Origin of the sequence: Pseudobacteroides sp., from assembly GCF_036567765.1 — a bacterium.
Lineage (GTDB): Bacteria > Bacillota > Clostridia > Acetivibrionales > DSM-2933 > Pseudobacteroides.
On the sequence record NZ_DATCTU010000091.1, the window covers coordinates 57672 to 115342 of the forward strand.

The window sequence follows — 57671 nt, forward strand, 5'->3', positions numbered from 1 at the left end:
CCAAGCCCTACACCCACGGACATAACAGTCATCGATAACTCGTCAACCGGATACTCACAGAAAGGTGATTGGCAGGAGGAAGAAGGCGGTACCAATGGATCCTACAAGTCAACGACAAAGATAGGAAGTACCGCCATGTGGAGATTTAAAGTCCCGGAGACTGGTTATTATGAGATTAAGGCATTAATTCCCGATGATTTTGTAAATGCTTTTACAAAATACACCGTTTTTTATAATGAAAGATATATTGATAGTTTTTACAATGCGGGTACAAAAGGTGATTTTATCTTAAAGAAAGACTACGGAAAGTTTATATCGTATGCTAAGGATAGTTGGATTACAGTAATTGTAAGGTCTGTGTCTGAGGGTAAATGCATAGCTGATGCCATATCTTTCAAAAAGCTGCCCTACGTACCGACGCCTCATCCCACAGCACCGGGAGGATTTTCAAGCCCTGTAAAGGTGGAAGCTGAAGACTGCAGCCTTGTAGGAGCAGTACAAGAAGGTGGGTACATAAGCTCCTGTGATGACGGGGACTATGCGGTAATAAAAGGTGTATTACTTAGCGGTTATTCCGGATATGACAGCATGGATATCTTCTCGGTAAATGCAGCTTCTGAAGGGGATGATGCAAAGAACGGCAAGCTTGAAATCAGGATGGATAGCCTTGATGGTCCTGTTTTAGGTACTATTGAGCTTAAAAACACTGGTGTATCGGGTTTTTGTGAGCAGGCATTCCTATTGAATCGTATAAATGCTGATTTTAAACCAAAGGATGTCTATATCATTTTTAAAGGCGAAGGCAGATTCAACTTTGATTGGTTTAAACTTTCCAGACTAAATAAGCCTGAACCTGCTCAAAGTGAAGTATTGGACACAAATTCTGATAAGAAGATATGCGGGTATATCAAGCCGGGATTTGATACAACAAATTCACTAATATATGAAGGATTTAAGGTGGAGATAACAGGGACAGAGGTGTATACTCTAACTGATAGAGAAGGCTATTTTGAGATTGGCGTAAATAGCAGTGAACCGGTTTCACTTAAGATTAGCAAAGACGGTTATCTATTAAGGGAGGTTAGCAATGTTGCAATTACTGATAATGTCACTCAGATAACGACTCAGGATAAGCCATTGGAAATTTGGCCCGGTGATATTGTAAAGGATAACTCCATAAACATGTCGGATATTGTTGCAATGGCTAAGGTATTCAACAGTGTAAAAGGCGATGCTGCTTATATTGATGGATGTGATATAAATCAGGATGGGGCAATAAATATGGCGGATATAGTGATTATTGCCAGGTATTTTGGAATGACATTACATAATTATAAATGAATTAAAGGAACATAATAAAGGTATATTAGTGTTGTGAATAATAAAGGGGCTGCATTGAATGCGGTCCTTTTTAGTTTGGAGGTTTCTCACAAGTACAAGCACTTAAACCTCATAAGTCACATAACATATACTAGTCACCATAATACCACAGGGGGATAAAAATGGGCAACTCAAAATTCACCGTTATCGGAGGGGATATTAGGAGCATTAAACTTGCTAATTTAATTGCACAAGAAGGTTACAAGGTTAACATATATGGTTTTAATAATGCAAGCTTTAATACAGGACTATCCGAAAGCCCGGACATGAATACAGCTATAGGGGAATCAGACTTTGTAATAGGACCTCTTCCTTTTTCGAATGACAACGAAACTATTAATGCACCTTTTCATCAGGGAAAAATATACATAAACGAAGTCTTTCAGACAATGAAAAAAAACCAGGTATTTATTGCAGGAAAAATAAGCGAAAAAGTGCAGCATCTTGCTGAAATCTATAATGTTAATACCATTGACATTATTGAAAGGGAGGATATGGCTGTTCTAAATGCTATACCGACTGCAGAAGGAGCAATACAAATTGCTATGGAGGAAATGCCTATAACCCTTCATGACAGCATGTGTGTAATACTTGGATTTGGAAGAATTGGTAAAATACTTGCAAAAATGCTTGCTGGACTTGGTGCAAATGTATATGTTGAGGCAAGAAAATACTCGGATATAGCCTGGATTAAAAGCTATGGCTATAAACCTGTGTTATTGAAGGATTTAGATAATGCTATTCCTCAGGCGGATGCAATTTTCAACACTATTCCAAGCATTGTTCTTGATGAAAATAAGTTAAAGCTTGTAAATAAAGACTGTTTAATCATAGATTTAGCCTCTAAGCCTGGGGGAGTGGACTTTGATAAGGCAAAGGAAAGCGGTGTGAAAGCTATTTGGGCTTTATCTCTTCCTGGTAAGGTTGCCCCCATTACTGCTGCTAAGTTTATAAAAGAGACTATTTTCAATATCATAGGCGAGTTGGGGGTATAGGATATGTTGCTTCAAGGAATAAAAATTGGCCTTGCAATGACGGGGTCTTTTTGTACTATTGGAAAAATTGTTCCTGAAATAGAAAAAATGGTTGCAGAAGGAGCAGAAGTTTTTCCTATATTATCAAGTATTGTAGATCAGACTGACACAAGATTCGGTACGGCAAAGGACCTGAAAGACAAGTTAAAGGCTGCTACGGGTAAGGATTCCATTACTACAATTAAGGAGGCTGAACCGATAGGACCAAAAGGCTATTTGGATGTTTTGGTTATTGCTCCGTGTACAGGGAATACACATTAAGTGCAAAAAATTAAATGCCATAAATAATTTAATCTTTAAAATTTAATTAAAAAGATTGACAATTTTATATGAAGAGTAATATAATGATATTAACAAAGTGATAATAACATTAAATAAATATTTAAAAGGTGATATTAATGGGTAAAGATAAGGTGCGTAATAAAGAGGGACTTACAGAAGAACAGTTTTTAGACAGTTACGATGCAGGTAAATATGAAAGACCTTCGGTTACAGTTGATATGCTGGTTTTTACAGTTACTGATGAGGAAAAGGAAAACTACAGGAAGCTTCCGGAAAAGGTTTTAAGACTTCTGATGATAAAAAGAGGTGACCATCCTTCAATTGGTCAATGGGCACTTCCGGGTGGCTTTATAAAAATGGATGAGAGCCTTCATGAAGGAGCATTAAGAGAGCTTAAAGAGGAAACCAATATTGACAATATATATATGGAGCAGCTTTATACCTGGGGGGATGTAGGAAGAGATCCGCGTACAAGAGTTATAAGCGTTGCATATATTTCGCTGCTAGATAGTAAAACCCTACAAATAAAGGCCAGCGATGATGCTGATGATGCCAAGTGGTTTACCGTGTCGAGCAAAGTTTATCAGGAGCAAAGGACCGTCACAGAAAATGGATATGTAGTCGAAAAGTTGAACAGGCTGAGTTTGACCAGCGATGAGGAAACCTTATCTGCAGTGGTAAAGACGATTATAACTGTTGAGGGAAAAATAATAAAAGTTGATAGTGAAGTAGTTGAATCCCAAGGTATAGCCTTTGATCACCCCAAAATAATTCAGTATGCTATTGAAAGGCTTAGGAACAAAATTGAGTACACCAACATTGCATTTAACCTAATGCCTGAAAAATTTACACTGACTGAGCTGCAGCAAGTTTATGAAGTTATTTTGGATACAGAACTTCTTAAGGCCAATTTCAGAAGAAAAATATCGGATATGGTGATCGAAACTGATGAATATACAAAGGATGCGGGTCACAGGCCTTCAAAACTTTTTAGGTATAATACCGAGTGGATGGGAAACATTTAATATTTGTTTATTGTTATCAAATGGATGAAGGGAGAGGAATGTAATGAACAAAATAAATAAAAACGACTTTTTGAAAAAAAGTGCTGAAACTCTTGGTGAAATATATGATATGCTGATAAAACTTCCTAGTGTGAGAATTAATGACTTACACAAAGATAATACCGTTCTTGTAATTGTGGATATGATCAACGGTTTTGTTAGGGAGGGTGCACTGCAAAGTCCAAGGGTAGAAGGTGTGATTCCTGAGATAGAAAAACTGTCGAGAATGTGTGATGATTTGGGAATTAAAAAGATTGCGTTTGCTGATTGCCACACTGATGCTTCGCCTGAGTTTGATGCATACCCTGCTCACTGCATGGAAGGTACAAGTGAATGGGAAATTGTCGATGAACTAAAAAGTGTAGGCGGTTACAAGCTTATTCCCAAGAATTCTACAAATGGGTTTATTGAAGAGGAATTCCAAAGTTGGCTGAATGAAAATCAAAATATTGATACATTCATAGTTACCGGAGATTGTACCGACATTTGTGTACAACAGTTTGCCACAACATTAAAAACATGGTTCAACAGGCAAAACATGAAGACAAGAGTTATCGTCCCAATCAACGCAGTTGAAACTTACGATTTGGGTATGCATAACGGCGATTTGATGCAGGCAGTAGCACTTTACAACATGGCAACAAACGGGGTGGAAATTGTAGGAGGTGTAGAATAAATGAATAAAATGAATTTGACCATGCTGACTGATTTCTATGAGCTTACAATGGCAAACGGTTATTTTGAAAACGGATTAAAGGATAAAATCGCTTACTTTGATATGTTTTTCCGCAAGATCCCAGATAACGGCGGTTTTGCCATTATGGCAGGTGTTCAGCAGCTGATAGAATATATAAAAAATCTCAGGTTTGAAGAAAAGGATATAGATTACTTAAGGAGCAAGAAGCTCTTTAACGAACAGTTCCTTCAGTATCTAAAAAACTTTAAATTCAGCTGTGATGTATGGGCCATACCTGAAGGAACTCCCATATTTCCCAATGAGCCCATTATAACAGTAAGAGGCCCTGTAATAGAGGCACAATTCATCGAGACAATGGTGCTTCTTACAATAAACCACCAAAGCCTCATAGCAACAAAGGCCAATAGAATTGTTAGGGCTGCGGGCGGCAGGGATGTAATGGAGTTTGGTGCAAGAAGGGCTCAGGGTTATGACGGTGCAATCTATGGGGCAAGGGCTGCGTATATCGGCGGATGTGTAGGAACTGCATGCACCATAGGAGAAAGTGAGTTTGACATACCTGTAATAGGAACAATGGCTCACAGTTGGATTCAGATGTTCCCAAGTGAACTGGAAGCTTTTAGGGCATATGCAAGGACATATCCTGGCAGCTGTACATTCCTTGTTGACACATACAACGTGTTAAAGTCAGGTATACCAAATGCAATAAAGGTATTTAATGAAGAGGTTGTTCCAAAGGGCTTTAGGCCTAAAGGCGTCAGAATAGACTCGGGAGATATCACATACTTATCAAAGGAAGCTAGGAAGATGCTTGATGCAGCGGGATTCCAAGATTGCAGGATTGTGGCCTCCAATTCACTTGACGAGTACATTATAAGAGATATTTTGTTGCAAGGGGCACAGGTGGACCTTTTTGGAGTGGGCGAAAGGCTTATAACGTCAAAGTCGGAGCCGGTTTTTGGTGGAGTATATAAGCTTGTAGCCGTAGATGATAACGGTAAAATCCAGCCAAAGATAAAGCTTAGTGAAAATGTAGGCAAAATCACCAATCCAGGGTTTAAACATACATGGAGGCTGTTTGACAAAGATACTGGAAAGGCTATTGCCGATGTATTAACCGGCGTAGATGAAACAATAGATGAGAATATGCCCTACGAATTGTTTGACCCTGAATACACATGGAAAAGGAAAATAGTTACCAGTTTTAGAGCTGAAAAGCTTCTGGTGAAGATATTTGATAAAGGGGTATGTGTGTATGAAAGCCCCAAATTAAAAGATATAAAGGAATATTGTAAAGAACAGGTGGATACCCTTTGGGATGAGGTGAAAAGGTTTGAGAACCCTCACAAGTACTATGTGGACTTGTCAAAGCCTTTATGGGAAATGAAGCAAAGACTTCTCGAAGAGTATTCGGTTTGATTAGAGAGAAGGTATAAAAATGAATTATGTTGGGTTAAGTAAGGAAATTTCGTACGCTTTAAGGCATGCACCTTGGGAGTATGAACTGGAAATGGATGAAAACGGAGCAGTAGATGTACAGCAGCTTATTGCATCATTAAGAGAAGATAGGAAATGGAAGCATGTTACCCTTGAAGACATAGCAAAGTCTATGGAAGTGTCGGATAAAAAACGATTTGAGATAAGGGATGGAAAGATTAGGGCTCTTTATGGGCATTCAATACCCCAAAAAATAATAAAGGAACCTGAGGAACCACCGGAAATACTGTATCATGGAACAGCAAGGCGATTTCTTGATTCCATAATGAAAGAAGGGCTGTCACCCAGAGGCAGGCAGTACGTTCATCTTTCATCCGATACAGACACTGCATCACTGGTGGGTAAGAGAAGGGATATGGCTCCCGTGCTTCTAAAAATACATGCAAAAGAGGCCTGGCTTCAGGGTGTTAAGTTTTACCACGGAAATGAAACTATTTGGCTTGCTGACATTATTGATAAAAAATATATTGAAGTGTGATTTTGTATTAAAGATGGCGAGATAGGTAAACAATAATATATATTAAGACAGAAAAGGATTGTTTATGGACAAATATTTTGTTGACCTGCACGTTCATATAGGCCGTTCATCAAGCGGAAAAGAGATAAAGAAAGCAACAGCTAATAATTTAACCTTTGAAAACATTGCACATGACTCCTTAAGAAAAGGGATCAACATAATAGGTGTTGTTGATTGTATTTCTCCTTATGTACTTGAGGATATTGATGAAATGATTGATAGGAAAGAGCTGTATGAGCAGCCTGAGGGAGGCTTTAAGTACAGGGAAAAGCAGTGTATAATACCCGGTGCCGAGATAGAGACTCATGAAAGGCACGGGTGCAGTGCACATTCTCTTTGTTTCTTTTCTACACTGAAGCAAATAAAGGCCTTTTCAGCGGAAATGAGTAAGCACATGAAAAACATAAGACACTCAAGCCTGATGAGCAGGCTTACCGGACAGGAACTTTTCGATATCGTGGATGATATGGGAGGGTTCCTGATTCCTGCTCATGCCTTTACGCCCCATAAGAGCTTTTATGGCAATTGCTGCAGCTCGCTTCACGAGATATTCGACGACAAATCTTTTGCAAAAATATTTACGGTTGAATTGGGTTTAAGTGCAGACACAGCTATGGCAAGTCACTTGAGTGAGCTTGATGGAAAAACATTTATAAGCAATTCTGATGCTCATTCTCTACCTAAGATGGGTAGGGAATACAACATCTTTGAGATGATGGATGCCAACTTTAATGAGGTGTTAATGGCATTAAGAAACCAGGATGGAAGAAGAATTGCCGCTAATTACGGTTTAAATCCACTGCTTGGAAAATATCACCGTACATTCTGTGATGTTTGTGAAAAGGTGGTAGAGGGTACTCCGCCTGTTTTAAAGTGTCCTGTATCTGATAGGCATGCTGTAGTGGTAGGTGTCCGGGACAGGCTTGAGCTTATCCGAGATAGAGATTTGCCTCAAATGGATAGCAGACCGCCATATATATACCAGGTGCCATTGGAGTTTTTACCAAAGGTAGGGCCTAAAACCATTGACAGATTGGTTGACAGGTTTGGGAGCGAAATGAAGGTATTGCATGATGTAAGCTTTGAAGAGCTTTCGGAGGTTGTGAAAGATGACATTGCACGAAACATTGTGCTGGCGAGGGAAGGTAAAATAGGGATAGAGGTCGGAGGCGGTGGTGTATATGGCAAAATTGAGATATAAATATGGGTAAATATGGTGATATGCGTTGACAATGGTTGGAATCAGCAATATAATATTATTGTATGGAATAAAGATTGATTGAATCTATAAAAATAAACACGAAAGGAGTTGTTTTAATGTCTGTAAAAAATGCCGAGGTGGTTTTTAACTAATTGAATACCGGCAGAGGTTGACACGAATGCCTGTCTAGGATTAGGCTTTTTGGTGTTACCTGTGCAGCTTCTTTCGAGCAACCTGAATCGTGTAACAAAAATAAGCAGCACGCAATTGGTAGCGTGTTTTTTTTATGTCTAAGAATTATGGTGCATACTGCACCACATTTCTCACGACAACAACCAAGGTTGCAAAATCACTTCGTGATTTTGTTAATGCTTTTTAATTGTTACAAAATATTGGCAAAATACCGCAGGTGGTCGACATCTGCGGTATTTTTATATCTATGGAAGAGCTAAAACTATAAAAAATGGAGTGATGAAGTATGAAAAAAATGAAGAACACTTTTGATTATATGAAGGAAATACGCGGGAGTTGGGTGATAAATCCCAGAACCAGAATACAGGATAACAATATGAAAAACAAAAAGAAACGCAGGCAGGATGAAAAGAGAATGATAAAGGATGGATTGGATTAATGAGTATAATAGATTATGGATGGGACGAATATTTTTATACTGAATATAATGAAAAACTGGAACAAGGCATGTTTCCGGCCAGGATAATTGCAGATTACGGTCAAACTCTTCGGGCAGCCACCGATTCAGGCGAAATACTGATCCAAAGGCCGCTAAATAAAAATGGTGACGGCATGCAGATTGCTGTTGGAGACTGGCTGCTGGTACAATATGACAATAATGCTAAAGCGAATCTCATATGTACTGTACTAAAAAGAAAAACCAAGTTTTCCAGGGCTGCAGCAGGGATAGAGGTCAGAGAACAGATTGTGGCATCAAATGTTGATATTGTATTTCTTATACAATCGTTAAACAGGGATTTTAATATGAAAAGGCTTGAGAGGTATATGATAGCAGCCTGGGATAGCGGGGCCATACCTGTTGTTGTGCTTACAAAAGCAGACTTATGTGATGATGTGGAAAGCAAAAAAGCAATTGTATATGAAACTACCCCGGGAGTAGAGGTTCATGCAATCAGCTGTGTAACGGGAGAGGGAATTGAGGAAATCAGAAAATACTTTACTAAGGGAAAAACAATAGCACTGCTGGGATCTTCAGGTGTAGGCAAATCTACTTTTGTTAACCTTCTGGCTGGTGAAGAACTGCTTAAAACTCAGGGAATAAGGGAGGATGACAGCAAGGGAAGGCATACAACAACACATAGGGAGCTGCTTTTATTGCCGGACGGCGGGGTTGTAATGGATACACCAGGGATGAGATCACTGCTTCCATGGGAAGCAGATGAAGGTATGGAAATTATGTTCGGGGATGTTGAAGAAATAGCAGGGTCTTGCCGTTTTCATGACTGCAGCCATGGAAATGAGCCGGGATGTGCTGTGAGGGAAGCTTTGGAATCGGGTAGACTTGAAGAGAGAAGGTGGAAATCATGGCTCAAGCTCCAAAAGGAAATGGCTCACCTTGAGGCCAAGAAGGAAGGTAAGTTAAGGTTTAAGGAGAAACAAGCAGGAAGGCATTTTGCAAAGTTTCAGAAGGAACTCAGGAAGCATTAAAGTTAAACTAAAACTCTATTTTGCAAATATGGTGTCTATATGATGTAAGAGGCACCATATTTGCAAAACAGTTTGTTTATCTATAAGAAACTATGATATAATGATCACAATGTTAATTAAAATGTTTAGGCATTTTGATTTGATCAAAAAATGAGTTTTATGATACCTATAATGTGGTAAGAATATCTTGAAAACATTCCAAATTATAATTAAGATTTTCAATGAAGAAACCTTTTATTAAGGCTTTTTTTAATGTTTAGAGAGATTGCAAAATCACATATAAATTTTGTTTTTAACTTGTAATCATGTAATTATTAGCATTGTTGCGTTACTATATAATATTAGATGGGGTGGCATGGAAATGAAAGTAAACATTACTGAAACGGTGTTAAGGGATGCGAATCAATCTCTTATAGCTACAAGGATGCCATATAGTGATTTTGAAGGTATTCTTGAAAAAATGGATGAGGTTGGTTATTATTCTATTGAATGTTGGGGAGGAGCCACTTTTGACTCCTGCTTGAGGTACCTCGCTGAAGATCCCTGGGAGAGGCTTAGGAAGCTGAAATCCAAGCTAAAAAAAACAAAGCTTCAGATGCTTCTAAGGGGACAGAACATATTGGGATATAAGCACTATCCGGATGATGTAGTAAGAAAGTTTGTGTCCTGTTCAATAAAAAACGGGATGGACATACTGAGAATTTTTGATGCTCTAAACGATTTTAGAAATATTGAAGTAGCAGTCGATGAGACTCTAAAATGCGGTGGGCATGCACAAGGAACCATCTCCTACACAACAAGCCCTATTCATAACCTTGAAAACTATGTACAGCTTGGCAAACAGTTGGAAGGTATGGGTGTGAATTCCATATGTGTCAAGGATATGGCAGGAATAATGGGTCCTCAGGAAGCTTATGACCTTATAAAGGCACTTAAAAGCAAGGTTAAAAAGCCTGTTTTTCTCCATACACATTCTACCACAGGCCTTGCACCTATCACTTATATCAAGGCTATTGAAGCCGGATGTGACGGTATTGATACTGCTATTTCAACTTTTTCAGGCGGAACTTCCCAGCCGGCTACCGAAACACTCAATTATGCATTGAATCAAATAGGATATCAGACGGGCTTAAAAAGTGATATGTTAAAGACAATCAATGACTTCTTCAGGCCGGTCAAGGATAAATTTATTGCATCAGGGGTACTGGACACATATGTTCTTGGTACAGAAACAGATGCTTTGGTTTACCAGATACCTGGAGGAATGCTGTCAAACCTTATAGCACAGTTGAAACAGCAAAATGCACTGGATAGACTGGATGAGGTTTTGCAGGAAACTCCGAGGGTGAGGAAGGATCTAGGTTATCCGCCCCTTGTCACACCTATGAGTCAGATGGTAGGCGTACAGGCCGCTACAAATGTACTTCTAGGTGAGAGGTACAAGGCAATTTCCAAGGAAGTCAAGTCATATGTAAGGGGTGAATACGGCAAAGCACCCGGGGAGGTAGATCCGGAACTTGTCAAAAAGGTTTTGGGTGATGAAAAGCCAATTACTAAAAGGTTCGCAGACACATTGGCTCCTGAATTCGATAAAATCAAAAAAGAGCTTAGAGGTATGTGTAAAACAGATGAAGACGTGCTTTCATATATAATTTTCCCTCAGATAGCTGAAAAATTCTTTAAAGAAAAAGAAGAGAAAACAGCAACCAGGGTTTCTTATTCTATTCAAAAGGTGTAAAGGGTGGGTGCAAATGACTTTAACAGACAGCTTATTGGTTTCGTTATTTGGGATAGGTGTGGTATTTGCAGTCTTAATATTCTTAAGCTTTTTTATTAAGCTTCAGTCTGCTGCTGTAAATTTTATTGCAAACAAAAATACTGCAGCTATTAAAGAAGAAATAAAAGCACAGGAAGTTATGGGTGAGCAGGCTGACAACGATACAGGCTGGACTTCAGGAGAATTAAAGCTTATGGGTGTTGATGAAAAAACTGCGGCTATGATCATGGCTATTGTCAGTGATGAATCGAAGATACCTTTATCGGAGCTTCAGTTTAAATCTATTCGTGCATTGGATTAATGAATTAATATAACAGGAGAGTTGAATAAAATGAAATATATAGTTACCATAAACGGAAAGAATTATGAGGTTGAGGTTGAAAGAGGTCATGCTACCATTGTCAAAACTACTGAAACGGCAGAAAAAGTATATGTATCACAGCCCGCAACAGTGCCTGCACAGCCTGTGACTCCTACACAAGCAACTTCAGCTACAAATCAGGTGACCTCAGGGGATGGGGAGCCTGTTAAATCTCCAATGCCGGGCATGATCCTTGATGTGAGAGTATCAGCAGGTGCAGCTGTTAAAAAGGGAGATATTTTGTTTATACTTGAAGCTATGAAAATGGAAAATGAGATTACTGCACCGGAGAATGGGTTAATCACAGCTGTTTCAATTGCTAAAGGCACTTCTGTTTCCACAGGTGATGTTCTTGCATTTTTGAAAACGTAAAGGAGGGGGAAAAAAGTGTCTTTTTCATTTATTGATACATTGGTTAAGATATGGAACGATTCAGGTTTCTCAGCCTTTACATGGCAGCAGGGCATTATGGTAGCGGTTGCTTGTGTATTGGTATACCTGGCTATAGGGAAAAAGTTTGAACCCTTGCTGCTGCTGCCCATAGCATTTGGGGTTTTATTGGCTAATTTGCCCCTTGCAGGGCTTATGAGTCCTGAAAGTGACGGTCAGCCTGGCGGTTTATTGTATTATTTGTATATGGGCGTAAAAAAGGGGATTTATCCTTCGCTTATTTTTCTTGGAGTTGGTGCGATGACTGACTTTGGCCCGCTGATTGCCAGACCTTCCAGTTTGCTTTTGGGAGCTGCGGCACAGCTAGGTATTTATATTGCATTTGTTATAGCCATATTGCTGGGATTTTCGCCCCAAGAAGCAGCATCAATAGGTATTATAGGAGGTGCTGACGGTCCAACAGCAATATTCCTTACGACAAAGCTTGCACCTGAGCTTTTGCCGGCGATTGCAATTGCAGCCTATTCATACATGGCATTGATCCCTATGATCCAACCTCCGCTTATGAGGCTACTTACAACTAAAAAGGAAAGAGAAATCAAGATGGAGCAGCTTAGGGAAGTGTCCAAATTGGAGAGAGTAATATTCCCAATTGCGGTAACCATATTGGTTGTAATGCTGCTTCCGGCAGTTGCACCCCTTGTAGGTATGCTTATGCTGGGTAATCTCTTCAGAGAATCGGGTGTTGTTGAAAGGCTTTCAAATACAGCTCAAAATGCACTAATAAATATTGTTACAATATTCCTAGGAACAACCGTAGGAGCTACTGCAGTTGCTGAAAACTTTTTAAAGCCGGAGACGCTAAAAATTATAGCTCTAGGGCTCATGGCCTTTATGTTCAGCACAGTCGGCGGATTGCTGCTGGGTAAACTCATGTCCTTTATAACAGGCGGAAAGATAAATCCGCTTATAGGTTCTGCCGGTGTATCTGCTGTACCTATGGCAGCCAGAGTGTCCCAGGTTGAAGGGCAAAAAGCAAACCCCGCCAACTTTCTATTGATGCATGCAATGGGGCCGAATGTTGCAGGTGTTATAGGATCAGCAGTTGCAGCGGGATTCCTTCTTGCCATGTTTGGCTAATATTAGGTATAAAATTGAATTAAAAAACAAAATAATTTGCAATTTTGCATTTAAGTAAAATAAAAGATAATCAATATGGGTTATCTTTTATTTTATGGTAAAATATTATAAGTGGTGGGAAATTAGTGTGGTGATATTGGAGGGATTATGGAGATAAGGGTTATTGATAGAGCTGATTTACCTATGGTTATCAGCTTGGTCTGGAGTGTTTTCAGTGAATTTGTGGCACCCGGCTATGAAGAAGAAGGCATTGAAACCTTTAAAAAATTTATTAAGCCGGAAGAATTGGAAAAGTTTATTGGAAGCGGACGGTTCTTTATATTGGGAGGTTTTGTGAAAGGAAAGCTGGCGGGTATTTTGGCCATGAGGGATAATAATCATGTCAGCATGTTTTTTGTAGAAAAGGAATTCCACTCTAAAGGGATTGGGAGAAAGCTGCTTCATGAGGCATTACGGATATGCATAGCAAAAGATCCGGAACTCAATGAGGTAACGGTAAACTCTTCACCATATGCTGTTGATATATACCATAAGCTTGGTTTTGAGAATGAGGGAGAGGAAACTGTTAACAACGGCATAAATTATATACCTATGAGAATGAAAATACAAAAGAAAGGTAAGATTAATAATTTCAGTGAAGAAGTAAGATATGCTACTAAAGATGAACTTCAAGACCTGCTTATACTATACAAGCATTTGAATAAAGATGATACTGAGCTTGATGTGGATGGGCCACTGACTAAATTGTGGGAGGAGATTTTAGCTGATCCAAGTCAGAATTATCTTGTATTGGATGCAGGAGGGGTACTTGCTGCTGCCTGTGTGCTTGTTGTCATAAAAAATCTTACAAGAGGAGCCAGGCCTTATGGCCTTATTGAAAATGTTGTTACACATGAAGGCTATCGCAGAAAAGGGTATGGAACAAAACTAATTAAAAAGGCAATAGATATAGCAAGGGAAAAAGGGTGTTATAAGGTTATGCTTATGTCAGGACGAGATGAGGAAACTCTTAAGTTTTATGACCAACTGGGCTTTGAAAGAGGGAAAAAAATCGGTTTTATAATAAAGTTTGAGTAAGTCTTGATCCTTAGAATTTTTTGAATGCAAAGAATACTGCACCTAAAATGCAGATGAAGGATAAAACATAATTAAGTTTAAAGCTTTCTTTTAAAAAGAATACCGAGAAAAAACCAAAGACTACTAAGGTTATTGCTTCCTGGACAATTTTAAGCTGTGCAGTATCAAAATTTTTTGATGCAATCCTGTTGGCAGGGATCATAAAGCAGTACTCAAAAAAGGCTATACCCCAACTTAAGAGAATTATATAAAAAAGCGGCATTGAATTATTTTTATATTTAAGATTGCCATACCAGGCAAAGGTCATAAAAACATTTGAGGCAACTAAAAGTAGAAAAGGCCAGTATTTACTTACGAGTGACATTACACGAACTCCTTGGTTTATTATAAGCTTTACATTATGTATACAAAATACCCACAATCAAGATGATATCACAAACCTTATTATGATTCAATCCATATAATAATGGATATTTGTTGCAGCAGAATTGAAAGTGATGATAAAATCTAGATTGTAAGACGGTTTTTGTGGAGGGTGAACCTGGTTTCTATCCTAACAACCCTCAAAAGCTTCTTGTATGCAAACGCTTGGTGAAATTGAACACAAGCTGTGACATCGTATCACGGGTTAAAAACAAAAAATGGGGCAAATATGATTAAAGAGTTTAAACTTTGGGCTACTATATTGATAAAACCTAAATATCCGATGAGTATAATAGAAAATGGTAGATTTGAGTGTACCAATTGTGTTAATAGGTAAATTTTAGGGCGGCAGAGGAAGCTATTATAATATTTTTAAGGCATTTATATGGTCAAATGTGCCATACGTAATAACTTTTCTACTATGGATTCCACAGTATGTTGTATTCGGCGAGAAAATGTTTTCCCCAAATCTAACAATTATAAATCAAGATGTCATAGCAAAAAACATATATAATTTATTTTCTTTAGTTATAGTGGTCTCACAATTATGGTCAGTATTTATATTTGTTTATTGCCTGGCTCAAGTTCAAAAGTTTACAATTTTCAGGGCAGTTTTGAATGCAACATCATTAATGATTTTTTTGCGATACCAGTAGGAATTGTTTTGATGTTACCATTATATATAAAAAATTTATGAGTTCTGATTTTGAAGGCAGGGCTTTGGAGATTTTATTATGTATGTATAGAGGAGTTTCATGATGTGCTTTTTTGTGATTGCATTATTATTTATTGTTGCGTTGGCCGTTATTCTGTTTATTAAAGGACATTTAGTTACAAAAAAGAAATAAGTCATACATAGATTGCTTTTTTATGTTGATTGGACAAAGGGATCAAATATTGATTTAGAATTTAAGCATTAGGTACTAAAATAATAGCTGATCATTCACTATAATTATAGTAATCAATAGTTTATAGGGGAATTTTAAGTACCCTGTCCATGGGGTACGTCTTGTTGGGCTTTAACCCCTGCGTAACAAGCAGGAGCCTGTCCGGTTTGGAGCTGGGGAAAAGCTGAGGGTCGCTTCAAAGGCTTACCTAGGCTATGGCGAATTGCAAAGGAATGGCTTTGGGGTTTAAAAATCATATATGGCTTAATGTAAAGGAGAAAGAATGGCTTCTGATAATGAATTTAACTTACTTACTGGATATGAAAATGAATTAAATAACTTTATTATAAAAATACATGAACTCTTAATCAAAGAAAGTTTGAATAATGAAGATAAAAAAGTCGAAATATTTAAAATGTACGATTTGGCATTATGGAGATGTCACCCGCATGAAGTTATAAATCAAATAGCAGGGTATATACTAGGACATCAATCCCAGTTTGTATAGGAGGTTTTATCTTGAAGATTAAAAATATTTTATTATTTAAAATTAGTGGGGCTACTCTTCTAGGGATATTCCTAATAATTTGGGGGCCATTAGTACTATGTTTGGACTATAATTATAACTATTTGGATTATATATATGTAGATTATCCAACATATTTTGAGTACTTTAGATCAAGCACAATACTTTTGGCTAGTTTATTATGTACTCCTATGATTTTGGGAACTTTCTTAATTATATCTAAAAAAACAAGTTGGGTAAGGAATATTTTTATAGCACTTTGTATTGCTTTATTAATTGTTTCTTCTTTTATATTGATGGTAAAGCATACTGGTTTTGGACCGGGCTTTGGAGATATGAAATATGCTAAGAAACATTTAGATGAAAGTAACTCGAAAAGAATTTCTATTGCTATTACGATGCTTATTGCTGAATCTGATTGTAAAGATTTAAATGACTTATATGATTCCTTGAATGAAAATCATTTGAATATAAGACAAAGAGAACCAGACTCTGTAAAATTATTAATTGAAGCATTACAGGAGGAGATTTATTATAAAAGTGTATCATTTGGTCCTTATTTAGAAAAAAGTCTAGATGGAAGAAGTGGATATGAGGCATGGAAGCCACGTTCGACTAAAAATGCCGTTGGGTACAGAATTGAAATATTCGGTGATAATGTAAAATGTTTTCCTGTGTTAAATGAATCTGAGGCAGTAATTATAATTAAGTAGCAGGGGCAACTATACAGTAATACAAATAAATTTATGTACCATAGAATAATCCAGACAGCATATAGAATATTCCGGAAAATATACATAACACATAGTCAATGGGATAAATATAATATAGAAAAAGGTAACAAGGAAATCTCCCATTGGATAAAAGTTTATATTTATTAAATGATAGCTATGAGGTAGAAGTGGTGAATGAAAATGAGATGATTTTGGCAGGTGGAAATGTTAATGAGGTCATTCGAATTGGTGAAACTGTAAGAAGGCCTTTAAAAAGTTGGAGCCCTACAATACATAAACTATTAAAACATTTAGAAAAGAACACATTTAAATGGGCCCCCCAATTTTATGGTATTGATGAAAAAAATCGTGAAATACTATCCTTTATTCATGGGGAAGCTGCAGTAGAGTTTCCTCGACTAAAAGCATATATGATGACAGATGAAGTTCTTATTGATATTGCAAATATTTTAAAGAGCTTTCACGATATTTCAGCTTCTTTTGACAGACATATAGATGATGAGTGGATGTTGTCATATCCGGGCACTTTGCCAATAGAGGTTATTTGTCATAATGATTGTGCTCCGTATAACGTAGTGTTTTCAGGTGGTAAGGTTAGTGGAATAATTGACTTTGACACTGCTTGCCCTGGACCACGTATATGGGATATAGCATACACATTATATACATTTGTTCCGCTTGGTAGATTAGTGTATGATCCAGCCTGTGATGTGTTAACAAATTATAAATCCAATAAACATGGAAACAACCGCAAAAAAAGAATTGCTGTATTTTTAAATGCTTATGGAATGAACCGACGAAATGACTTAATTGATCAAATAGTGTTTAGATTGGAAACTTTGTGGAATACATTGATTATAAAGGCAAATGATGGTGATGAGGTATTTAAAAAGATGATAGATGAAGGGCATCTTGTGCATTATCAAGATGAAATTAAATTTATAAAGATGCATGGACATGAATGGGTTTAGAAACAAAGCTGTAAATAATATTGTGTACTAATCCAAATCCAGCGAAGCCCGAGCATCTATGGACAGGCTGAATAGCGAGGCTTAGAAGTTATCACAGATAAAAAACTGGAATTATATAACTTCTGTTATAAATGGAAGTTATTATAAAAAACAAGGTTTTATTGTTTTTATTTTGATAAATATATGGAAAGCAAACGCTGGAAACAACTAGTAGAAGAACGTCCAGGAGCATTATATATTTATGTAAAGGATGGAGTTAGAAAAAATGTTACTAACATTTCATCAGATGCTCAGTTTTTACTGTTTGATATGGATTAATCATAATGATAATTAACGTTTGCTTAGGGCAGATACATCCGTATCCCTGAACAAAGGGTCGGTGTACTTTGAGTAAAAATCCAAAAGCCACCACATCGTATGGCAAGTTTATACAGGAAATACTATGTTTGGAGGTGTGCTGTACCGCTAACCTTTTATTGTAAGAATAGGCTCAAGCTGTGCAACTACTTTTGCAAGTCCATTATCAACATGTGTCTTAATAATAGGGGTTATCTCCTTGTATGCATAGGGTGCTTCAGATTTAAGCTCATCCTCCCATTTCTTCAGTATATCCGGCCTACATTTAATATCCGGCTTATTTGGATCAATTGGTGTTATTACCTTAAACCTATTTATAAACTCCTTAAAGAGAGCGGTGCTTTCCTTTTTAGCCTTGCCACGGGACAGGCTCCTTCCGGCACCATGACTAGAACTAAAAAGGCTATCTCTGTTACCGAGCCCAGCAAGAATAAAGCTGGATGAGCCCATTGAGCCTGGAATGAAAACAGGTTCGCCAAAGTATTCAAAGTTAGTTCCTGTCATCTGACTCATGCCTCTAGATGGACATGCACCTTTCCTGTGAAGAAAACAGGGTTTGCCATCAAATTCTTCCTTCCATACAAGGTTGTGAGGAGAGTCGTAAAGAAGCTTGAAGTCAAACTCATTTAAGATACCGTTTAATGCCTTGTAAACCATCAAGCCCAGAAAGAGCCTGTTTGCAAAGGCGAAGTTGGCAGCATTTGATAGCATAGACCAGAATATGTTAAATTGATCTAAATATTTATCTGAATAGGGAAGGAGGTATCTTTGATTCTTTCAATTGTATCTGATAAGAGCAAAAGGTTTTTAAGCTCTTCCAAAGCATTTTTCTCAAATCTGACCTGCTCGTTCCTAAAGAAACGAACAGGTACTTTTGTATTGGTAAATCCATCAATATAACTATAGCTCATTAAAATTCTCCATTAATATCTTTCTTGATCAATTTAAAACTGCTACCCTCATAGACCCTCACAGGGTTGCCTCTTTCAAGGGTGTTATGCTGCATCCATGCGTCTTTTTTATGGTTTTCATTTCCCTCGTGGTTTTTAGATTTTATAAGAGCAACAAGCCTGGTGAGAGCCAGCTTTTTATTCATGTATTGGGACCTTTCCTCACTGGCAGTAACAGTAAAGCCCGTTGGAAGGTGGAATGCCCTTACGGCTGTTTCCACCTTGTTTACATTTTGATCACCGGGGCCGGAGCTTCTCATAGACTCAAATTTTACGTCCTTTTCTTGGAATTCCAGTTTTTCTGGGGGCTTTAATACCTCAATATTTATAAACCAGTTCTTCCTTTTATGATTAGGTCTGTAAGGGCTTTTGCAAATCCACAGTATTGTGCCGCTTATAATGCTGCTATTATATGCATCAGCTGGGACTACATCAACTGGAACTACCTCAGCTGAACCTTCATCAAGGTGCAATGAAACCAAAACTGATTTGAAGTTTCCTTTTTTGTTTCCAAGTTCTGCATCAAGAACTTGGGTATTAATGCCTTTCTCAGTGCATTCTTTTTGAAAATCTTTAAGGAAAAGGCCTACTGCCAGCTCGCATTCATCAGGGCCTCTTCCAGAACTTATTTGTATCCACATATATCCTCCAATTATGCTTTATAGGTTAGTATAGGTTTAAAGGTTGCTATTACTTCTATTAATTCAAAATCCAGGAGACTTTGAATTACAGTATCTATATTTTTATATGCCTCAGGTGCCTCCTCGAAAAGCAGATTGTTTTCGTTGCAAATTACCTTGCTTTTTAGTGCTGTCCATCTTATGCTTTCTTTGGTATATTTTCCTTGAAGCCTGGACTTGCAAAGGCTGCGTTCCCATTTGCGTCCTGCCCCATGAGCTAATGAATAACCCGAAGCTTCAAAATTATTTTGTGGCATTACCAGATATGAGAGTGAGCCGCGAGAGCCTGGAATTATTACAGCACCATTGTCGGAAGGTGAAGCACCTTTTCTGTGAATAAAGAGTCCTTTATTTTCAAGCTCCTTTATGCTTATGCTGTTGTGGCAGGAGTCAAGTAGCCTTCTACACTCTGTCTCTGCTCCTACAGCCTTTAAAATGCGGTATGCAATCATATCCCTGTTTTTAAGAGCCCAGCTTACGGCATCATTATGCTTTTTTAGGTAGTTGTCAGCCCCATCTGAGCCTATGGTAAGGCCTTTTTGAGCCTGATAAACCCGTATGCTTTCATCTAGCACAGTCTGACCGAATCCTCTTGAACCGCTGTGAATAAGCAGAGTTACTTGGCCTTTGTCAAAACCCAGATCTTTAAATGCTGCCTCGTCGAAAATCTCAACTGTTTCCTGAAACTCTGCAAAGTGATTTCCGCCTCCTATGGTTCCAAGGCTTGTTCCTAGAGGGGAGGATAAAGGCTCAAAATCCAAGCCATTTGGTAGGTCAATTTCCTTCAGGCTGGAAATTGAATCAAGTTTTTTTGCAAGCTTATCGGTTTTAACCTTTCTCTTTTCAAGGGATGTTGTGTAAATGCCCATGCCGCAGCCTACATCATTTCCAACCAAATGGGGATATATCATTCCCTCTGTAATTATTGTGCATCCCACAGGAGTCTTGCCGGGATGAAGGTCGGGTAATCCTACAGTGTGGACAACTCCAGGAAGGGTGCTGAGTTTTTTAAGCTGGTTAATTGCATCTGATTCAAGCCAATTCTTTTGCGATGAAATAATTGTAAAATTGCTCATATATTTTTGTTTCTCCTTCTTTAATGTCTAGGAAATTATGGTGTATCCACACCACAATTTCTAACGACAATGATTAAACATAACAAAATCATTTCATGATTTTGTTATGTTTGAGCTTTAATTAGGTACCCATATATGTATATCCTTGTTAATTGCTGGTAAGATGGTGCATTACAGCAGCTTAAACCAAAAAAGCATATAAAAATACCGCGGCATAGTAAACCTATTTCCACGGTATCAAATATGACAAGCAAATTTGTTTGTGTCTTGCAAATCTCGTTTTTAGACATTAACAAAATCATAAAGTGATTTTGCAACCTTGATGTTGTCATGAGAAATTGTGGTGTGGCATACACCATAATTTCCTAGACATAAAAAAACACGATAACCTATCGTGCAGTTTGCTACCAGGTGACGGTTACTTATATGGGTTGACCACAAAAGCCTAAGAAATAGAGAAATCCTTAATAGAATCCCTAATAACTTATACCTTGTGATAGTATTAAATTATATATTAAGCACCTCTAAGTTTATTGTTGTCATGTTCAACACTCCTTTCACCTGATTAAAAGCGTTATTAATCTTACATTTGTCACTTTTAATATAGATAAAAACTAATTACACATTAAGTATATAGTAAGACAAATACATTAGTCAATATATGTAATAAAACTGAAATCAAAACATTAGCTCCCTGTATATTTCTATCATCAAATCCTCCACACCCTTGTAGTCCGGTTCATCGGGCAGGGGAGTATTTGCTGCAGCAAGCTTGAATCTTTTTTCGTATTCGTCAACCATTTGAAATACTTCACTATAGCTGTACTTTCCCTTACGGATATCAAGAAAAAGCTCGCGTTCCTTTTCTCGATATGTATTTACTCCTTTGCCCTCCAAGATCTCAGTCCCAGTAACCAAAAGGCGTATAAGGTGCATTGCATGCTTGTTTAAATGCAATTCGTCCTTTTTACTGTTGCGGTGATTGAGCTTTGCATACTCCTTAACGATGTTATTCATATCGCAATATATGTTCTTGAAGTCACGGAGGGGGTAGTGGCTTAGGTTAATATCAATAAATATTTCTGTTTCAACATCTTTTTTATCGGAATTATCTATATAAAGCTGAATTTCGCTGTCTGTAAAGGCCTTATAGGTCCTCTTTAAGTGATCCATCTGGCCTAAAATACTGTTTAAAATATGCTGCTCCTTTTCCTTGTGGGGATAGCTGTCGCGGGCAAGAGCATTTTGAAGCCTTCTCAGCTGAGCTGTTGCATAACTGCCGAAGCTTGTGATGGCTTTTTTGGATAAAAATAGGTTTATGTTGTCCCTTAAAAGCCTGCCTTCCTTTGTTATGGCAAGAAGATGATCCTCCCGTGTGCCCAATATTTCAAGCACATTTGGATTGCTGTTCAAACAGAGGCCGATAAATTTCTTAAGGCCATATATGACAGTATCGGTGGCCCTGTCCTCAAACTGTTCAAAGCTTGATAATCCCATAATATCCTGCTTGGCTTCCAAGGTGACACCCCTTATATCGGTATCGCTTGTTTCCACATTTGTACCATAGGAAATGGACCCGGCAGTAGTAAGTATTAATATGTTATTCCCAAGATGGGGGTCGGTTCTTAAGAAGTCATATTCTGCTGTGTTGATTTTTTCTTTTATAAAATTTATATCCATGGGCTTTCTCCTTTTATACAGTATTATAAACCTTTGCGTTCATATCTGCACCAATTATTTTATTGCAGAAAGTAAAAAAATCTTCAAATGCATTGACAATACGACTAGCATAGTAATATAATGTTATTAACAAGTTAATAATATCATTTATAAGCAATAGGTAAGGAGGGGAGTAACTATGTCAGGTATAAATAACAGAGAAATAAGAGTCGAAATTGCAAAGGAAACACTGGAAATTTTAAGTGATGGATTCTATGTAAACAGTGACAATGAAAAAATTATATTCAAGGATGAACTTGATTATGCAGTTTCAAAATCGGTTTTATATAAGCCTGAAATGCCGGAGAGTATTGGAGATGAAGTTGGTGAACTGCTTAATTTACATAGGAATAGGGGATGTAAAATAGAGGTAACAAGTGAAACAACCATACAGGCCTCCACGAGATTGGTAAACCAGGAAGTAATAAAAGAAATGGTTTGCCTGAATTTTGCGTCGGCAAAGAACCCTGGAGGCGGCTTTCTAACAGGAAGTCAGGCACAGGAAGAAAGCCTGGCAAGATCCTCCGGACTATATCCCTGTATATCGCAGATGAGTGAAATGTACGAATATAATCGAAACCATAGGACTTGTCTTTATTCCGACTATATGATCTATTCTCCTAAAGTTCCCTTTATCAGGTTTGACAGCGGAAAACTTATAAATAAGCCTGTGCTTGTTTCTGTTATTACTTCACCAGCAGTAAATGCAGGGGTAGTAATGCAAAGGGACGAAGAAGACCGCAATAAAATAGGTGAGGTAAGAATTGTGTTTGCGGTTTATGAGAAATCCGAGGATAAAAGGAACTTTAATGCTTTTAACAATGTATTTGGAAAATGAGGGGGAGATTACTATGAATTTTAAAGGATGGAACTTGTTTGAAATTGCATGGCTGACAACGTTTTCTGCAATAATGCTGATATTATCGTTTTTCTGGAAGACCAATCTTCTTGGAATTTCTGTTTATCTTACAGGAGTTGTTTGTGTAGTCTTGGCTGCTAAAGGTAATGTATGGAACTATGTGTTTGGATTATATAACTCTATAGGCTATGCATGGATAAGTTATGAGAATAAACTGTTTGGAGAGGTAATGTTAAACCTTTTGTTCTATGTTCCCACAGGAGTAATCGGTTGGTTTATGTGGAAAAGACAAATTGGCAATGATAATACTGTAATAATGAAGAAAATGAACTGGAAGGGTGTAGCAGGTTTAATAAGCTTGTGCGTAGCAGCTACCATAGGCTACGGGGTATGGCTTACAACTTTCAAGGGACAGAATACGCCATACCTTGATGCTTTTATAGTTGTGACTTCAATAATAGCAACACTTGCAATGATGTTTCGTTTCAGGGAACAATGGTTTTTGTACATTACCATAAATGTGGCACAAATAGTAATGTGGTCTATAAGGCTATTTAACGAAGGAAGCAGTGCTGCGGCTATGACGCTGATGTGGACTGCATACCTTGTAAATAGTGTTTACGGACTGTATAGGTGGAGCAAAGGTGCAAGTGATAACGGTTCATCACAGGATGAAGCTAAAATATGGGTTGGATGAGAGGTGAAAAACGATGAAAAAAACAGGGTTGGTGCTTGGGAAGTTTGCACCCTTGCACAGGGGACATCAGTATATGATTGAAACGGCTTTGAAAGAGATGGATGAGCTGCATGTACTGATATATGATTCTGATTTGATTGAGGTTCCTTTGCATGTAAGGAGCAGATGGATACGCACTTTGTATCCAAAAGCCAGCGTAATAGAAGCATGGGACGGACCCCAGGAGGTTGGAGACACGCCAGAAATTATGAAGAAAAATGAGGATTATATTATAGAACGCCTTCAGGATGTTAAAATAACCCATTTTTATTCAAATGAATTTTATGGGGATCATGTAAGCAAAGCACTTGGGGCTGAGAACCGGCAAATTGACAGGAACAGGGATGCATTTCCCATATCTGCAACTATGATCAGGGAAAACGCCTTTAGACATAAGGAATATATACACCCTCTAGTCTATGATGATTTGATCGTAAAAGTAGTCTTTGTTGGTGCTATGTCAACAGGCAAGACCACAATATGCAGCAGGCTGGCGGAAAAATACAACACAGTATGGATGCCTGAATATGGAAGGGAATATTGGGAAAAACACCAGGTAAACAGGAGAATTACTGCAGAACAGATGGTTGAAATAGCAAGAGGACATATTGAGAGGGAAGATAAGCTCTCTTATGATGTAAATAAATATTTCTTCATTGATACAAACGCCATTACCACACACATGTTTGGGATGGATTATCAAGGCTATGTGCTTGACGAGCTTGAAATGATGGCACTTAAGGCACAATCAAGGTATGATATTTATTTTCTGTGCTGTGATGATATTCCTTATGATGATACATGGGACCGCTCCGGCGATCAAAAAAGGCATATATTCCAGAAGCAGATAATTGCGGATCTGAAGGAAAGGAAGATCCCTTATGTTGAGCTTAAGGGATCTTTGGAAGAACGTATTGGTGTTGTGGACAGAGTGCTTGCCAGATTTAGAAAATATGATAATCCTGCTTCGTTGGCTTATAAATGAGTCGGTATTAACAAATAAAAACCAGCTAAATACAATTATGTATTTGGCTGGTATGAGGATTAGAATAACTCAATATACTACAAAAGAGGTTCCATATATACATTCAGGTCTCCATTGGGCATAACCTTTACAGACAATATGTTAATTCCATCAGGTACTGATGCAATCTTATTCTTTTTACCAACCAACGGGTTTAAAGTGGCTTTAAATTGATCATTAACTTCAGAGGCACTTAAACCCATTGAAGTAGGCCAGGGTACATTGGTATGAACCCACCATTTATTAAGTATTGCATTAACAACTTTTGACTTTTTGTCATATGAAATTTCGATCCATAGCTTAAGATTGGAAGAAACATCAGGTAATACAGGTACATCGGCACCTAAATCGACGTGAACTACATACTGTCTGTTATGTACAGAGGTTCCATCAAATGAATAATCAGTAATGGACTCCAAGTATGGCCCTTTACTGATATAAATTTTATCATTGGATTTTATTTTGGGAATTATGAATTTCTTAATTTCTTCCATAACTTCATCAACAGTTTTACTTGCGTTGTTTATGGTAAGTTTACTAAGCTCATTTGCTTTGTTACTTCCGAATTTCCAGAAAAGGACTCCGTTTTCAAAATCATTGTACCTGTTTTTGCCGCCATCGGATGTGCTGAGTTCTCCAGAAATCGGGTAACCCAGCTCGGGATTTTTTTTCCAACCGTGTTCTGCCCAGTATTGGCGTATTAAACCATATATTTCATGTGCAGAGATGGAGGGTTTCCAGTAAATTGAGCCGTGCTGGAAATGATTGAATCTTCCAATTCCATCGGGAGTTTTGGTTTCATCGGTCAAGGGAAAGCCTAAAATGCCTGATTCCCAGTTTAGTTGCCCCCATTTGTTTCTGATTGCTCCATGCACTTCGAATGCCTCTTTAGAGCCAGGAAACCAGAGAATTGTGCCGCCCTGAAACTGGCTATATTTTCCGTTTTGAACAGGAGAATTACTTTCATCGGTTTTTGGATAACCTAAAAAACTTTTTTCCCAACCAAGTTTAGCCCATTTGTCTCTGATAAGACCATGCACCTCGTGAGCACCGGTTAACGGTGACCAGTAAATAGAGCCGTGTTGATAGTGCCGATAATGGCCAATACCGTCAGGGCAAACTAACTCCTTAGTGGTAGGGGTTCCGAGAAATCCACCCGGGCCGCCCAATTCATTGTACTTGACATCAATTGCTGACATAAAATATCCCTCCTCTTAGCCTGCATAAGTTTACAATATTCCTGGTGTTAAGTTATAATTAGGTATGATTAAAAAATTACTTCCGCTTTTGAGCGGGTGTTGACGAGCTAAATCAACACATGAGCGAAATTTATAGCGTAAGTTATTTTTTGATCGTGCCTTATTATAGGAATACCACAGTAATTGCTAGTACAAACAATAATTGACATCTAGATTGGAATAAAATTTACAGATTTATCTTTAATTCAAAATAATGAAAATAATAACTAAATTAAGAAAGAGGTATTTTTTATGATCAGGCAAATGGATAAGATCCTAGGTGGTTTGTGGGGATTACTTATAGGAGACGCTTTGGGGGTTCCTTATGAGTTTAATGACCCCTCTGATCTCCCCCAAATAGATAAGATAGAGTTTAACCCACCTGAAGGTTTTGAAAGGTCACATAGGGGAGTATTGCCGGGAACATGGTCGGATGATGGTGCACAGGCATTGTGCCTTTTGGATTCGCTACTTGAATGCAAGACCATGAATATAGACAGCTTTGCTTCAAAGCTACTTTCCTGGTATGAAAACGGCCTTTGGGCTGTTGATAATAAAGTCTTTGATGTTGGAAACCAGACTGTAACTACATTAATGGCATATAAAAAAGGGGTGCCTCCTAACAAATCAGGCTTTATTCTACCTGATGGCAAGGGTAATGGCTCACTTATGAGGGTATTGCCCCTGGCACTCTGGCATAGAGGCAGTAAAGAAGAACTGGTATACTTTGCCCATCTTCAATCTCTTGTTACCCATGGGCATGAGATAAATCAGGTATGTTGTGCATTATATAGCTTGTGGGCAGTAGAAATTATGAATGGACTGGCCATTGATGACGCATATATGAAAGCGGTTAAAGAATTAAGGGAAATATACAGGAAGGATTCTTCGTATTATAACGAATTGGAATGCTGCTTAAGGCCGGATGATGAACCCTTTGGCAAGGGAGGAGGATATGTAGTTGACTCCTTTAGAAGCGTCAGAATGGTCCTAAATAATGAGGATTCATATGAAATGGTGGTCAAAGCAGCGGTAAGCTTAGGCCACGACACCGATACGACTGCTGCAATTGCAGGGGGATTAGCAGGAATTGCATATGGCTTTGACAGCATACCAGGCCGTTGGGTATCAGCATTAAGAGGCAGGGAAGATTTGCATACTCTTATTAATGGGCTGCTAACTCACTTAGGGATTATTTAGGAGATAACCAAATCATCTTCCCCCATACCTCGTTTAGTGTTTCTCGGAATAACTCATCTAAAAGGCTGATATCATGAGTTTTTTCGTGTTTTGCAGACTTTAGATAATCCTCATAACGATGGATATTGCTTTCAAAGAAATCCATAATAACAGGGCTTTGGGGTTCAATATCAATTTCCAACCCGGATGTTTTTTTAAGAAGCAGCTTGTTAATTTCGTTTAGGAGACATTGGTCAAGCTTCTGATTATCCATTAGCTTGCTAAACTCCATTGGAGGCATTGTGTTGTTTTTCTCAATCCACATACAGGCAAGAAGTGGTCTTAAAATGTAAAAGTATCTTTTGATTTTTACCTCATCTGTAGTTTATGTCAAGCAAATCATCTATAGGGTACTCAATATAATCCTTTTTATCTTCAATGGACAAGTACCACTCAAGCGGCCGAATGTATATAAATCGTGCGTCATAATCGCTGTCTTTGGAGGCAAAACCCCAGCCCCTGCTGCCTGATTCAACAGCATAAAGAATTCTTATACTATTTTCCCTTTCCATTTGATGGAGCTTTGATAATATGATATCCCTCATTTAATACACCTCGACTAAATAAAATTTTACTATTTTGTAAACACTTTATAGGCGTTTTGCTATATGATAGTCTTGTAGAATATTATATACTTAAACTAAAATTTGTACAAAGCTTAATTATGGGCTAAAAGTGTTTGAAGTATTACTAACATTTTAGCCTAAGAATACTGGGAGGCTACTTGTAATGAGAGTTGTAATTTTAGCTGTTATATCTGTTTTGCTGGTATTTACTTATGGATGTGATTCAAAGAAGGAACCTATGAAAAATAAACAAACTACTGCTTCGTCAACCACACCGACAAAAACAGCAGATGTTACTAAACAGAATGAGCTGCCGAATGTGAGTGTAAGTTTTACAAAAGAGTCTTTTCCTAAAATTGACGGATCAACTGCAACCATTCCTTTGACCCAGGCTATGGCAGGGAAGCTTCTTGGAATGTCGTCCGATGAATCTGAAAAGTTTATTAAGCATAATACCACCCATAACGCATATGTAAATCTGATTGAAGGTAAAGCTGACATTATTTTTGTAACGGAACCATCTGATGAAGAGCTTAAAATAGCGAAGGATGCCAATGTAGAAATTGAAGTAGTGCCTGTTGTTAAGGAGGGCTTTGTATTTCTTGTGAATATGAATAATCCAGTTAGCTCCCTTACAGTAAAACAAATACAGGATATTTACCAGGGAAAGATAAATAGCTGGTCTGAGGTTGGGGGTAACGATTCAACTATAATTCCATACCAAAGGGAGAAGAACTCAGGAAGCCAGACGATTATGGAACAGAGTGTAATGAAAGGCATTAAGATGATGGATGCACCTAAGAATATTGTTTGGGGCATGTCGGAGCTTATTGACAGCATTGCCAAATACGATAATGCAGAAAATGCTTTGGGATATTCGGTCTATTATTATGCAAAGTCTATGTATAATAAAGATACGATCAAGTTTATTGCTGTAGATGGTATAGCTCCTGATAACAATACAATCGCATCCGGCAAATACCCTTTCACAAGTGCTTATTATGCAGTGTTTAAAAAATCAGAAGCTCAAACCTCACCGGCAAGAAGTTTACTTGCATGGATTATGAGCAGGGAAGGTCAGGAAACTGCAGAAAAGGCTGGGTATGTACCTTTGGAAGTGAGGTAGATATGATGCTTAACAAAATACTTGTAATTGTGTTAATGACTGCTATTTTGATACCTGGGTGCAGTGCAAAGAATGAAAAATCCGGTTCTGCCACAAAAATACCCACAGCTTCAAAATCAGCAGATTCAGGTGCACTAGGAACACCAACCGGTGGAATTACTTCTATACCATCAAATACCCCTGTCGGAACAGTCAGTACTAACAGTACCGATTTGCCGATCGACAGCTCACAGGAAAAGCTTGTAAAAAAGATCGAAAAGGCTCAATATATTAATGTTTACGAAATTGATAGTTATAGAGAGCAGCTTGAAATTACCCGTGGAAATAGAAATGTAAGTCTGGATTATCCCCAGATTTCAGGACTTGTTGATAAACAGACAGAGAAGAGCATTAATAACAGTATAACCAATAACCTTAAAAAAGCCATTTCGGAAGAGATCTACATGGCAGAAGAAGATTGGCCTGTAGGTCTATTCAGTCATATTGCACTAAGTGCCAACAACATCTTATCAATTTCAACCACGTATTTATACTCCGATCCGATATATGGCCTTTTATTCAGGGTATCGGACGGAAAAAGGCTCAGTTTAAAGGATATATTCACAAAAGGGACTGACTATGTGTCTTTATTGAATAGGCAGGTTGAGCTTGGCATTCTTGAAGGTGATCTTGATGAAGGTGAGCTTCTCTACAAGCCTTTTTCAGGCATAAAGCCGGATCAGGATTTTCTCCTTAACTATACTGATTTGTATATTATATTCAGAAAGGGAGAAGGAGGCTTTGCCAAGGAGCATGCTGTAAAAGTGCCTTTACACAGGATTTATGATTATGTGGACATTCTTGACCATGATTATAGCTCAGGTAATTATGCAAAGCCTAAAATGGCAGAGCATAGAAACAATATTTTTTTAGTTGATAAATCCGAGGTCAGAAACGTGGGAGACGGGGATTTATGGATACGATACAAAACTATAACAGGTACTGGGGATACCAAATTTGAAAAAACTATAAACGATAAAATAAGATATGAAGTAGAAGACTTGGTAAAGCTAGATATATGGAACAACCCTTCAAAAGTGAAAAGCCCCGGAGAGCAAGCATACGACTACATGCCAAGGCATATTGGAGAGATCGAGTTTTTTCCGGAGCTCAATCAGGATGGTATTTTAAGCTTTATAAGCTACATAAGGCCCAGGGATCTTTCAATAAAAGTTGAAAAATACACAAAATCCTTTATCTTTGACCTTGTAAATAAAACTTCTACTTCATATGTAAGCATACTTGAAAGGAAGTTTAAAAAAAATAAATCCTTGGAAGATGCATTTATTAATAGGGTCCGCAGTGATCTGGATTCAAAACACGGTTATGTGATAAAACTCCTTATGGGGGACAAAAGCCCCGACTTTAATTTTAAATTCCTAAAGACTAACAGCAGTATTACTTTAGGGATGTACCCTAATGATGACGATGCAAATTTATCCATAGTGTTGACTGCAGGCTCAATTGAAGGACTAAAAGAGCCAGTAAGCACCAACATAAATATTAAACAGTTTTTCAAAATGACTCCCTATAAGTTTTTACATGATTGAGGCTAGATCACTGTTTCTTTTTTTGTATATTTATACTACTTTTAATAAAGATTGCAAACTTTTTGTCTGTAACTGTATAAAAGGGTGATTTATACTATAAATGTAGTGAATTTAAAAGAGATCTAAAGTCTTAAAGAATGTAAGGGGGATTCATATGAGAAAAAATATGGTACAATATTGATTATAAACCGTTAATGGGGCAGTTAAAGGATAGGAGAAAAATAACTGCCTAAGGAGCAATTTATGTTTAGTGATTTCATCAAACATTACAATATAATCAGAGATATTCTGAGGGATTGCTTTCTATATGGTTGCTTTTCCAGGGATGGGCTTGAAAATAAAAGAAATATAAGCTCCAGGAAAGTCAGCTATGAAATGAGGCGGATTCAGCAGTATGTTGAAGAGGAGTACATAAGAGCCGATAAGGACGGCAGGTATAAGCTTTTAAGTCTTACATATGATTTTATGAAACACTCCAACAACTTTCTGGTAAATACATATATGACAAAAAGCTTTACAAGGAGTGATCTCCTTATTTATTTTTATGCACTTTTATTTATCCAATCAAAAAATGTGCCCTGCTCTTTAGAGATGATTGAGAGTGGGCTTATCGATCAGGGACTTTTATGTATTGAGAAAATAAGCAGCAAGACAATAGAGAGAAAGCTTAACGAAATGTGTAAAAGCATTGGGGTTTTAGACTGTGAAGTGGTGAAGAGAACCAAGTATTATTCAATCTCAAAGGATATCCTTGCAGGGTTTGGTGTAGATGAGATTAAGGAGATTCTTACAGCTGTAGGTCTGTACAAAAACATTATATTTCCTGTTACATGCGGCTATTATGTGGAGCAGACCCTTAAGGATTATTTGAGTTACGACAGAAGTGACAAGACTGACAACATGAATATATTTAACTACAGGAACCTGCATTTTCATCCTGTTATAGAAGAGCTGGTATTGTGGGATGTTTTAAAAGCCATACATGATCAAAAAAGGATTAAACTTTTGTATCATGCACCAAAAAACCAGGACACAAGATTTGTAAATAACTCTTTGAGTCCTTATAAAATAAGATACGATGTAAGGCATGGCAGGTTCTATCTCATATCATTTAACGACAATAAGAAGTGCATTGTCTCAAGGCTTGACAGGGTTGAATATGTAGAAACTTTAGAGGACAAATTTGACAGGAATGAATTTTCAGATGAATTTGAAAGGCAGATGTGTCTAAGTTGGTCCAGCATGGCCCTAGAGAACGGAAAAGAACCGGAAACTGTGAAGCTGGAAGTTATTATAGATGAGGAAAACGAAGGATTTATAATAGACAGAATAATTAATGAGGCACCAAATGCAGCATTGGAAAAAATAGAGGCAGGGTGCTTCCATATAACACTTAAAGTTAATGACAGCAGTGAAATTATTCCATGGCTCAGAGGATATGCAGGTTATGTAAAGGTTTTGGAAAGTATGGAGCTGGCACAAAAACTTCGCACTGACTGGGAGGAGATGCTTTTATCATATGGAGCTGTTTAGTGAGGTAAAAAACAGATATTTTCAGTTGGTTTTAAGGATTATAAATGAATGTGCCGAGGGCAAGGCAAAAAGTGAAATACTTAAGATAATTGATGAGGGTGAATTCGAGCAGAAGGTTATAGGTAAAAAGCAACAGTCCTTTGCTGATATAATGTTAAATAGATGTGATGAGGGTGAAAATCTGTACCTGCTTGCTCATAAAGACGGCCAGTTCTATCCTGCACTGGAGGGAGCGGGAAGTCCTCCTGTGCCTGTGAGGTTTACAATTCTGGAAAAATTCTGGCTAAAGGCATTATTGGAAAATGAAGGGGTAAGAATGGTCTTAAGCCATGAAACTTATGAGAAATTGAAAAGAGAATTGGGGGGAGTAGAGTCCCCAATTAAGGATGAATACATAGAAATGACCAACACCATTAAGCTGCCTGAAATAGCGGAGCAGGAGGCCTATTCCAGAAACTTCAGGCTCATATTAAAGGCACTTGTTGATAAAAAAGCAATAAGGTATACCAATACTGATAAAAGGGGTAATGTGTACAGGGATAAGCTGGCACTTCCTGTAGGGATTGAATACTCTGCGAGGGATGGAAGGTTTAGAGTATCAATGTACTCTATCGATGATAACCGTCCCATAATGGCAAATATTTTTACCCTTTCAGAGTTAAGAATAGTGGATGAAGATGTGGGTATGGACAGAGAAACAGCCAAAAGGTTGCTATTTGAGCAAAAGTACTCCAGTGAACCCATAATACTGGAGGTTATAGATAAAAAGGCCGCCATGGAAAGGTGCTTTATGTGCTTTTCCGGGATGGAAAGGACTGCAAGGGACCTAGGGGATAACAAGTATGAGATAAAGCTAAATTATTACCTGTTTGAGGAAGAGAATCTTATAAGGAACATTATTTCGTTGGGGCCTTATGTGAAGGTGATTTCGCCCCAGAGGATGGTTGATGAGATTGTAAAAAGGGTGAAGAAGTCACTGAGCTTATATAGCCTTTAAATAAGTAGCGGTTAAGTCTTAAATAGACTTGACCGTTCTTTATGTAAAATGATTATTGGAAGATATGTAATATGAAATTTTTACAATAAGCTAAATAGAAGGATTTCATGAAGTAAATGTAGAATTGTTTAAATACTCTATCTATTAATAATTAAATCATTTCAAAATAATTTCAATCTTAATAAAAAAATCCAATAACTAAATAAAAAGGAGAATATTGTATGAACAATAGTATACTGCTGGACCATATGAAAAAAGTAAATATAACTGCTGTATCGGTTTTTTGGCTTGGCTTATTAGCATTGATTGCAGGGTCGTTCTTAAGTAAAGGAACCTCTAATCTAGTACTTATCCCCATGATTATCGGAACAGTTGCACCTACAATATTGTTATATTTAAAGAAAAATCCATACTTAATCAGTATTATTGTTTTTACAAGCTTTTCGATGTCTGGAGTAATGTCAATAACAAAAGAAATGTCGCTTTTACCTATTGCGGTTAGTGTATGTGTTTTGGGGTTATACCTTAATAAGAATTTGTTTTTAATTGGAATGGGCATTATAAACGCTGAAATTATAACTGCTCAAATTATAAATCCTGTTTTAAGCCAGAGTGATTTTTTATCAGGCCTTATAACAATTGAATTTATGGCTGTCATTTTATTTTTCTTAAATAAGTGGGGAAGTCAATTAATTCTGAAAGCATATGAGAAGGAAAAAGAGGCAAAAGATCTTGTTGATAAGCTGAAAAAGGTTATGGATGTGACAAAAGCAAACAGCATACAGTTAAATAAAAACATTACAAACTGCAACTCTGATTTGCAGACTATAAAGGAAATGAGCAGTGGTATGACCAATACTATTACTGAAGTAACTAAAGGTGTAATGGGTCAGGCTGAAAGTATTAATAAAATCAGCGAAATGATCTATGATGTTAATGGAAAAGTTGTTGAAGCACATAGTTTTTCCAAGCAACTTTCCGATGTTTCGGCTACTGCTAATAAAGTTGTCTTGGAAGGATATGAAAAGATAAGTCATATGGACAAGCAAATGGATATAATTAACAATACAGTAACCAAATCCCTTTCGACGGTTGAAGAACTGCAGAGTAACATGGATGCAGTCAATAGCTTCCTTGAAGGCATAACACAAATTTCCGAACAAACCAACCTGCTTGCTTTAAATGCAGCAATTGAGGCAGCAAGAGCCGGAGATTCCGGTAAAGGATTTGCGGTAGTAGCAGAGGAAGTAAGGAAACTTGCAGAAGAAAGTGCAAATATAGTAGAACAAATAAATGAGATAACACATCAGATTAAGGAAAAGACACAAAATGTTGTAGCTCAGGTGCAAGCCGGAAGTTTGGCGACTAATGAAGGAAAAAGCATAGTTAGCTTGGTAAATGAAAGTTTTACAAAGATTCAGGCATCTTTTAGAAATATAGACAACTATGTTACCGATGAGCAGAAAATAATTGAAAATATTACTTCACTATTCTCAAACATTCAGGATTATGCACAAGATATTGCAAGTATTTCTGAGGAGCAGTCCGCTTCGTCGGAAGAGATGCTTGCTACTGTACAGGAGGAGAATGCAAGTATTGAAAGTATTTATAACACAATGGTTGAAATTCAGAACTCAAGTGAAAAGCTTCAAGGGATTATTCAAAATAAATAAGGCTGAAATACCAGTATTTTAAGTCCATGGATGGTTTTATGAAAGGCGGTAGCATATATTCTTCATAAGGATATATACTATCGCTCTTTTTAATTTTAACGGTCAAGGTTGCAAGCTTTTTGTCTTTTAAAGCTATCCCTATTCCCGTATACTATAACTGTTCCTATTTCTTTAGCTAAGATTTCACAGTTGGTCTTGCGGTGCCTTTTACAAAATGGTAAAAGGTATGCCTGGAAAGAGGGATTTGATATATGGATAGGAGGCTCGCTTCCGCCATATTAATCAGCTCGGAAGAGTTATTTTCGGGGTTCGAATCCCCATCAGATTAGGGATCTGATTGCTATTGGTTAGCACTCGACAGTTAATCGAGATATTTTTTCAAGGATTGTTGGATAGAGTCCTCTTACTTTTGAAGAATTCTTCAAAAGAACCGCCGGCAAAAAGCCTTGAAGTGTGTGGATACCGGATAGGGCAAGCGTATTTTAATTATGTGCATTCTTCGTAATACCGAACTGTAAAATTATATGCCAGTTTGGTATCTATAGAAAACATATGCAAGGTAGGTAAGCTTTAACCTAAAGCGGCACTCCGCCTATGCTGCGGGAGGATTCTATACAAAATCGGCAATTAACAATTTGGAAAGGATGATGGATATGAAGACAATTATAAAAAATGATGAAAGAGGGTTGTTGTTTAAGGATGGAAATTACGTAAGATGCTTAAAGCCCGGTAAGTATACCTTCAATCCATTTATAAAATATAGTGTTGTTGTAGTGGATGTTAATAAGGCTTTTGATGGTGTAGGAAAAAACCTCAATCTTTACATAAATGATAAAGAGCTTTTAGAAGAGCTGAAAGTAATAGATGTTCGGGATTTTGAGATTGCCATTCATTTTGAAGACGGAAAGCTTGCCGGAGTACTTAAATCAGGTAAACATGCATTCTGGAATGTACTGAAAAAGCATGATTTTATAATGGTGGATACCAGAAACCCTGAAGTTTCAGCCGATATTGATTCTTCTATTTATAACAGCATTAAGCTTATGAACTCTCTTAACTATTTTGAGGTGGGCAGCCATGAAAAAGGTATATTGTGCTTTAACAATGTTGTGCAGAAAATTCTAGATCCGGGAAGGTACTATTTCTGGAAAGGCCCTGTAAATGTAACTGTAAAGAATATGGATTTAAGACAGCAGCAGCTTGATATGAGTGGGCAGGAGATAATGACGGAAGATAAAATCACATTAAGGCTCAATTTTGTTTGTCACTATAGAATAACCGATCCATTAAAGGTTACAAAAATAAAATCTTTGGAAGAGCAGCTCTATATATTGCTGCAGCTTATATTGAGGGAATATGTAGGTGCTCTGAAGCTTGATGAGCTTCTTCAAAAAAAGCATGAGCTTGGAAGTTTTGTTCTTCAAAAGTTGGCTGAGAAAAGTGATAACTACGGCGTGGAGTTCATTTTTGCAGGGGTTAAGGATATAATACTGCCTGGAGATATTAAAGAAATATTAAACACTGTCCTTATTGCTGAAAAGAAAGCCCAGGCAAATGTAATTACCAGAAGGGAAGAGATTGCCTCTACCAGAAGCCTTTTAAACACAGCAAAGCTTATGGATGAAAACAAGACGTTATTTAGGCTTAAAGAGCTTGAGTACCTTGAAAAGATATGTGAGAAAATCGGAAATGTTTCTCTTACGGGAGGAGGCAGTCTGATTGAACAATTGAATATGCTTCTTTCAGGCAAAACCGTACAGTGATCAATAGTAATAAAAAGTAATAAAGCAAATGTATTGACATATTAATTATCATATATTAAAATTGATCGAACTATAAAAGTGACTTTTATGATTGGTAAAGTGGTTGAGTCTTTTAAGAGATTTAATCACTTTTTATTTATGTCGCGAGAATTTATTGATTTGAGGTGTAAAGATGAAAGCATATACATGGAACCCTGCATATAACATTGTTATGAAAATTAAGAGAGATTACATAAATACATTTGGTCAATTGGATACATATGAATTTCAAACCTGGCTGTCTAGGCTTGATAAAAGGGAATACAACGATATATTCAATTATCTTAAAGTAAAACAGGTAGGTACCAATATTCTAATAAGGTACGGAATGGAAGAAATGGATAAAAGTATGTGGACGGACTCTGGGAGTGTTTTCAGGGAATGCAGAAGCGTTGTTATAGACGTGGTTAGTGAGGAGCTGGTAATTGCACCTTTCAGGAAGTTCTTCAACCTTAATGAAGTTTTGGAAAATCGTTTAGAGAACATTGAGAAGGAACTGGCAAATGCAAAGTCTGTTGAGATAACCGATAAGCTTGACGGCTCAATGCAGTGTGCAAGATGCTATAGAGGAGAGATTGTTGTCACTGGAAGCATGGCACTGGACAGAAAAAGCTCCTGGCGTTTAGAGGATGGGTACAGCAAACTCTCTCAAAACCATATGAGCATGCTCACTGATAATCCGGACTATACATTTATTTTTGAATACATAAGCATAAGGGATTCACACGTAGTAGCATATAAGCCGCATCAGGAGGGTATGTACCTGATAGGCATCAGAAGTGTTCTTGACGGCAGGCAGCTTTCATATAAGGAAATAGAGGAGTTTTCCTTAAAGTATGGGGTTGCAATGACAAAAATTGAGGGTTGCAGCTTTAATGAAGTAATGAAGGAGGCAAAAAGCCTTAAATCAACAGAAAAGGAAGGCTGGGTAATAAATATTGACAGTCATATGGTTAAGCTTAAGTGTGACGATTATGTAGATTTGCACCGTGTATTAAACAAATTTTCTTCAGCCAATACAATAATTAAGAATATTGCCGATAATACATTTGACGATCTCATAAGCAAAGTTCCCGATAACTATAGAGAAAGGATAAAATGCATCGCAAAACACATTTATGGTTATATGAAGTTCATGAATGATAAAATAGAGGATTATTACAAAAAGGCCCCGAAAGATGACAGAAAGGGTTATATGATCTGGGTATCACAAAATTGTCCTCTAGAGGTACAGGGGTATATGAGGCAGAAATTTCTAGGATCGGAGTATCATGTTTTAAAGACTTGCTATTTAAACTCTACAAAATATAAAAAACTCAATGAAATGGGCCTTGAAGAAATATTATCTGCTTATACCGATGATATGGGGGTAGTATAATGAATAAATTAGTTATGATGGCAGGGCTTCCGGGCAGCGGAAAGTCCACTGTTGCAAAGAAGCTGGCGGCAGCAGAAAATGCCGTATTACATTCATCTGATGACCTTAGGGAAGAGATGTTTGGAGACGCCAATAAGCAGGAAATGAGCGACCTATTGTTTAAAGAGCTAAATAAAAGGATAATAGGGGATTTGATGAAGGGGAACAGCGTTGTTTATGATGCTACAAACCTTAGCTATAAAAAGAGAAAAGAGTTTTTAGATAAGCTGAACCTGGATTGCTTCAAAGAGTGTGTATTGGTTGCTGCACCCTATGAAACATGTCTCACGAGAAATGGCAGGAGAAATAGAAAGGTTCCTGAGGATGTAATAGAAAAGATGTATAGAAGCCTCTTTATTCCTCAGTATTATGAAGGTTGGGACCGGATCAATATAGTTTATAGGGATGCCAGGGACAATAATGATGGTAAAGGTATAGAGAATGATAAGGGTAATGATCTTCATAAGTTTATTGAGGAACTAAAAGCTATACCCCAGGATAACAGACATCATACTTTGACAATAGGTGAACACTGTAAACGCTGTATGGAGAATATAAAGGAGCAAAATGCGGATGACAGCCTTGTAACAGCGGCATTGCTCCATGACATAGGAAAAAAGTTTACCAAGGCTTTTAAGGACTTAAAGGGCAACCCTACTGAAGAAGCACACTACTATGGACATCAGCATGTATCAGCTTATATGAGCTTGTTTTATTTAAGGCATTTGCCTGTAGAAAAAATACTTGAGATAACAAATTATATACAATGGCATATGAGGCCCTTTGATCTTCATTCGAGTAAGTCAAGGCTAAAAGCTTTGAACCTCTTCGGAAAAAACTTTTATGATAATTTGTTGAAGCTTCATGAAGCTGACACCAAGGCAAAGTAAAATGATTGGGAGATGATAAAATGATACTTACAATAACGTATACCCAGCCTCCAGCAACTGATCTGGGGTACCTCCTTTATAAAAACCCTAAAAGGCCTCAGACTTTTGAGCTAAATCACGGTAAGGCACCCCTCAGATTGAAGCCCAGGTGATAAATAATACCGTAAACATAGATACCGGCTGTGTTTTTGGAGGTAAACTCACTGCATTTCAATATCCTGAACGAGAGTTTGTACAGGTTAAGGCATTAAATACCTATTATGAATCACCCAGGCCGTTTTTGCCTGAGGGAGAAAAAGTTGCAAAAAATGATCTAAGTAATGATAATGACATGATTGATATAAATGACGTTCTTGGTAAGAGAATTATCGCAACAAGGCTGTATAATAACGTTACAATTCAGGAAGAAAACTCAATGGCAGCTCTTGAAATTATGAGCAGGTTTGCAGCTGATCCTCATTGGCTCATTTATCTTCCCCCTACCATGTCACCCAGTGAAACAAGCGGTAAAGAAAGTATTTTAGAGCATCCTCATGAAAGCTTTGAGTATTTTAGGACTCGTGGAGCAGCAAGGGTTGTATGCGAGCAGAAACACATGGGCTCAAGGGCTGTTCTTGTTGTGTGCAAGGATGCAGAGGCAGCTGCCAAAAGGTTCGGGGTCACTGACGGCACCAGGGGGATATGTTATACCCGTACTGGAAGACACTTCTTTGAGGATATAGAGCTTGAGGAAGCACTTTTGGATAGGGTGAGAGAAGCCCTTAACAAATCAGGATTTTGGGAGGATTTTGACACCGACTGGGTGTGTCTTGACTGCGAACTTATGCCATGGTCAGCAAAGGCTCAGGCACTCCTTAGGGAGCAGTATTCAGCTGTAGGCATTTCAGGTAGGGTTGCCCTGGATGAAGCTGTCAGGCTTCTGGAAGCGGCTTCATCAAATAAAAATATTACTTATAGTGTGGATAAAAATACATCAGGTCAGAATGCGGACTTAAATGCCCTTTTGGGTAGGTTCAGGGAGAGGTCTGAATTCCTTAACAGGTATGTTGATGCGTACAGGATTTATTGCTGGAATGTGGACTCAATTGACGATTTAAGGCTTGCACCATTTCATATCCTGGCTACGGAGGGAAGTGTCCACTCAGACAAAGACCATTTATGGCACATGGAGAATATTAAGAAATACTGTGTCCAAAAGGATGGTATTATCATGGCAACAAACCATATAGTTGTTGACGTTACGGACAGTGATAGTGTATCAATGGGGACTACATGGTGGGAAAGCCTTACTTCCTCTGGCGGAGAGGGTATGGTGGTAAAACCTCTGGATTTTATAGTAAAGAACGGAAGAGAGCTTTTACAGCCGGCTGTTAAGTGCAGGGGCAGGGAATATTTGAGGATAATTTACGGACCTGAATATACCTTGAAGGAGAATATGGAGAGGCTTAAAAAAAGGTCAGTCTCAAAGAAGCGTTCTTTGGCATTACGGGAGTTTGCACTTGGAATGGAGGCCCTTGAAAGGTTTGTAAATAAAGAACCTTTATATAGAGTTCATGAGTGTGTATTCGGGGTGTTGGCACTTGAGAGTGAACCAGTGGATCCAAGGTTGTAGGAATTGTAATTTGTTGATACAGCTTGAAAATGTGCAGATATTATATATTGTTGTAGAATCATGAGATTTTTTGTTGTAAAATAAATTAAAAACAGTTTATAAATTATCTGTTGGGGGTCAGCTTGTGGAAACAATAAAGAATTTACCCATATCCAAGTACATTTCATTTTACAGCAATGTTTATAGAGATATCCCGGAATATAAGTATACAGATATACCGATTTTAAAAATGTTGAACAATAAAAAAGGACCCTTCTCAGATCACGCAGAGGTTTTACTCATTGCAGTCAGCAGCACGGATGGAATTGCTGCTGCTGCAACCCTGATAACAACCCAAAGGTACCCTGAGACATTGCAGGTGGCTTTTTTTGAAGCACTTCCCCATAAGTTTGAGGAAGTGGAATACATGTTTGATTATATAAAAAGCTATGCCCTGTCAATGGGAAAGCAGAAAATCATTATTGGACTCAACGGCCATGTTAATTACGGAATGGGAATATTGTGCAATAGATTTGATTCTCATATATCGTTTGGAACTAAGTTTAATCCCCATTATTATGAAGATTATTTTACAAAGCTTAAGTGCAAAGAGTATTTGATGCTGTCATTTTTGATGGATATGAACAAATATAATCTTGATAAGGAGAAGAAGCTTTTAGAAAGGGTCGGCAGGAATTTTACAATTCGAGAGGCTGACTTTTCCAATTTCCAGAGGGAAGTAGAGATTTATACATATCTTAATAATTTATGTTTTAAAAAGCATATGTTTTACTATGAAAGATGTGTTGATGAAGACTATGAGCTGCTGGAGGAGCTAAAGGGACACATCTCCGGAAAAAGCTTACTTATAGCCGAGAAGGATAATGAACCTATAGGATATATGCTATGGTATCCTGACTTTAACCAGCGAGAAATTAACAGGTTTATCATTTCAGAATTGGGGGTAGTACCGGAATATCAGGGCTCAGGTGCTGTGCTAGGGCTATTTCTCCGTTGTTTTGAGCTTGTCCGTGGTAAGTATGATTTTTGCGAAACATCATGGATATTGCATGAAAATCTAAGATCAAAAGGCTTCGGATACAGGTGGGGGGCAGAGGAATATAAAAGATACAAGGTGTTTGAGGTTTCTTTATGAGTATAATTATTAAATATGCTGCAGCCGATATACCGGATGATTGGGATAAACTTGCAGGGACAAATATGTTTCTTTTAAAGAGCTCTCTTGATGCGATTGAAAAGGCCAATCCCTGTGATCAAAAATATTATCTGTTTTACAGTGATACAGGTGAATTGGATTCTATAGCGGTTACATACCGGTTAAAAATAAATATTTTTACATATGGTGCACTGGACTTAAAAATACCTGTGACTGTTGTTGGAATACCTGCATCAGTCTCATCTCAAGGTTTTACTATTGGGAAGGATACTCAAAAGCTTGTTCAAAACCACTTTGAAGCCTTAAGAGGAGGCAAACTTATTTTAAACGTCCAAGAAGGGTATTGCTTCAGTGAATTTGCAAAGGGGCATACGCTTCCAAGCCACTTGCTTGAAATAAGATGGAAGAGTTTTGATGAGTATCTAGATTCATTAAGAAGCCATTATAGGTACAGGTTTAAAAAGGCAATTGCCAAGAGGAACATGCTTTCCATATCCAGGCTTGATAGCTCACAGTTTGATGATAGCTTTTACAAGCTTTATCTCAATGTTTACAACAAATCCCAGTACAAACTGGAGAGGCTTCCTATAGAGTTTTTTAAATCATTTCCGGCGGAAATCATAAGATTTGAAGCAGAAGGAAAGGCAATTGGCTTTGTGCAGCTTGCAAAGCACAACAATGTTCTGGTATTTTTGCTTGGCGGAATGGATTACGATGAAATAATAAAATATGACCTTTACCATAATATGCTTTTAAAAATTGTTGAGATTGGTATCCATGAGGGATGTTCGGCAATAGAGTTGGGACAGACGGCAGAGGACACAAAGCAAAAGCTTGGAAGCAAAAAGGTACCAAAAGAAATGTTCGCAAGCCATTCCAACAGTCTTTTAAGATGGATTTTATCAAAAAGCATGGGGTTATTAAGTTATAAGAGTAAAGAAATAGGTTTAAATGTATTTAAGTAAAGATATGGATTTAAATGTATTTGAGTAAGGATTGATAAAAAGGAGTGAGGGGTATAAAGGTATTGCTTGTGAGGCCCAAGTTTGTGTCAATAGTTGCAAAGTTAGAGCCCTTAGGGCTTGAATATGTTTCCGGAATGCTGAAAAGTATAGATATTCCATGTGATATTCATGATGAATTCCATATGCCTCGTTTTTTCAGGTACAAAAGGCTTATAGATAGGATTATAAAAGGCGGATATTCCCATATAGGGTTTCATGTAAATGCCAATACCGTTGATTACTGCATTGATACGGCAGCAAGGCTGAGGCAGGACCTGCCCCATGTAAAGATATTGGTGGGAGGGCCGGAAGTAGAGCATAATTATAAAGACTTTTGTAATGACTGTATAGACTATATTTTCTATGAAAACGGTCTTGTATCTGTTGAAAGAGTCTTTAAAAGCGGCTTTGACACTAAAGTCCTTGAAGAAGCAACAGGTATTGGATTTAAGGATGTACATGGTAAATGGATATTAAATGAAAAGGGGCCTCCCATATGTCAATACCATGTGAAGCCTGACAGGAGCCACTTTTATAAAACAATAAAAAGTAATTTCATAATTGGAAAAGGAAGCTTTGCAATAGCCAAAGCATCTTTTTCTTGTCCTTATAGGTGCAGCTTTTGCTATTGCACCAAGATGAACAGCGGATTATACACAGAAATGGACCTGGACTTGGTAATTGAAGATATTAAGTCTATCAACCACCAAAGAATATGGTTTGTAGACGATGACTTTTTGGTTAACAAGGAACGAGTGCTCCAATTCTGTAAAAAGATAAGGGAGCAAGGAATTAAAAAACAGTTTATGATTTACGGCAGGGCTGATAATGTGGTAAAGTGCAAAGACATTTTAAGTATCTTGTATGATGCAGGTGTAAGAGATGTTCTGGTAGGCCTTGAAGCCATTAACGACAATTTTCTGCAAGACTACAACAAGGAAACTACCAAGAAAGTTAATGAGGATGCTATAAGGGTACTTAGGGATAACAAAATCGTTTGTAACGGGCTGTTTGTGGTAAGTCACAATTCTACCAGACAGGATTTCAAGGACCTTATAACATTTATCAAAAATAACAGGCTTCTTTGGGTGGTTTTTGGCATATTTACGCCTTATAAGGGCTCCGATGCCTATGATGAGTATAACCAAAGGCTTGTAAAGTTCAGGTCTAAAAGGCTGGACGGCATTCATATAACAATAAAGCCGCAGCATATGACATCCCTTATGTTCCTTGTAAGGTTCTATATGCTATATGTAAAGACATATTCCAAGCTATATTTAAGGATTTTCAGAAAAAATGCCTATGTCACTCAAAATAATAAATGGTGGTAGGTAAATGGGGGCAGTCAAAATGGAAATGAAGTATCTTCTCATAAGGCCCAAGTATTTTGCAACAGTGGCCAAGGTGGAGCCTTTAGCCCTTGAATATCTTGCGGCGGTCCTGAAGGATGAGGGCAAAAAATGTCAAATACTTGATGAATTTGTGCACGGTTATCTATTCAGGTACAAGAGAATAGCAGATAAAATAAAAAAAGAAGGCTATAATGTAATAGCATTTCATTTAAATGCCAATGAGGTAAGCTATGCATTAAAGACCATAGAAAAACTCAAAAAGCAGTTTCGCAATTTGACAGTTATTGTTGGAGGTCCTGAACCTACGGTAAATTATAAAGATTTTTGTGTTGAAGGGATAGACATTGTTTACTTTGATAACGGACTAAGCTCCTTCAAGGAAATGGTAAGGCATGATTTGGATGGGAATGCACTTAAGAGATGCCCCGGTATTTGTTATAAGCTTGATGGAAAATGGAATGAGAATCCAGGCTCATTGCCTGTTGATGATTTTATAACAGAACCGGACAGGACGGTTTTCTTTAAGGATAAGAAGAAATATTTCATTGTAGGCAAGGGTCGTTTTGCTATGCTTAAAACTTCTTTTTCATGTCCGCAGAAATGCAGCTTTTGCTTCTGTAAAAAGCTCAATTCGGGAAAATACACCGAAAGGCCTGTCGAAAAGGTCATAAATGAAATAATCCAGTTGGGGCATGACAGGATTTTTATTATTGACGATGACTTTTTGGTAAACAAGCAAAGGGTTATTGAAATATGCAACATACTAATAGAAAGAAATATCCGAAAGCTGTTTATGATTTTCGCAAGGGCAGACAGTATAATTATGAACAGGGACATCCTTCCTCTTTTGTATAAGGCAGGATTCCGTGATTTTTTGGTAGGATTGGAAGCTGTAAAGGATGAATATTTAAAGGATTATAATAAAAACAGCTCCACCGATACAAATGAAGAGGCCATTGATCTTCTAAACAAAAACGGTATTATATGCAACGGGCTTTTTGTTATAAGCCATAAGTTCAGCCAAAAGGATTTTTTCAGCTTGTACAGGTTTATAGCACGGAAAAAGCTTAAATGGGTATTGTTCAGCATGATTACGCCTTATAAGGGAACAGAAGCATATGAGGAATTCAAAGACAGGATATACAGGTATATTCCAAAAAGACTGGAAGGAACCCACATACTTGTAAAGCCTGTAAGGATGTCTGCATTACTTTATTATATCAACTTTCATATGCTTTATATTTTGCATTATCCAAGGCTTTATTATTATACCCTTATAAAAAAATATGATAAGCTTGTTGGCTGGGGGGAGGAAAAGATTTGAAGGTAATGCTTGTAAGACCAAAACCCCATAAGGAAACCATAGGTTTACAAAGCGTTATGGTGTGTGAGCCGTTGGAGCTTGAGTATCTTAGTGCGGCACTAGAAGAAGAGGGGCATGAAACTGTCATAGTGGATATGATACTGGAGAAAAAGCCCATAACTTATTTTACCACCCTTCATAAGCCTGACGCAGTGGGTATAACAGCATATATATCCCATGTCAATGTTGTAAAAGAGTATGCTGCCGATATAAAAAGGGTTGACCCTAAAATAACTGTCATCGTTGGAGGCGTCCATGCTGAGGTTTTGCCTATGGATTTTTCGTCAGACAGCATTGACCATATTGTATGTGCTAATGGTATTAGGACCATGGTGCAGCTTTTAGAAAAAAAAGTAGTCTATAGTGGAGCTGCAGGAGAGGAAAGTATAGATGGTGTTTATCAAAAAGGCAAGCCTGCTGTAAAGGAAACGGGTTTTAACTACCCTCATCCTTTACGAAGCAAGGTTTCAAAATACAGAAAAGACTATTATTATATGTTCCACAGGCCGTGTGCCCTTATGAAGACATCCTTTGGCTGTCCCTTTAATTGCAGCTTCTGTTTTTGCAGAGAAGTGACAGACCACAAGTACTTCACAAGGGAAATTGAGGATATGGTAGCTGAGCTTGTCACACTTCCTGAAGATGAGATATATATAGTGGATGATAATTTTCTTGTAGACAGGAAGAGGGTTCTACTTTTTTGTGAGCTCCTTAAAAAAAATAATATTAATAAAAAGTTTCTTATATATGGAAGAGCCGACTTTATTGCGAAAAATGAGGATGTAATAAAAGTATTTTCAATCCATGGATTAAGGGCAGTGATTGTAGGGCTGGAATCCTGTGATGAGGGTGAGCTTGACGGATACCATAAGAATACTACTGTCGAAATAAATGAAAGAGCTGTATCCATCCTTAACAAGTATGGCATTGAGTGCTACGGTACATTTATCCTTGGGATTGAGTGGACTAAGAAAGAGTTTGATGCATTGCTTAAATGGATAAAGAAGCTAAAGCTCTGCTTTATAAACCTGCAGCCTTTTACTCCGATGCCGGGTACATCCCTATTTAAAGAGTATGAAAACAGCATTATAATACCAAGGGATGAATATGAAAAGTGGGATATGGCTCACCTGGTGGTTAAGCCCACAAATATGTCACAAAGGAAGTACTACTACAATATTTTGAGGGTTTACAGCAGGGTGACGTTAAGTGCCGGAAACATCATAAAGCTGGTCAGGAATTACGGCTTCTTTGAGTCCCTGAGGCTTTTTCCCGGGTCAATGACCATTGCGTTTCAGTATTATAAGAAAATCATCAGTGGGTAGGAGTGCATATGAAGATACTGCTAATAAAACCTGAAATAGTAGGAATATTCAGCTATACCCGGCTCATGGACCATGAACCCTTAGAGCTTGAATATTTGTATACAGTGCTTACAGTTGAAGGCCATAAAGCTTATATATATGACAGGCGATATGAAAAGACATCCCTTAAAAAGAAGCTTATTAAAGAGCGGCCGGATATAGTGGCTATAACAGGCTCTGTTACCCAGGAAAATATAATGAAAAAAATTGCGGTAGAGGTTAAAAAGCATGACAAAAGCATAACAGTTGTTGTTGGGGGAACTCATGTAGAGTTAAACTATGAAAACTTCTATTTGGATTATATTGATTTTATTTGTCATACCGGGGATTTGGATTCTTTTGTAAAAATAATAAGCTTTTTACAAAAGAAAAATTCCAAACTCTCTGACATAAAGGGCATAGCATATAAGGAAGGACAAAGCTGGGTTCTGACCCCTAAATGCATTGCAGATCCTAATGATCTCCCGGTGCCTGACAGAGAATATTTTGAAAAAAACAGGCATTTATTCAGGTACCTTGATTACAAGACCCTTGCACTTGTGAAAACAGCCTACAGCTGTCCTTATAAATGCAGCTTCTGCTACTGTACAAACCTAAACAGCGGCAAGTATCTTACTAGGGACATTGACAGGGTGGTTGACGAGATAGAGGGCATAAGTGCACCTTATATCCATATTGTAGACGATGACTTCCTTGTGGACACAAAGAGAATCAAGGATTTTATACGACTTGTAAGGGAAAAGAGGATACAGAAAAAGTATCTTATCTATGGCAGGGCAGATTTTATTGCAAATAATGAAGCAATCATGAAAGAACTGAAGGAAATAGGTCTTTGCCTTGTTATGGTTGGACTTGAAGCCATGGATGATAGACAACTTAATCGTTACCACAAAAAGACAAAGAGCCGCGACAACGAAAGGGCTGTGGAGGTACTTAACAGCTTGGGGGTTGAATGTGCTGCCCTCTTAATAGTTAATCAGGATTCAACCAAAGAGGACTTTGTAAACATATATAAATGGGTAAAAAAAGTAAAGCTTATGAACGTAACGGTATCAATATTTACACCCATGAAGGGCAGCAGGGACTACGACCAATACAAGGATGAAATAGTTGACAGGAGAGTTATAAGGCAGGATTTATTTCACCTTATTATTAAGCCTAAGAATATGGGAAGGTCTATGTTTTATATTAGATATTATATCCTGCTTATCAAACTGTTTATAAACGGAAAGTCCAACGACCGAGTTTATGATGCGGTTAATGTGGAATTTATATTGAAATTAGTTGGAATTTTGGCAATGAAAATTATTAGAAGGGTCAGGTTATAAACATGAAAAAGAAAATACTTCTCATACAGCCAACTCCATATGATCCTCAGGGTAAGCTTATAAAAAAGAGCATATTGTACTTTGTAGGGCTTTCTCTGCCGCTGCTTGCGGCGTTGACACCGAAGGATTATGAGGTCGAGTTATGCTATGAGACCATTGAGGATGTTGATTTTGATACCGATGCATCATTAATAGGTATAAGCAGCATGGGACATGGAGTATTAAGAACCATAGACATTGCCAAAGAGTTTAAGAAAAGAGGAAAGACAGTAATTTTAGGCGGGTACATGGTTAGCCTAATGCCTGAGGAAGCTGCAAAGTACTGTGACAGTGTGGTTATCGGTGATGCAGAGGAAGCATGGAAGGAATTGCTGGAAGACTATAGAAGAGATGCTTTAAAAAAGGTCTATAAGAAACAGCTTCAAAACCTTTCAACTCCTTTACCCAGATATGACCTTATAGTAAAGAAGCGTATCGGGAATTTTCTGCCGGTTCAGGCAGGTAGGGGATGCCCAAACACTTGCAGCTTCTGCTCGGTTTTCTGCCTTTATAAAGGCAGTTACTTAAAGCGTGATATAGATGAAGTCATAAGGGATATAAAAGAGGTTAAGAGGCTTGGATTTAAAAGGTTTTTGCTGCTGGATGACAATATATTTTCAGACAGGAAATACGCCTTTAGTTTATGCAGAGAGATCAGGAAGCTTAATATGAAATGGATGACACAATGCTCTATTGACATTGCAAAGGATACAGAGCTACTGAAGATAATTTCAGAAAGCGGTTGCATGGCATTAAGCTTTGGGCTTGAGAGCATATCAAAGGAAAGCCTTCGGAGTATGAACAAAGCCTGGGCTGATCCGGACAGTTACGGAAGCCAGATCAAAATAATACAAAGCTACGGCATAGACATTTCTACCGAGATGGTGGTTGGTGCGGAGGGAGATACGTTGGAGTCCATAAGTGCAACAGCAGACTTTATAACCGCCAATGGCATAATGGTACCCAGGTTTTATATCCTTACTCCTATTCCCGGAACTAAATATTACTATGATATGATGAAGGAAAACAGGATATATAAGCACGACATATATAGATACAACGGAACCGAGGCGGTCCATATTCCCAAAAACATGTCGCCGGAGGAGCTTACAGATGCTTACTGGAGCCTTTATAGAGAGGTTTTTTCATATGGCAGCATTATTAGACGAACCTTACTTAATACAAATTCTCTAAAAAGACCATTTATGTGCATATTCTATTTTTTTGTCAACCTGTATTATAGAAGGCAGATATATCAAGGTATTACACCAAACATATTTTGAATTAAAATTCAAAATGTTAAAATAGAAGATATCTATATAAATGCTATATTTTATTAAAGATTTCGTCTCGTTTACCGATATATGAAATGACTTTGTTTCACAATGTAGTTAACATAAAAAACGAGGCGGTATTATTTATGAAAAAAATAAATAAAAAAATAACCGATAACAAGTCTTTGAGTTCTAAATCTCAAAAAGTATTGGAAATCTTGCGTTCTTTTAGTAATTTGATGGAAGACAATTGGATTACAAGAAAATTATTAAGAAATTCAAAGATAAAAGTCCGTCTTATGGTTTCTTTTATAGGCCTATCAATAATTCCTCTCACACTGATTGGAATTTTCTCCTACTCTTTATCCAGTAAAACTATAGATTCAAAGATCAGAACATATTCCAAGCAATTATTAAGAGAAACAGGCATAAAAACTGAGGACTTATTAGGAAAGTATAAAAGCTATGCCCTTGAATTATCACTTTCTGAAGATGTACAGAAGAAAATTGAACTTATCTTAAACGGAGATAAGTATTCCAGTTTTCAAGCTTTGAGTGATCTCAATAGCACTATGATGGTAAAATTCTCAACACTTAAGGATGTGTCCTTTGCTACTATTATGCTGGATAATGGAAAGTTTATTAACTATAAAGATGTAAATAGCCTCTATAATACTGAGGTTACAAACAAATTGAAAAAATTGGCAGATGATAATAGTGTTCAAGATATTATATGGTCTACTGAAACATTGGATTCGAAACACAATTTGATATGTGTAAAAAAAATTAAAGGGCTATCATGGAGCAAGAGTTCGGGGTATTTGGTAATTGGAATAAGCAATGAAAATTTTCTTAACATATATAAAGACATATATATCGGAGATGGGTCAGAGCTCCTTGTAATGGATTCCAAAGGTAAAGTTATATCATGTTCAAATACAGGACATCTTGGAAAGATATATGATGATAAAGGTCTGATAGGTAAAATTCTTGAAAATAAAGATGAGAATAATATTTTTGATTATAACAACAATATGATTTCTTACAAAAAAATAACCGGCACAGATTGGTATTTGGTAGGTAAAATACCACTTAAATTTATAAATGCAGAACCGAATAGGATAAAGAATTCATTAATTATTTTCATACTTGTGTGCCTTGGCCTATCGTTGTTTTTAGCTTATCTTATATCAGGAAGCATATCAAGACCTTTGGACAAGATGATTTATATGATTAAAGAAGCAAAAAACGGAAATCTTGCTATTAGCATCAGAGATAATAGTAAGGATGAAATAGCAATTGTTACTGCAAATTTCAATGAAATGGCTTCAAACATCAGAAAACTTATAGAACAAGTCCATTTTTTAGCTGTAAACAACGTTTTAAAGAGTTCGCAATTAATTGCCGACTCATCTAAACAATCTCATGTTGTATCGGAACAAATAGCAAAGGCTATTCAGGAAGTGGCAAGCGGCTCGTCAAACCAGGTTGATGAGGTGTTTAACACTGTATCCAATATGAATATGCTTGACGAGAGTTTTAGCAAAGTTGAAGAAAATATGGTTTCTGTATTTAAAATGGTGTCCAATACCAAAGAATTGAGCCAATTTTCCTTAGAAACTGTCAAACACTTAAATGATAAAGCATATGAAACATATACAGCTTCTAAAGATGTAATAGAAGACATTGTTGATTTAAATCACTATATGAGTCAAATAAAAAAGATTGTGGAGGCTATAGTTGGCATATCCAGCCAGACAAAATTGTTAGCTCTCAATGCATCTATTGAGGCAGCAAGGGCAGGTGCTTCAGGAAAGGGATTTGCAGTAGTTGCAGGTGAAGTAAAGAAGCTGGCACAAAAATCCGAAGAAGCATCCATTTCAATAAATAATATTATCACTAACATTCAACAGAAAACTCAGCATACAGTTGATGTTGCATACAAGGCAAACAACATTCTAGATGAACAGATGGAAGTAGTTAAGGAAACAGACAGTTCTTTCCGCAAGATATATGAAGCCATGCTTAGCATATCTCAATGTGTTGAGAATGTGTCTCAATCCTTAAATAAGGCTATTAACTCAAAGGATAAGGCTGCCAACTCCATAGAAAGCATATCTTCACTTGCCAATCAGGCTGCTGTTTCAGCAGAGGAAGTTGCTGCAAGTACCCAGGAACAAATAGCTAGTTCGGAAGAGCTGGCACACTTCTCTGAAGAGTTAAACAATATGGCTCATAAGCTTGAAGAAGCTGTCGGCAAATTCATACTCAAATAGTTGTTAATATAGTTATACAAACCCAAAATCAGGAGGAGAAACCATGAAAAGGATTTTTTTCAAAGCACTTGGTTTTGTTTTACTTGTAATGCTTTTAGGTTCAACTATTGGATGCAGTTCAGGCGGAATAGAAGAAGGCGATAAAGTTGGAAAAGCCAATAATGGAGAATTGTCCCAGCAAAGTGATTTAAAAAATAACGGACCACAAGTTGAGCTAAAGGTTGCTGTTTTTGACAGGGGGACTGCAGGTTATGTTGCAGAGAATAATTTCCAAACCAGATGGATTCAGGAGAAGTTCGGTAATCCCAATAATATAAAAGTAACATTTGTGCCCATACCCAGGTCTCAGGAAGTTGACAAGCTTAAGGTGCTTATGGCTTCAAACCAGGCTCCTGATATATGTTTTACTTACAATGGCGATGTAGTTGTGGACTTCGCTAAAAATGGAGGACTCACAGATTTGACAGAGCTTGTTGATAAGAATGCACCTAACTTAAAGAAATTCCTTGGTGGAGATTTACTTAACTTCGGAAGGTGGGACAATGTACAATATGCTGTCCCAGCAAAGAGAGTAATGGTAGCGGCTGAATCAACTTTTATAAGAAAAGACTGGCTGGACAAGCTTGGCTTACCTGTACCGAAAACGACGCAGGACTTCTATAATACAATGAAGGCCTTTAAGGAAAAAGATCCAGGTAAACTCGGGGGCAAAGTGATACCATTTACATTTGCCGTAGATCCCAACAATATTTTCTGGGGAGTGCATCCTTTAGTAGATTCATTTAAGGAAAAAATATCGGATGAAGATACTTTCAGTTTGCCCAACTGGGTGGTGCCCGGATTTAAGGAAGGCATGAGATTTTTAAATAAAATGAATAATGAAGGACTTATAGATCCAAAGTTTGCAATAGATAATGGAAAACAGAATGATGACAATATAACACAAGGTTTGGCAGGTGCATTTATACATACTTTCGATTTGGCCTACAGGTCAGGAAATTTATCAGATAAACTTAAAACTGTTGCTCCCGATGGTCAGTATGTTCCCATTGATCCCTTTGTAAATAAAGAAGGCAAACACTTGAAAATGAAATTTAATCCTAACGGCTTATTTATAATAGTTCCAAAAACAAGCCAAAGAGCTGTTGAAGCGATAAAATATCTTGAGTGGATGTCTGATCCTGAAGTATTATTCTATTTGCAAAATGGAGAAAAGGGAACCCACTATCTGGATGAGAAGGATGGAATACCTGTAAACGTAGTTCCAAACGACAAGCTTGCAGATGATAAAAAAGCAAACTTTATAGATTTGTCGATTATTGTTAATGGCAAGGAATTCGGAAGTGAAGAAAGGAACGTGGAAGCTGCTTCCTATGGTTATCCGGGATATGAAGAGCTTTATAAACAAGCTTATAGTGCTGCAATGAATGATGCAACGTTTCTGCCTCATCTGGACAGGGCAATAGAATCAAAAGCCAAATACAGCAAAGTGTTGGCGGAAAAGGATGTAGAAATATTCATAAAATCCATAACATGTAAACCAAGCGAATTTGACCAAACTTATGATTCCCTTGTAAGCCAGTACTTAAAAGCAGGAGGACAGGAAGTAATTGATGAAACAAGGGCTGCATATAAGGCGATGAAGAAATAATAAAGCTAATTTCAAATATAAAACGATCTCCTCTTTGGTTTCAAGACTTAAGAGGAGACTTTTTTGTGTCTGGAAAATTGTGGTGTGTTCTACACTGCAAATAAATGATAAAATTGTATTGATATATAAAAAGTGATCAAACTAATACATTTGTCTTTGTGTATGTTATATTTGGTTTGGAGGGGTACATATGAAAAGAAAAGCTCTTTTGATGATTTTTGTGTTGTTGTGTAATTTGATTACACAGTATTCAACTGTTGAGGCAGAAGGAGCACCTGGAACTGTAGCAGGTGATGTTCATTATGGCTATGCAACATACTACGGAGGAGGCTATGAGGGTGGATGTGCCATGCTCGATCCAGTTTCCAAGGATTATTTTGTTACAGCACTTAATATCTTTGACTACAACACTGCCCAGATGAGCGGGGCATACCTTGAAGTTACAGGGCCTCTGGGAAAAATCAATGTTCTGGTTACTGACCTCTTACCTGAGGGGCAAAAAGGTGATCTGGACCTTAATATCGATGCATTTCCCCATGTAGCCAACCCTATAGACGGAAAGGTGCCTGTATCCTGGAGGATAATACCCCTAAATACCGATGGCCCGGTGCAATACAAGTATAAGGAAGGAAGTTCACAATACTGGATGGGTGTTCAGGTAAGAAACCACAGATACCCCATTAACAAGCTTGAGTATATGGATCAAAGCGGTAAATTTATTGAGCTTCCCCGCAAAAATTATAATTATTTCGAAAGTACGCAGATGGGACCAGGCCCGTATACCTTTAGGGTAACAGATATCTATGGACAGGAAATAATCGATAAAAATATACCCTTTACAGGCAGTGAGACAACAGTATCCGGCACCAATCAGTTTCCGATCAGGAACAATACAACAACGGTGACACCAACACCAACTCCTTCGCCAACTCCATCAATAGTGAACAAATTTTTTATCTCAGGAGCTATAAAGCCGGATGTTGATGTTAAAAATGATGCTCTTAACAAAGGATTTACAGTGAGAATATCAGGGACTCAGTTTTCAGCAAATACGGACAGCAATGGAAATTTCAAAATTGATGGCATACCTGAAGGTACCAACAGTGAACTTATAATAACCAAACCTTCGTTCCTGACGAGAGATTTAAGCTTAGGCAGGATCAATTCAAATATTACCGTAAAAAGCCCTATAGATATGTGGGTGGGGGATGTTGAGGTCAATAATATCCAGGATGGTGCCATAAATATGTTGGATGTTATTGAAGTCGCAAAGGCATATAACGAAACCCAAAACGATCAGAATTACAGCCAAAAGGTAGACCTTAACCAGGACGGCAAAATCAATATTGCTGATGTCATCTTAATAGCAAAGCATTTCGGCAAAACTTCAAAAGATTATGGGATTTAACAAATTAATGGAAAACATTTATGGTTAAGAATCACACAAATTGAGTAAAATTCCTCAAGTATTTATTTTAAAACTACATAAAATATCATTGTGAAAGTATTTTACTTTTACAATGTATTTATTCAGATGATTTAATTAAAAATCGGAGGAGGAGTTAATATGGCAAGCTGTCAGAAAATACTTTGTTCTGTAGGAAGCTGTATCTTTAATGAATACAAGGAAAACCTTTGTACATTAGATGCAATTCAGGTTAGTGCTGCTGCAAAGTCAGACAGCGGTGCACCTTATGATGAAACATTGTGTGCAAGCTATAAAACTCACGACAAGAAGAAATAGTAATTAAAGTAGTTAGAGCCTGATCCCATGTTTAAGCAGGGGTCAGGCTCTTAATATTTGGAAAGCGATAATATTTTCTTAATAATATCATAGATTTTTATTAAGAGGAGTTTTATTTATTTGGATATTTACCTTTGGTTTCTTTATGGACTTTAATAATTATATCCGAAAGATGCCTGATAAACCTTTTTAAAGCTTGTTTTTGAACAGTATTCATGATTATATATTCCTTTTTAATAACCGTCACTTAAGTATATTAAAATATATGAATGTCCAATGACCGGATATTATTATAAGATCCGCAGCAGATTCAAAAGAAAGGCAGGGTATTATGAAATCAGAAACAAAACAGTCAGCGGCTTTATATGTACGTGTCAGTACAGAGGAGCAGGCAAAAGAGGGATACTCAATACAGGCACAAACTGAAGTCTTGACTCAATACTGTAAACTCTATAACATAGAAATTTTTAAGGCATATAGAGACTTGGGTATATCCGGAAAAACTATAGGAGAGAGACCCGGCTTGGCTGAGCTTTTGGATGATACAGATAAGGGTTGCTTTAATTTTGTCATTGTGTGGAAGATTAGCAGGCTTTCCAGAAGCTTGAAGGACCTGATGATATTAGTTGACAGATTTGAAAGTAAGGGTATTTCATTTATAAGCTATTCTGAAAAGTTTGATACATCAACGCCAGTGGGTAGGATGACTCTCCAGATATTGGGAAGTATTGCGGAATTTGAGCGGAATACTATTATCGAAAATGTCAGGCTTGGATTGAGACAAAGGGCTAAGGAAGGTAAATGGACAGGGAATCATGTCTTAGGATATGACAATATTGATAAGAAAATTATAATTAATGAGAGTGAAGCTGAATTGGTAAAGCAGATTTACAAAATGTATATTGAAGAGAATATGGGTTTCAGAAAAATCGCAGACACATTGAACAAGGAAGGTTACCAAACAAAACGAAAGGGGCTTTTTGGCCATGATTATATAAGAAGAATACTTACCAATCCAGTATATAAGGGCCTTGTGAGGCACCAGCTAAGATGTGGAAACGAATATTACGAGGTGAGAGGAATCCATGAGCCCATTATTTCTGAAGAAATTTTTAGTCATGCTCAAGAAAAAGTAAAAAATCGCATAAGGATAAGGTCAAATGCAAATAAGGTACATATTTTAGCAGGATTACTAAAGTGCAGAAAGTGCGGGTCCAATATGATAGGAAGCCTCAGTAAGACTCATGGCAGGGAATACAGGTATTACAAATGTGGCAAATATCATAGGCAGGGAACTGCTGCATGTACTTCCAATTTAATAAATGCAGAGCAGATAGAAGGAGAAATTTTTAAAAGGGTGGGGGAAATAGTAAGAAACCCAATGATTGTAAATATGGCAGTAAAGGAAATTGAAAGAAGGGCTGGTGATGACACTCAAATCAATAATAAAGCATTAGAGAAGATCAATATTGAGCTGGGCAGGTTGGTGAGTTTAAAAAATAAATACTTTAAGCTTTTTGAAAATGATAAAATTAATCCGGTACTATTTACCCATAGAATTGAAGAAATACAAATCCAGATGGAAAGATTAAGCAGTAGGAAAATTGAACTGGAGGATGCAAGTGATGATTGGATACCAGCTATTTCAAGGGAAGAAATAGAAGAATATCTAAAATCCTTTGACAGAATTATTGGATATATTTCATGGGAAGACAAAAAGGAATTTTTGCAGTATCTAATAAAGTCAATAAAGCTGGACGAAGAAAAAAAAATTGATAGCATTGAGTTGCAATTTCCACTTCATGGATAATACCTAAAGCCTGTCCTTTCAAATATGCAAAGAACAGGCTTTTTTAACTGGCAGTAATGTCAAGCATTATTTTGAAGCATTTACAAAAATAATGCTGCTATATATACCGCTGTTTGGCATAACTACTCTTTTATTGTCATCGGTTTCAAGGATAGTGAAGAGAACCTGAATCTCTTTTACCTTGCCCGCCAAGTCCTGAGATTTAACCCGGTCTCCAACATTAAAAGGCCTGAATATCAGTATAAGCACCCCTGCTGCAAAATTTGCCAAAGTACCTTGGAATGCAAGCCCGATAGCCAAACCTGCCGCTCCAAATAATGCAATAAAGGAAGTCATTTCTATTCCTATTAACGATAAAACCGATATTGCCAGCAGCAGTTTTAATGAAATGCCTAGAAGCGAAGAAAGGAACGAAACTAATGTATCATCATTGTATGCTTTTTTAAGCAATTTTTTTGCTGCATTTACTAATATTTTAATGAGATATAATCCCACAATTAATACAGCAGCCCCAAATAAAATCTTACTTCCGATAGAAACAATCAAACTGAATATAAAATCGGAATTCAAATACTTATCTAAAAAGTTC

53 protein-coding genes and 1 pseudogene (2 of these 54 cut by a window edge) are annotated in these 57671 nt (G+C 37.4%); 44 read left to right on the plus strand and 10 right to left on the minus strand.

The genetic code is table 11. The features are described 5' to 3' along the window. From VIO64_RS13640 to VIO64_RS13710, 15 genes are all read left to right on the plus strand, one after another. Window positions 1-1341, plus strand: the end of a protein-coding gene (locus tag VIO64_RS13640) for a carbohydrate-binding protein (RefSeq protein WP_331919122.1). Its footprint begins 1398 nt before the window's first position; only the last 1341 of its 2739 coding nucleotides appear in the window; its start codon lies beyond the left edge, outside the window; its stop codon occupies window positions 1339-1341. 161 nt (window positions 1342-1502) lie between these two features. Then, the gene (gene dpsA / locus VIO64_RS13645) at window positions 1503-2375 is read left to right on the plus strand and encodes a dipicolinate synthase subunit DpsA (protein ID WP_331919124.1); all 873 of its coding nucleotides are present in this window, start codon (window positions 1503-1505) and stop codon (window positions 2373-2375) included. A gap of 3 nt (window positions 2376-2378) precedes the next feature. Next, a complete protein-coding gene (locus VIO64_RS13650) occupies window positions 2379-2675 on the plus strand; it encodes a flavoprotein (protein WP_331919126.1) in 297 nt (98 codons plus the stop codon). Window positions 2676-2812: 137 nt separating this feature from the next. After that, window positions 2813-3721: an NUDIX hydrolase gene (locus VIO64_RS13655; protein WP_331919128.1), complete on the plus strand. Its 909-nt coding sequence runs from the start codon at window positions 2813-2815 to the stop codon at window positions 3719-3721. A gap of 43 nt (window positions 3722-3764) precedes the next feature. Beyond that, window positions 3765-4436: an isochorismatase family cysteine hydrolase gene (locus tag VIO64_RS13660; RefSeq protein ID WP_331919130.1), complete on the plus strand. Its 672-nt coding sequence runs from the start codon at window positions 3765-3767 to the stop codon at window positions 4434-4436. Beyond that, window positions 4437-5876, plus strand: coding sequence for a nicotinate phosphoribosyltransferase (locus VIO64_RS13665; RefSeq protein ID WP_331919132.1), 1440 nt, complete (start codon window positions 4437-4439; stop codon window positions 5874-5876). A gap of 19 nt (window positions 5877-5895) precedes the next feature. After that, window positions 5896-6432 carry an RNA 2'-phosphotransferase gene (locus VIO64_RS13670; protein ID WP_331919134.1) on the plus strand — a complete coding sequence of 179 codons (537 nt, stop codon included), beginning with the start codon at window positions 5896-5898 and terminating at the stop codon, window positions 6430-6432. Window positions 6433-6496: 64 nt separating this feature from the next. After that, window positions 6497-7672: an endonuclease Q family protein gene (locus tag VIO64_RS13675; protein ID WP_331919136.1), complete on the plus strand. Its 1176-nt coding sequence runs from the start codon at window positions 6497-6499 to the stop codon at window positions 7670-7672. Window positions 7673-8150: 478 nt separating this feature from the next. Next, window positions 8151-8303, plus strand: a complete 153-nt coding sequence (locus VIO64_RS13680; protein ID WP_331919138.1) for a hypothetical protein — start codon at window positions 8151-8153, stop codon at window positions 8301-8303. Then, on the plus strand, window positions 8303-9352 hold the full coding sequence (gene rsgA, locus VIO64_RS13685; RefSeq protein ID WP_331919140.1) for a ribosome small subunit-dependent GTPase A: 1050 nt from the start codon (window positions 8303-8305) through the stop codon (window positions 9350-9352). Before VIO64_RS13680 ends, rsgA begins: the two co-directional genes overlap by 1 nt. A gap of 361 nt (window positions 9353-9713) precedes the next feature. Continuing rightward, window positions 9714-11090, plus strand: a complete 1377-nt coding sequence (locus tag VIO64_RS13690) for a pyruvate carboxylase subunit B (RefSeq protein ID WP_331919142.1) — start codon at window positions 9714-9716, stop codon at window positions 11088-11090. Window positions 11091-11103: 13 nt separating this feature from the next. Beyond that, on the plus strand, window positions 11104-11430 hold the full coding sequence (locus tag VIO64_RS13695; RefSeq protein ID WP_331919144.1) for an OadG family protein: 327 nt from the start codon (window positions 11104-11106) through the stop codon (window positions 11428-11430). A gap of 30 nt (window positions 11431-11460) precedes the next feature. Further along, window positions 11461-11862, plus strand: coding sequence for a biotin/lipoyl-containing protein (locus tag VIO64_RS13700; RefSeq protein ID WP_331919145.1), 402 nt, complete (start codon window positions 11461-11463; stop codon window positions 11860-11862). A gap of 15 nt (window positions 11863-11877) precedes the next feature. After that, entirely contained in the window at window positions 11878-13020 is a 1143-nt protein-coding gene (locus tag VIO64_RS13705) for a sodium ion-translocating decarboxylase subunit beta (protein ID WP_331919146.1), read from the plus strand. 147 nt (window positions 13021-13167) lie between these two features. Further along, the gene (locus VIO64_RS13710) at window positions 13168-14097 is read left to right on the plus strand and encodes a GNAT family N-acetyltransferase (protein WP_331919147.1); all 930 of its coding nucleotides are present in this window, start codon (window positions 13168-13170) and stop codon (window positions 14095-14097) included. 10 nt (window positions 14098-14107) lie between these two features. Here the strand turns inward: VIO64_RS13710 and VIO64_RS13715 are convergent, their stop codons facing one another. Then, a complete protein-coding gene (locus VIO64_RS13715; RefSeq protein WP_331919149.1) occupies window positions 14108-14461 on the minus strand; it encodes a DMT family protein in 354 nt (117 codons plus the stop codon). A 1229-nt stretch (window positions 14462-15690) separates the two neighbouring features. Here VIO64_RS13715 and VIO64_RS13720 point away from each other — a divergent pair. From VIO64_RS13720 to VIO64_RS13730, 3 genes are all read left to right on the plus strand, one after another. Then, window positions 15691-15915, plus strand: a complete 225-nt coding sequence (locus tag VIO64_RS13720) for a hypothetical protein (protein ID WP_331919151.1) — start codon at window positions 15691-15693, stop codon at window positions 15913-15915. Between the two features lie 11 nt (window positions 15916-15926). After that, entirely contained in the window at window positions 15927-16646 is a 720-nt protein-coding gene (locus tag VIO64_RS13725) for a hypothetical protein (protein ID WP_331919153.1), read from the plus strand. A 191-nt stretch (window positions 16647-16837) separates the two neighbouring features. After that, window positions 16838-17638, plus strand: coding sequence for a phosphotransferase enzyme family protein (locus tag VIO64_RS13730; protein ID WP_331919155.1), 801 nt, complete (start codon window positions 16838-16840; stop codon window positions 17636-17638). Between the two features lie 465 nt (window positions 17639-18103). Here VIO64_RS13730 and VIO64_RS13735 read toward each other — a convergent pair whose 3' ends face one another. The 5 genes and pseudogenes from VIO64_RS13735 to VIO64_RS13755 form a co-directional block, all read right to left on the minus strand. After that, window positions 18104-18718: an RtcB family protein gene (locus tag VIO64_RS13735; RefSeq protein ID WP_331919263.1), complete on the minus strand. Its 615-nt coding sequence runs from the start codon at window positions 18716-18718 to the stop codon at window positions 18104-18106. Between the two features lie 11 nt (window positions 18719-18729). Next, window positions 18730-18906: a hypothetical protein gene (locus tag VIO64_RS13740; protein WP_331919157.1), complete on the minus strand. Its 177-nt coding sequence runs from the start codon at window positions 18904-18906 to the stop codon at window positions 18730-18732. Then, window positions 18906-19586, minus strand: coding sequence for a peptide chain release factor H (gene prfH / locus VIO64_RS13745; protein WP_331919159.1), 681 nt, complete (start codon window positions 19584-19586; stop codon window positions 18906-18908). The genes VIO64_RS13740 and prfH overlap by 1 nt, the downstream gene beginning before the upstream one ends. Window positions 19587-19597: 11 nt before the next feature. Further along, window positions 19598-20704, minus strand: a pseudogene (locus tag VIO64_RS13750) (RNA ligase RtcB family protein); the annotation flags it as partial. A 675-nt stretch (window positions 20705-21379) separates the two neighbouring features. Beyond that, window positions 21380-22381: a DNA polymerase beta superfamily protein gene (locus VIO64_RS13755; protein WP_331919161.1), complete on the minus strand. Its 1002-nt coding sequence runs from the start codon at window positions 22379-22381 to the stop codon at window positions 21380-21382. Window positions 22382-22559: 178 nt separating this feature from the next. Between VIO64_RS13755 and VIO64_RS13760 the strand changes: the two genes are divergently transcribed. From VIO64_RS13760 to VIO64_RS13770, 3 genes are read left to right on the plus strand one after another with little or no spacing between them, the layout of a single operon-like run. Next, entirely contained in the window at window positions 22560-23258 is a 699-nt protein-coding gene (locus VIO64_RS13760; RefSeq protein WP_331919163.1) for a TIGR02452 family protein, read from the plus strand. 13 nt (window positions 23259-23271) lie between these two features. Further along, the gene (pnuC, locus tag VIO64_RS13765; protein ID WP_331919165.1) at window positions 23272-23976 is read left to right on the plus strand and encodes a nicotinamide riboside transporter PnuC; all 705 of its coding nucleotides are present in this window, start codon (window positions 23272-23274) and stop codon (window positions 23974-23976) included. A 13-nt stretch (window positions 23977-23989) separates the two neighbouring features. Then, on the plus strand, window positions 23990-25000 hold the full coding sequence (locus VIO64_RS13770) for an AAA family ATPase (protein ID WP_331919167.1): 1011 nt from the start codon (window positions 23990-23992) through the stop codon (window positions 24998-25000). 77 nt (window positions 25001-25077) lie between these two features. Here VIO64_RS13770 and VIO64_RS13775 read toward each other — a convergent pair whose 3' ends face one another. Continuing rightward, window positions 25078-26238, minus strand: coding sequence for a hypothetical protein (locus VIO64_RS13775; RefSeq protein WP_331919169.1), 1161 nt, complete (start codon window positions 26236-26238; stop codon window positions 25078-25080). A 291-nt stretch (window positions 26239-26529) separates the two neighbouring features. On the opposite strand from VIO64_RS13775, the gene VIO64_RS13780 reads away from it, so the two are divergent. Further along, a complete protein-coding gene (locus VIO64_RS13780; protein WP_331919171.1) occupies window positions 26530-27477 on the plus strand; it encodes an ADP-ribosylglycohydrolase family protein in 948 nt (315 codons plus the stop codon). Here VIO64_RS13780 and VIO64_RS13785 read toward each other — a convergent pair. Both VIO64_RS13785 and VIO64_RS13790 read right to left on the minus strand, forming a co-directional pair. Continuing rightward, window positions 27470-27781, minus strand: coding sequence for a DNA polymerase beta superfamily protein (locus VIO64_RS13785; RefSeq protein ID WP_331919173.1), 312 nt, complete (start codon window positions 27779-27781; stop codon window positions 27470-27472). The genes VIO64_RS13780 and VIO64_RS13785 overlap by 8 nt on opposite strands. Window positions 27782-27830: 49 nt before the next feature. Next, window positions 27831-28061: a nucleotidyltransferase domain-containing protein gene (locus VIO64_RS13790; RefSeq protein WP_331919175.1), complete on the minus strand. Its 231-nt coding sequence runs from the start codon at window positions 28059-28061 to the stop codon at window positions 27831-27833. Between the two features lie 184 nt (window positions 28062-28245). On the opposite strand from VIO64_RS13790, the gene VIO64_RS13795 reads away from it, so the two are divergent. The 22 genes from VIO64_RS13795 (at window position 28246) to VIO64_RS13900 (ending at window position 57082) form a co-directional block, all read left to right on the plus strand. Continuing rightward, window positions 28246-29208, plus strand: coding sequence for a PstS family phosphate ABC transporter substrate-binding protein (locus VIO64_RS13795; RefSeq protein WP_331919177.1), 963 nt, complete (start codon window positions 28246-28248; stop codon window positions 29206-29208). Next, complete coding sequence (locus tag VIO64_RS13800; RefSeq protein WP_331919179.1) at window positions 29139-30797, plus strand: hypothetical protein; 1659 nt, start codon at window positions 29139-29141, stop codon at window positions 30795-30797. The genes VIO64_RS13795 and VIO64_RS13800 overlap by 70 nt, the downstream gene beginning before the upstream one ends. Window positions 30798-31040: 243 nt before the next feature. Next, window positions 31041-32330, plus strand: a complete 1290-nt coding sequence (locus VIO64_RS13805; protein WP_331919181.1) for a WYL domain-containing protein — start codon at window positions 31041-31043, stop codon at window positions 32328-32330. After that, window positions 32317-33327 carry a WYL domain-containing protein gene (locus VIO64_RS13810; protein ID WP_331919183.1) on the plus strand — a complete coding sequence of 337 codons (1011 nt, stop codon included), beginning with the start codon at window positions 32317-32319 and terminating at the stop codon, window positions 33325-33327. The genes VIO64_RS13805 and VIO64_RS13810 overlap by 14 nt, the downstream gene beginning before the upstream one ends. A gap of 221 nt (window positions 33328-33548) precedes the next feature. Then, window positions 33549-35000, plus strand: a complete 1452-nt coding sequence (locus tag VIO64_RS13815; protein ID WP_331919185.1) for a methyl-accepting chemotaxis protein — start codon at window positions 33549-33551, stop codon at window positions 34998-35000. 653 nt (window positions 35001-35653) lie between these two features. Continuing rightward, complete coding sequence (locus tag VIO64_RS13820; protein ID WP_331919187.1) at window positions 35654-36763, plus strand: slipin family protein; 1110 nt, start codon at window positions 35654-35656, stop codon at window positions 36761-36763. Window positions 36764-36935: 172 nt separating this feature from the next. Then, window positions 36936-38180 carry a T4 RnlA family RNA ligase gene (locus VIO64_RS13825; RefSeq protein ID WP_331919189.1) on the plus strand — a complete coding sequence of 415 codons (1245 nt, stop codon included), beginning with the start codon at window positions 36936-36938 and terminating at the stop codon, window positions 38178-38180. Continuing rightward, the gene (locus VIO64_RS13830) at window positions 38180-39109 is read left to right on the plus strand and encodes an AAA family ATPase (RefSeq protein WP_331919191.1); all 930 of its coding nucleotides are present in this window, start codon (window positions 38180-38182) and stop codon (window positions 39107-39109) included. Before VIO64_RS13825 ends, VIO64_RS13830 begins: the two co-directional genes overlap by 1 nt. Before the next feature lie 20 nt (window positions 39110-39129). Continuing rightward, window positions 39130-39261, plus strand: coding sequence for a hypothetical protein (locus VIO64_RS13835; protein WP_331919193.1), 132 nt, complete (start codon window positions 39130-39132; stop codon window positions 39259-39261). Then, window positions 39258-40721: a polynucleotide kinase-phosphatase gene (locus VIO64_RS13840; RefSeq protein WP_331919195.1), complete on the plus strand. Its 1464-nt coding sequence runs from the start codon at window positions 39258-39260 to the stop codon at window positions 40719-40721. Before VIO64_RS13835 ends, VIO64_RS13840 begins: the two co-directional genes overlap by 4 nt. Before the next feature lie 124 nt (window positions 40722-40845). Next, entirely contained in the window at window positions 40846-41856 is a 1011-nt protein-coding gene (locus VIO64_RS13845) for a GNAT family N-acetyltransferase (protein WP_331919197.1), read from the plus strand. Then, window positions 41853-42842: a hypothetical protein gene (locus VIO64_RS13850; RefSeq protein ID WP_331919199.1), complete on the plus strand. Its 990-nt coding sequence runs from the start codon at window positions 41853-41855 to the stop codon at window positions 42840-42842. The genes VIO64_RS13845 and VIO64_RS13850 overlap by 4 nt, the downstream gene beginning before the upstream one ends. A gap of 83 nt (window positions 42843-42925) precedes the next feature. Further along, window positions 42926-44212, plus strand: a complete 1287-nt coding sequence (locus VIO64_RS13855; RefSeq protein WP_331919201.1) for a B12-binding domain-containing radical SAM protein — start codon at window positions 42926-42928, stop codon at window positions 44210-44212. A gap of 4 nt (window positions 44213-44216) precedes the next feature. Next, window positions 44217-45557, plus strand: a complete 1341-nt coding sequence (locus VIO64_RS13860) for a B12-binding domain-containing radical SAM protein (RefSeq protein ID WP_331919203.1) — start codon at window positions 44217-44219, stop codon at window positions 45555-45557. Between the two features lie 5 nt (window positions 45558-45562). Next, on the plus strand, window positions 45563-46921 hold the full coding sequence (locus VIO64_RS13865; RefSeq protein ID WP_331919265.1) for a B12-binding domain-containing radical SAM protein: 1359 nt from the start codon (window positions 45563-45565) through the stop codon (window positions 46919-46921). 8 nt (window positions 46922-46929) lie between these two features. Further along, window positions 46930-48288 carry a B12-binding domain-containing radical SAM protein gene (locus VIO64_RS13870; RefSeq protein ID WP_331919205.1) on the plus strand — a complete coding sequence of 453 codons (1359 nt, stop codon included), beginning with the start codon at window positions 46930-46932 and terminating at the stop codon, window positions 48286-48288. A gap of 2 nt (window positions 48289-48290) precedes the next feature. Beyond that, a complete protein-coding gene (locus VIO64_RS13875) occupies window positions 48291-49610 on the plus strand; it encodes a B12-binding domain-containing radical SAM protein (protein WP_331919207.1) in 1320 nt (439 codons plus the stop codon). 137 nt (window positions 49611-49747) lie between these two features. Continuing rightward, the gene (locus VIO64_RS13880) at window positions 49748-51877 is read left to right on the plus strand and encodes a methyl-accepting chemotaxis protein (protein ID WP_331919209.1); all 2130 of its coding nucleotides are present in this window, start codon (window positions 49748-49750) and stop codon (window positions 51875-51877) included. 43 nt (window positions 51878-51920) lie between these two features. Next, window positions 51921-53528, plus strand: coding sequence for an extracellular solute-binding protein (locus VIO64_RS13885; RefSeq protein ID WP_331919211.1), 1608 nt, complete (start codon window positions 51921-51923; stop codon window positions 53526-53528). A 190-nt stretch (window positions 53529-53718) separates the two neighbouring features. After that, window positions 53719-54936 carry an expansin EXLX1 family cellulose-binding protein gene (locus VIO64_RS13890; protein WP_331919213.1) on the plus strand — a complete coding sequence of 406 codons (1218 nt, stop codon included), beginning with the start codon at window positions 53719-53721 and terminating at the stop codon, window positions 54934-54936. A gap of 159 nt (window positions 54937-55095) precedes the next feature. Then, complete coding sequence (locus VIO64_RS13895) at window positions 55096-55272, plus strand: DUF1540 domain-containing protein (RefSeq protein ID WP_331919215.1); 177 nt, start codon at window positions 55096-55098, stop codon at window positions 55270-55272. A gap of 331 nt (window positions 55273-55603) precedes the next feature. After that, a complete protein-coding gene (locus VIO64_RS13900; protein WP_331919217.1) occupies window positions 55604-57082 on the plus strand; it encodes a recombinase family protein in 1479 nt (492 codons plus the stop codon). A 66-nt stretch (window positions 57083-57148) separates the two neighbouring features. On the opposite strand, the gene VIO64_RS13905 is transcribed toward VIO64_RS13900, so the two are convergent. Next, on the minus strand, window positions 57149-57671 hold the 3' portion of the coding sequence (locus VIO64_RS13905; protein WP_331919219.1) for a mechanosensitive ion channel family protein. The gene runs 2 nt beyond the window's last position; 523 of the gene's 525 nt are visible here — the last part of the coding sequence; only part of the start codon is in view: it crosses the right edge, with 1 base visible at window position 57671; the stop codon is at window positions 57149-57151.

Bases quoted from the DNA above. Each gene is read 5' to 3' on its own strand.
- VIO64_RS13815 (WP_331919185.1), top strand. From the start codon at position 33,549: ATGAACAATAGTATACTGCTGGACCATATGAAAAAAGTAAATATAACT.
- VIO64_RS13860 (WP_331919203.1), top strand. From the start codon at position 44,217: ATGGGGGCAGTCAAAATGGAAATGAAGTATCTTCTCATAAGGCCCAAG.
- VIO64_RS13665 (WP_331919132.1), top strand. From the start codon at position 4,437: ATGAATAAAATGAATTTGACCATGCTGACTGATTTCTATGAGCTTACA.
- VIO64_RS13835 (WP_331919193.1), top strand. From the start codon at position 39,130: ATGATACTTACAATAACGTATACCCAGCCTCCAGCAACTGATCTGGGG.
- VIO64_RS13690 (WP_331919142.1), top strand. From the start codon at position 9,714: ATGAAAGTAAACATTACTGAAACGGTGTTAAGGGATGCGAATCAATCT.
- VIO64_RS13805 (WP_331919181.1), top strand. From the start codon at position 31,041: ATGTTTAGTGATTTCATCAAACATTACAATATAATCAGAGATATTCTG.
- dpsA (WP_331919124.1), top strand. From the start codon at position 1,503: ATGGGCAACTCAAAATTCACCGTTATCGGAGGGGATATTAGGAGCATT.
- VIO64_RS13890 (WP_331919213.1), top strand. From the start codon at position 53,719: ATGAAAAGAAAAGCTCTTTTGATGATTTTTGTGTTGTTGTGTAATTTG.
- VIO64_RS13885 (WP_331919211.1), top strand. From the start codon at position 51,921: ATGAAAAGGATTTTTTTCAAAGCACTTGGTTTTGTTTTACTTGTAATG.
- VIO64_RS13695 (WP_331919144.1), top strand. From the start codon at position 11,104: ATGACTTTAACAGACAGCTTATTGGTTTCGTTATTTGGGATAGGTGTG.
- VIO64_RS13820 (WP_331919187.1), top strand. From the start codon at position 35,654: ATGAAGACAATTATAAAAAATGATGAAAGAGGGTTGTTGTTTAAGGAT.
- VIO64_RS13660 (WP_331919130.1), top strand. From the start codon at position 3,765: ATGAACAAAATAAATAAAAACGACTTTTTGAAAAAAAGTGCTGAAACT.
- VIO64_RS13675 (WP_331919136.1), top strand. From the start codon at position 6,497: ATGGACAAATATTTTGTTGACCTGCACGTTCATATAGGCCGTTCATCA.
- VIO64_RS13780 (WP_331919171.1), top strand. From the start codon at position 26,530: ATGATCAGGCAAATGGATAAGATCCTAGGTGGTTTGTGGGGATTACTT.
- VIO64_RS13760 (WP_331919163.1), top strand. From the start codon at position 22,560: ATGTCAGGTATAAATAACAGAGAAATAAGAGTCGAAATTGCAAAGGAA.
- VIO64_RS13715 (WP_331919149.1), bottom strand. From the start codon at position 14,461: ATGTCACTCGTAAGTAAATACTGGCCTTTTCTACTTTTAGTTGCCTCA.
- VIO64_RS13740 (WP_331919157.1), bottom strand. From the start codon at position 18,906: ATGAGCTATAGTTATATTGATGGATTTACCAATACAAAAGTACCTGTT.
- VIO64_RS13810 (WP_331919183.1), top strand. From the start codon at position 32,317: ATGGAGCTGTTTAGTGAGGTAAAAAACAGATATTTTCAGTTGGTTTTA.
- VIO64_RS13710 (WP_331919147.1), top strand. From the start codon at position 13,168: ATGGAGATAAGGGTTATTGATAGAGCTGATTTACCTATGGTTATCAGC.
- VIO64_RS13770 (WP_331919167.1), top strand. From the start codon at position 23,990: ATGAAAAAAACAGGGTTGGTGCTTGGGAAGTTTGCACCCTTGCACAGG.
- pnuC (WP_331919165.1), top strand. From the start codon at position 23,272: ATGAATTTTAAAGGATGGAACTTGTTTGAAATTGCATGGCTGACAACG.
- VIO64_RS13655 (WP_331919128.1), top strand. From the start codon at position 2,813: ATGGGTAAAGATAAGGTGCGTAATAAAGAGGGACTTACAGAAGAACAG.
- VIO64_RS13880 (WP_331919209.1), top strand. From the start codon at position 49,748: ATGAAAAAAATAAATAAAAAAATAACCGATAACAAGTCTTTGAGTTCT.
- VIO64_RS13830 (WP_331919191.1), top strand. From the start codon at position 38,180: ATGAATAAATTAGTTATGATGGCAGGGCTTCCGGGCAGCGGAAAGTCC.
- VIO64_RS13870 (WP_331919205.1), top strand. From the start codon at position 46,930: ATGAAGATACTGCTAATAAAACCTGAAATAGTAGGAATATTCAGCTAT.
- VIO64_RS13895 (WP_331919215.1), top strand. From the start codon at position 55,096: ATGGCAAGCTGTCAGAAAATACTTTGTTCTGTAGGAAGCTGTATCTTT.
- VIO64_RS13850 (WP_331919199.1), top strand. From the start codon at position 41,853: ATGAGTATAATTATTAAATATGCTGCAGCCGATATACCGGATGATTGG.
- VIO64_RS13680 (WP_331919138.1), top strand. From the start codon at position 8,151: ATGAAAAAAATGAAGAACACTTTTGATTATATGAAGGAAATACGCGGG.
- VIO64_RS13790 (WP_331919175.1), bottom strand. From the start codon at position 28,061: ATGAGGGATATCATATTATCAAAGCTCCATCAAATGGAAAGGGAAAAT.
- VIO64_RS13875 (WP_331919207.1), top strand. From the start codon at position 48,291: ATGAAAAAGAAAATACTTCTCATACAGCCAACTCCATATGATCCTCAG.
- rsgA (WP_331919140.1), top strand. From the start codon at position 8,303: ATGAGTATAATAGATTATGGATGGGACGAATATTTTTATACTGAATAT.
- VIO64_RS13670 (WP_331919134.1), top strand. From the start codon at position 5,896: ATGAATTATGTTGGGTTAAGTAAGGAAATTTCGTACGCTTTAAGGCAT.
- VIO64_RS13720 (WP_331919151.1), top strand. From the start codon at position 15,691: ATGGCTTCTGATAATGAATTTAACTTACTTACTGGATATGAAAATGAA.
- prfH (WP_331919159.1), bottom strand. From the start codon at position 19,586: ATGTGGATACAAATAAGTTCTGGAAGAGGCCCTGATGAATGCGAGCTG.
- VIO64_RS13795 (WP_331919177.1), top strand. From the start codon at position 28,246: ATGAGAGTTGTAATTTTAGCTGTTATATCTGTTTTGCTGGTATTTACT.
- VIO64_RS13900 (WP_331919217.1), top strand. From the start codon at position 55,604: ATGAAATCAGAAACAAAACAGTCAGCGGCTTTATATGTACGTGTCAGT.
- VIO64_RS13755 (WP_331919161.1), bottom strand. From the start codon at position 22,381: ATGGATATAAATTTTATAAAAGAAAAAATCAACACAGCAGAATATGAC.
- VIO64_RS13800 (WP_331919179.1), top strand. From the start codon at position 29,139: ATGGATTATGAGCAGGGAAGGTCAGGAAACTGCAGAAAAGGCTGGGTA.
- VIO64_RS13650 (WP_331919126.1), top strand. From the start codon at position 2,379: ATGTTGCTTCAAGGAATAAAAATTGGCCTTGCAATGACGGGGTCTTTT.
- VIO64_RS13775 (WP_331919169.1), bottom strand. From the start codon at position 26,238: ATGTCAGCAATTGATGTCAAGTACAATGAATTGGGCGGCCCGGGTGGA.
- VIO64_RS13700 (WP_331919145.1), top strand. From the start codon at position 11,461: ATGAAATATATAGTTACCATAAACGGAAAGAATTATGAGGTTGAGGTT.
- VIO64_RS13785 (WP_331919173.1), bottom strand. From the start codon at position 27,781: ATGTGGATTGAGAAAAACAACACAATGCCTCCAATGGAGTTTAGCAAG.
- VIO64_RS13825 (WP_331919189.1), top strand. From the start codon at position 36,936: ATGAAAGCATATACATGGAACCCTGCATATAACATTGTTATGAAAATT.
- VIO64_RS13865 (WP_331919265.1), top strand. From the start codon at position 45,563: ATGCTTGTAAGACCAAAACCCCATAAGGAAACCATAGGTTTACAAAGC.